Here is a 50,964-nt window from a genome sequence, read left to right on the forward strand (position 1 = left end):
CTACACTGCTGAAATGAACGCATAGCCGCCGGATCGCTATTATATTGCGACCCGCTTCAAACAACTTGGCAATGCCCAAAAACCTCACGCGCCACCGCCACCCGTGATTTGCAGGATCTGGTCGACAAGGGCGCGTTGACGCGCAGCGGTCAGTTGCGATTTACGCAATACGCGCTGAACTGGAAGCCATATAGTGATTGAAATAACGCATTAATTGCCTGCATATTAAATCTAATTCTCTTCTAAGTATTGCTACTGTGACGTTAACCATGCTGGCTTATAACCTACGATAAGTATAGCTTATCGGTAATTAGCCATCTCGATGAAAAAATTGCCATCTGTGTTGCGATTTGCTATGTTCTGCGCACAATCAGTGAGGAAAACCGATGTCCGAACAGCAACTGTCCGTGCGCAGCTCTAAAGCACGCGATCTAGCCCATTCCCTGGCCAGACGCACCGGCCAGCCCATCAACAAGCTCGTTGAACGGGCGCTGGAGCGTTACGATCAGGAACTGCGACAGCAACAGGCGCTCACGCCCATGGATGCCCTGCTGGATCTGATGGCTGAAGGCCGGCGGACCGTGCCGGAAGGCACGACCTCCGCGCATGACGATCTTTATGATGAACACGGACTGCCGCGATGATCGCCATCGATACGTCGGTGATCTTGGCCATGGCCTTGCGCGAACCGGAAGCCGATCAGTTCCAGCGGCTGGTGCGTCGCGATGCTGTCATTATCGGTTGGCCAACGCTATTGGAATTGCGTATGGTTCTCACAGGCAAGGGCTTTGCGAATGCCGCCGCCATTGTCGATCAACTCACTGAATTGCCGAATGTGACGGCCGTTGCCTTCGATCAGGCGCATTATCGGGCGGCAGAGCGGGCATTTGAACGGTTCGGCAAGGGCCGTCATCCCGCCGGTCTGAACATGGGGGACTGTTTTTCCTACGCTGTCGCCGCCGTCAACAAGGCGCCGCTTCTGTTCAAGGGTCAGGATTTCGGACAAACCAATCTCAAACTGCACCCTGAATCATCGACGGTATAGCGATGGCCGGGGAAGAACCGATCGAACGGCGCGCCGAAACACTCGACACGATTGCCTCTGTCCTGCCGATGAACCGTCGCGACATGCTGGCGGGCATTCTGACGGACGAGGACGTCGAGACGCTGCGCCATCTGGTCAATGAAGGCATGGGCGAAAACACGCTCCGCGCGCTGACCTCGGATCTGGCCTATCTCGAAGCCTGGGCTTTTGCGGCCACAGGTGGCCCCCTCCCCTTCCCCGCGCCGGAAGCCCTGTTGCTGAAATTCATTGCCCATCATCTGTGGCGGCCGCAGCAACGCGAGATCGATCCCGATCACGGCATGCCGATTGGCGTGGAAGAAGAATTGCGCGAACAGGGGTTTTTGCGCGTGCCTGGGCCGCACGCACCGGCAACCGTGCGTCGGCGTCTGGCCAACTGGTCGACGCTCACCCGCTGGCGGAGTCTGGAGGGTGCGTTCACGTCGCCCGCCATCAAATCGGCCATCCGCCTTGCCGTCCGTGCCCTCAACCGGCCCAAAGCCCGCAAGAGTGCTAATGCCATCACCGGCGATATTCTGGGCAAGCTGCTTGCGACCTGTTCGGGTGAGGATCTCACCGCCTTGCGCGACCGGGCCATCCTGATGGTGGCCTTTGCCTCCGGCGGCCGCCGCCGCAGCGAAGTTGCCAGCTTGCGCACGGAGCAGCTTGTCAAGCAGGCCCCCGTCATCAATGAAGACGGCTCTCCCCTTCCCTCGCTCGGCATTCATCTCGGCCGCACCAAAACCAGTGGTGCTGATCACGACGAAATCGTCTATCTGACCGGACGGCCCGTCGATGCCCTCACCCGCTGGCTGAAAGCGGCCAGGATCGACAAGGGCAGCGTGTTTCGCAAGATTGATCGCTGGGGCAATGTTTCCACGCGGGCACTGGAACCCAGTGCCGTCAACGCCATCGTCACGCGGCGTGCACAAATGGCGGGTCTCGACCCGGCGGAATTTTCTGCCCATGGTCTGCGCTCCGGCTATCTCACCGAAGCCGCAAATCGCGGCATTCCCCTGCCCGAAGCCATGGAACAATCGCGCCATCGCTCCGTCCAACAGGCCTCCGACTATTACAACAACGCCAAACGGCGCAGCGGACGTGCGTCAAGGCTGCTAGGCTGATCGACTCGCCGATTGCCATCCCCTCAAAAAACTGGCTTGTGCCATCGCCAAGAAAGGGCGGGCGGCGTTGCGCGGCGTCGATCAATCGGGCAATCGCAAGACACGCGCCCTCTCACCGCAATTGGTCAATGCCATTCTCAGAAGCCGCGTCGCCCAGGCCGGGCTTGACCTGGATGCCTTCAGCGCACACAGGCTGCGCCGGCTACCGTACCGAGGCTGCCCATCAGGGCGTCCCTTGCCGGAAGCCATGCAACAGTCGCAGCACCGCTCCGTCAATCAGGCCGCACGCTATTACAACAGTGCCGAAAGGCACATGGGCAAAGCCGCAAGGATCATCCCTTGATCCGATAGCCCTGCCAGCTTTGGAAAGTGCATCACCCAAACTTGTATCCGGCATGCCGTCGCATGCCATCAGACCCCGCACCAATTCGGCTGCAGCAGACGCTGACAAGTGAGACGCGATGATGATCCCGCCAGACCCGCACAGCAGCATATCGGTCGATGCCATCGATGAGGAAATCAGGACCGGGCTTCGTACTCTGGCTTTCGCACCATCGACAGAGCGCCTGTTTCTTCGCGAATATCTCCACAAACGTGTGCGGATGGCTCCGCTCTGGGCCAGACAGGGATCCCTGTTCTACCTGCTTTCGATCCCGGGCGACCATTCGATGGTGCCCGATGTCGTGTACATCGGCGTGCTACTGCGTCTGGCCGTGTTTCTGCCCTCTGCCATCTTCACTGTTATCTGGCTCCGGCTTCGCCCCACACCCGCCACCTATGACATGCTCGCATTCGGCGTTAGCGCTCTTGGTGTTGGCCTGCCCATGGTCGCCTTCATCTTCTCGCAAAGCACCTATCTCTTTGCCTACCAGACCGGAAGTCTCGTTCCCTTGCCTTCTTCGTCATTGTTCTCAGGCCACGTTTTGTGACGGTGGCAACCGGCCTCACCGTGATGGTTTCCCTTCAGTTCCTCACCACATGGTTAAACGGCTCGTTCGAGCCCGTCACTTATTCGGGTATCGTGTCGTTGTTTTACGTCTCGTTTGGTGTCTTTCTGGCGATTTCGGCGTATTTTACGGAACATGTCGACCGGCCGAATTTTCTCAACCATCTGCACGGCAAGAAGCTTCAGGCGGAATTGACGAAGCCTTTCCGCGCCGATGCCATGACAGGTCTCAACAATCGCCGCATGCCCGCCCCGATACGAAACCGGATATGGAAGCAGCCACTTCCGGCAAGATCGTATCCGCTGTCATGATCGATATTGATTATTTCAAGAAGGTCAACGACATTCACGGCCACCTCGACGGCAACAACTGCATCCAGACAGTGAGTTCTGTGGCAAACGACAGCGTCGGGCCCTGCGGAGCCGTCTTCCGATATGGCGGCGAGCAGGCCGCACGGCTTGCCAGTCGTATCCGGGAAGCGGTTCAGCAACTGGCGACACCCCCTCCCGGCTCCCCTTACCACGTCGTCACCATCAGCGCCGGGATCGCAACAGCGGCAGTCAGCGAAGTGTCGCTACCGCAATTGCTCGAAAGAGCGGACGATGTTCTCTATCAAACCAAACGATCTGGTCGCAACACGCTGCGCAAGTGGAATAGTTCGCCGATAAAAGAAGAAAATTAGAGCAAATTTAAACAAGCTCTGGCATACAATTTCGACACTCCGCCAAGAATATGCAGTACGCCATTGGAGAAACTTTACAACTGTAAAGTCCGCAACCTGCCCACCCATCACTCCGAGAACTTTACAGTTGTAAAGTATACATACGAGATTGGGCGCTCATTAACCACTTGTTAACGAAAAATCCCTTGTCGAATCGGCATTTATTCGTATGCTTGACGGATACTGACCCAAAGCGGGTTAAAAACCGTCATGAGGATTGAATGCTCCACTCCAACAGACTCATCGTCAGTGACACAGCGTCGAAGATTGACGGCTATACCGCTAAGCTATCGGCCGAACTGCGTGACATGCGCGAGGCATTCTATCCGCCATCTTCTCGTAAGTCGTTTACGCGAACATTTTCGACGCTAGATCTCGTTCGTCTCCTTAATGTGCCAGAAAGCACACTTCGTCAGTTGACGATCGAAGGAAAAGGCCCCCAGCCTAGACGGGCTGAAAACAATCGACGCACCTATACTATCGATCAAGTCAAAGAACTTCGTCAATTCCTCTCTGTTCTCCGTCCGGACGAGGCAAAAACTCTGTTGCCATATCGACGTGACAGCGAAAAACTCCAAATTATCGCAACATCGAACTTCAAGGGCGGCTCTTCCAAGACAACGACATCCGCACATCTCGCCCATTTCCTTGGTCTTCAGGGCTATCGGGTACTTTGCATTGATCTTGATCCTCAGGCATCAATGACGTCGATCTTCGGCATTCAACCGGAATTTGATCTGGAAGAAAACTCGACTGCTTATGCGGCGTTGCGTTATGACGAAGATCGCCGGCTGCTTGCTGATGTCATTCGCCCTACCTATTTCCCTGGCGTCGATCTCGTGCCTGGAAATCTAGAACTCATGGACTTCGAATTCGACACACCGTCATATCTTGCTGAACGGAGTCGGGACGAGCTTGGCCTATTCTTTGAGCGCCTTGGTAAAGCAATTAGGACCGTTGAAGACAGATACGACATCGTTATCCTTGATACACCACCCTCGCTCGGTTACACGACCCTTGCGGCGCTATACGCAGCCACATCTTTAATTGTTACCGTGCATCCAGCAATGCTTGATGTCGCCTCCTGTAATCAGTTCCTGATCATGATATCTGACTTGTCGGAGGTTCTCGCTCAATTCGGCGCAAAATTCGAACATGACCACTTTAAATTTTTACTCACCCGTGTGAACCCTAATGACGGTCCACAAAAATACATGTCGGGCGTGATGCGTCGTCTCTTTAGCGATGACGTCCTAGTTGCAGAAGCTTTGGAATCCACAGCAATAGCTGGTGCGGCGGTCGCCAAAAAGACTCTTTACGAACTCGAGTCCGGTGAAGTTGGTCGCGAAGCATTAAAACGCGCTATTGAAAGCGCGGATCGCGTGAATTTCGACATTCTAGGTCTTATCCACAATGTTTGGGGGCGTAACCCATGAAGAAGAGCATCCTAAAACGCATGGCAGATGTCGAAGCACGCTCTGAAAACGGGGCACGGGAGCAATTAGCTGACAAAGCAGCTAATCCATTAACCGCACGCCGCCACTCATCTCCAGTTATCTCTAATGTCGGACGTGCGCTCACCCAACTGACAGAAGACAGTATCGTTACCTTGGATCCCCACAAAATTGAACGATCGCCGTTTGTCGATCGCTTCGAAGCTGATGCCGAAGCTAACGAGGAGCTAGAGGCTCTTAAGCTTTCAATTTCCTCTGAAGGCCAGAAAATCCCGGTTCTGGTTCGTCCGCATCCATCGAAAAATGGATACTACCAGCTTGCTTACGGCTATCGCCGATTAGCTGCCATTAAGACTCTGAACCAAGAAAGGCGTACAGAAGCTCTTAAGGTCAAAGCCTACGTTCGTGCGCTGACGGATCGACAACTTATTGAAGAGCAATCCCTTGAAAACGGCGTTCGCGAGAACTTGACATGGATCGAACAGGCAATGTGGGCGCTCCAGCTCAAGAGTGTGGGCCTTACACAACGTGCTATTTGCCCTATTCTTGGACTTACGGAAGCTGCTATATCGCACTTCGGCAAAGTCACCGCAGCCATTCCAGACGACATTATCTATGCAATTGGCCGAGCGAAATCAGTAGGTCGTCCGAAATGGACGTCACTCGCTGAGCTGATGGCCATCGATGGCAAGATCAACGTGGCGCGACAACTAATAAAAACATCAGAATTCTTAGCTGCTGATAGCCAGACTCGTTTCTCTAAAGTTTTTGAGGCGGTTAAAGATGTGAAGACCCAGCAAAAAGATGCGCCTGCGGTTAAGTCTTGGCGATCCAAGGACAACTCAATAACATTGATCATGAATCAGCGAGCTAAAAGGGTCGCTATCGAACTTACGGATGCGAATGCTCGCCCGTTTAGCGATTGGCTTTCAACCTCTCTGGATCGTCTATATGACGAGTTCCAGCTATCAAGTAATACGCAAACAGGAGATTAAACCGCAAAAGAAAAAGGCCCCCAAACGTTTCCGTCGTGGAAGCCTTCCTCAGAACTAAGCACTCCGAGAATCGCATTTCCACGAATCAGTGTCAAGTGTCATTGGCGTCATTTTGGCGGGTGGATTTCTTTTGCCTTTAGAAAGGTGAGAGGACATGCAAATTTTGGAGACTGTCACGTCCACACTTCGTGGGCGAAAGCAGATGTTTGCCCAAAGTTCTGACCTGCAGAAAAAACTGAAGCAGGGGAGGGGGGTAAACAGATGGGAGATCTACAAACAACTCTGTGTCGCTAAATCACAATTCGGCCTGAATGATCGGTGCCTTGCGGTTCTCAGTTCGCTGTTGTCATTCCTTCCTGAGGATGAAATCAGCTCGAAAAATGGCATTGTGGTGTTTCCGTCAAACCGCCAGCTTTCCCTGCGCGCCCACGGCATGCCGGAATCAACTCTGCGTCGGCATCTGGCTTCACTGGTTGAGGCCGGCATTATCGCACGTAAAGATAGCCCGACCCGTAAACGTTATGCGCATAAGGATAGGGAAGGGGGTGTTGAACTCGCCTTTGGCTTTTCCCTGGCCCCAATGCTTGATCGCGCTTCGGAGATTGCGAAAGTTGCCGAAAAGCTTCTGGCCGATCAGAAAGCCTTGAAACGTCTTCGCGATGAGGTCTCGGTTGCCAGACGAGAGATTGCATCGGTCTTTGCAGACGAAACATATGCCGATGATGCATCTTCTGGCCATCTAAAGGATCTGTTTGTTCGTTTCCGTGCCATCGTAGATGCTATTCCTCGCCGTGCATCTCTAGATGATCTGACGACGATCAAAGCCAATCTTTACGCCATTCGCGATGAATTGGCTATTGCTTTGAAAAATAAGGAGAATGCTTCAGAAATGAGCGGCAGCGTCGCTCAAATTGAGCGGCAACATAATGAATCCCTACCAGAATCCCTTTTTGAATCTAAAAATATCAAAACTTTTGATTTGAAGGAGCCTTGTCCGGAAAAACCGGTGATTTCCGAACAAAACGATCACCACCCAGTTGACGCTTCGTTTGCTGCTGTACCGTTTGATATGGTGCTCAGAGCTTGTCCAGATATTCGTGACTACTCGTCCAATGGCATCGCCTCATGGCGTGATCTGGTTGATGCATCGAGGACAGTCTCGGTGTTTCTCGGTATCACGCAATCAGCCTATCGAGAGGCGATAGCAATCATGGGCGCAGAGAACACCTCTGCTGTCATTGCCTGGTTGTTGCAGCGTGCAGGCGAGATCAGTTCAGCGGGCGGCTATCTGCGATCGCTGACGCAAAAGGCGAGGGCAGGGACCTTTTCCATCGCGCTGATGCTTATGAGCGGATTGAAGGCCCAGTCTCCTTCTGTGCAGGGCCTGGTCTGATGCTGTACAGGCTTGCTAGCCCCTCGCAGGAGCAAACCCATCATCCCGATGTCTCTGATGAAGTTGAGGTTCTGCTGCATTGTGTTCAGCGCCGTACATTCGCCTATTTCTGGGAAGGGGCCCATCCGTCCAGTGGTCTCGCCTATGATCGCAGACTGACCTATGGCACACCAAAGAATGACCTCGTCGCCATTGGTGCATCAGGCTTTTCCTTTATCGCCACAATCATTGGCGTGTATCGCGGCTGGATTGTGCGTGACGAAGCCCTTGAGCGCCTGACGATGATGCTGTCGACGCTGGAAAAAGCATCACGGTATCACGGTGTATTTTCCCATTTCATCAACGGTGCAACGGGTGAGACCGTTGCTTTCTCACGCTTTGATGATGGAGGCGATCTCGTCGAAACGGCGCTTCTCCTTCAGGGCATGATCTGCGCGCGGGAGTTTTTCTGCGGCTCTGACCCTGTAGAGACAGACATACGTCAACGGATTGACATTATCGTCAATCAGGTTGAGTGGGACTGGTATACCAAAGACGGCAAGGCCACATTGTTCTGGCACTGGAGCCCGAAGCACAGTTGGCGAAAGAACCTTCCCGTGTCCGGATGGAACGAAGCACTCATGTGCTATGTTCTTGCACTTGGCGCAGGCACGCATGCAATTGATGTCAGCCTCTACCATTCGGGCTGGGCACGCTTTGGCCACTTCAGAAATGGTACATCCTATTACGGTTTGGAACTGCTGCTCGGTAAGCCGTTTGGCGGGCCACTGTTTTTATCGCAACTGTCCTTCTGCGTGCTTGATCCCCGGCTATGGCAGGACGGCTATGCCGATTACTGGCAACAGGCCAGTGCACATGCGGCAATCAACTATCGCCATTGCGTGAAAAACCCGCATGGCTATTATGGGTATGGCCCAGATTGCTGGGGACTGACGGCCTGCCATGGGCCAAACGGCTATCTCAATTGCTGTCCAGTCAATGACGCTGGAATTATTGCACCGTCTGCCGCCCTGTCCTCTTTTCCCTTTTTGCCCAGGGAGGCCGAAGCTGCCTTGCGGTTCTTTTTAAGGTATAAGAACGGACGATTGCTCGGGCGCTATGGTTTTGTCGACGCGTTTGCGCCGGACACCGGCTGGATCGCCAGAACCAGCCTCGCTCTCAATCAGGGCTCTACCCTCGCTATGATCGAGAACTATCGTACCGGCTTGCCATGGCAACTCTTCGCAAAAGCGCCAGAATGGCAGAAAGCCCAAAGATTGATTGGAAACCGACTATGCTTCCCGTTTTAACAGAAGTCGGCGGTAGAATTCACGCGGCCATCTTCAGTTCTTATTCGTTCCGATGAAACAAGTCGTCGCCTAATGACCGTACCGGGCATCGGTGTGGTCACCGCCCTGACGTTGAGAAGCACTATCTATGACCCGATCCGCTTCCGGTCGGCTACAACCGTCGGCGCCTATCTCGGTCTCAAGCTCTGATGAAAGCAGTCGGGAGAGTCCGACACAAATGGGGGTGCGTTGCAAAAATTCGATTGAGATGGAGTGCAGCTTAACTTTGGGCGCACTTATGCTGTGAGTTTCGTGAATTGCTGTTTGAGCGAGAACGGCTTCGCTGTTGCAAAGACGCCCTGCTGTTTGCGCATCATATGAACCAGTTCGATGCCGGAAAGTGTGATGTTGGCTGCGACTGTGGATTTGAAGCCGAGCATGGATCGTATCCTTCGTTTGAAACGGCGATGATCCTGTTCAATGGGGTTGTTCATGTATTTGCTGGAGCGGATAGCCATGGGCTTTCCAGCTTGGTGCAACCGGTTTTCAGCGTCGCACTGCATGATGGCCATGCGATTGGTCTAGCTGCCGTCAATGATAGTTCGTTCTGGTATGCCATGCCGGCTTAAAGCCTTGCGGATAAAGCGTTTGGCAGCTTTCAGGTCTCGCTCTTTGCTGAACAGAAATTCGAGCGTATCGCCATTGCTGTCGATGGCGCGATACAGATAAAGCCATTTATCTTTGACCCTTATGTCGGTCTCATCAAGGTTCCATTTTCGCGTGACTTGACGTTTTCTCCGATTGAAGCGCTCAAGCAGTTTGGGGCTGAAATGCAAAACCCAGTGGTGCACGGTCAAATGGTCCAGCGCGGTACCGCGCTCGGCCTTCATTTCCTTCAGGTTGCCCAGGCTCAGATTGTAAGCCAGGTAACGATTCTATCCGCGACCACGGATTTCACTGCTGCGCTGATAAAATCGCCCTTTCCCCGCAGACGACGGCCTTCTTATTCATAGCGCAGAACCGGTCGCGGGTGCCAATCACGAGATATCAGAGTCAGCTACCAACATCCCCGCCCATGGGCCAGATTGGCCGCCTGCGATCAGAAGACTTGATTGGAAATTACCGACGTGCTCTCGCTTGACTATGCCCGGCCATTATTGCGCGACTCGGGATAACTTGCACCAGCTGCGGCAAATCTCCAGATACTCTCGGGCATCCTTGCTGAGCCTGGCAATTCCGGCCAGGCGTGCGATCTCAAGCTCCGGATCCTCGGCCGCAGAAATCCGAGTGGCGTTCCTGTCGATAAGTTCGGCAATCTCTGTCCTTGAAATCTCGCGCAGCGAACGCCCGTCCATACCTCTGAACGGCACCCGATCCTTGACGCTGCCCTTCAGCCAAAGAAAGCGGGTGTCCTCCTCGCTGGTCGTATCGAACAGGCCGGCCAGGGCGGCAATGCGCGCCTGAATCCGAGCGCCGGTGCGCTGCCAGCCGTGAAGCTGGGCAATATGTCGCGCCAGAGAGGTATCTGACATCGGTCCATGCGCGGCGACAATCTTCTCCATCAAGGCTGCAAGTTGTGGCGTATAGCTGTCTTCGAAGAACCGTTCTGCATCAGGGGCTGGGTCGGGCTCGGAACTGCCCGTTGGTGGTGCGTGATGCCGTGCGGCCCGCGCAAACTGTGTCGCGGGTTCATCCTCGGAAACGGGGCTGTCTGCAGCGATTTCGGACGGGACTGAGGCCGCAATTTCCAGCCCGGACGGCAGCGGGTCGGATTCTTGCTGACTGTCTGCTTCCTCCGCTTCGGCCCGCCGGGCGCGGTCTGCCTCCAGAATTTCGTGCAGCCCTGCGTCGATGCGCCGGAGGGTTTCTTCAGGGGTGCGGAACCAGTCCGTGGACCAGATCCGCAGGATCGACCAGCCCAAGCCTTCCAACACCGCCTGTCGGATCCGGTCGCGGTCCCGTGCCGTAGCAGAGGAATGATAGCGTGCGCCATCGCATTCTACGCCGGCCAACCAGACGCCTGCATGGTCAGGGTGGCGCACCCCGAGGTCGATACGGAAGCCGGATACGCCGACCTGGCTGTGAATCTCCCAGCCCTTGGCGGTCAGGGCGTCCCGAACCGCCTCCTCGAAGGGAGACTCCACCGGGCCGAGCGATCCGCTGTCCTGCGCGGCAAGCGCGACGGCGCCGCGGTCGGCAAAATCGAGGAAAGCCTTGAGGTCGGCCACCCCGCGCGCCCGAGTTCGGGTCATATCGATCTGATCGGCGGTGATCGAAGCGAAGATATGCAGTTCAGCCCTCGCACGGGTGACCGCCACGTTCAGGCGCTTTTCGCCGCCGTCCTTGTTCATCGCGCCGAAATTCATCGTGAACTTCCCGGCCTGATCCGGGCCGAACGTGATCGAGAACAGCATCACATCGCGTTCGTCCCCCTGAATGTTTTCGAGGTTCTTCACGATCAGCGGTTCTTCGCGTTCGTCCGAGAAGAACCATTCGAAATCGGGATTGGTCTTGCGCTCGGCATCCAGCAAGTCAAGGATCAGGCCCTGCTGCTGCGCGTTGAAGGTGATGACGCCAAGCGTCGGGCGGTTGTCTTCGGGCAGTTTCAGCCATTCTGTCAGACGCTTGCGGATGAAGGCAGCGATGGTGCGCGCTTCATCCGGATTGGTCGAACCTTTGCCGCGCTGGTAGGTGCCCTTTACCTTGTGCAGCCGCACCGCCTGTCCCGACGCATCAGGTGAGGGGAAGGTGACCAGGCCGCCATCGTAATAGAAATGGTTCGAGAAGGCGATCAGCGCCTCATCGCGGCTGCGGTAATGCCAGTTCAGCCGATGCGTGGGGATGCCGGCCGCGGCGACCTCGTCGAGGATCGAGGGCATGTCCTTTTCGAACTCGGCAAGCTCGGCAGTTTCGTCGGCGCCGTCATCGCTACGACCAAAGAAATTCGTGGGCGGCAGCTGCTTGGGGTCGCCCACGATGATCGCCTGGCGCCCGCGGGCAATCGCGCCGATCGCATCCCAGGTCGAAATCTGCGAGGCTTCGTCGAAGATTACCAGATCGAACTGCGCCTGTCCCGCAGGCAGATATTGCGCGACCGACAGGGGCGACATCAACACGCAGGGCGCCAGTTTGGAAAAGCTGGTCGGCATATCGGCAATCAGATTGCGGATTGCCTTGGTCGGGCGTTGCAGGCCAAGCTGATGGCGCAGCCCGCCAAGTTCAGAGTTTCGCGGCACCGCGTCGCGCACCGGCAGGTCGTTGCCCAGACGGCGCATGACCTCAGTCGCGGCGAGATCGGCCATAGCATCGTCAAGCTTTCGAAAGCGGCGGATCAGGGCATCATGCTGCCAATGGGCAAACCCGCGCAGGCAAGGCTCGGCATCCATTGCCAGACGCAACCACCATGCCATATAGGCCTGCTCGAAGGCGCGGGTGGTATCCTCGATATCCGCGTTTTCTTCCAACGCGGCGACAAGCGGCTCCAGCCCTGCATTGATCGCCTCGGCCCGCGTCGCGCGCCATTTAAGCCAATCGCCGAAGCGATTCTGCAATGCCTCCAACCCGGCAAGCAAATCCTCGCTTCCAGGTAGCAGGGCGCCGCCCAGATCGGTGAAACCCACATGGGCGGCATTTTCCGCACTGTCGGTCTGGCCAACCCTCTGAAACAGGGGCGCGAAGTTTCCCCCCGATGCACGCGACAGCTCTGCCCGGTGTTCTTCAAGGCGCGCCGTAGGCAGGCCGGCGACCCGCAAATGGTGCTCCAGTTCCAAGTATGCCCTGGCTGCGTCCAGTTCGGCGGCAATGCGGGCGATATCCGTTTCCTCACCGGCAAAGCCCGGCAGATGTTTCAACTTGGAAGCTGAGATTTCCTGCCTGACGCGCAACAATTGTTTCAGCGCGGGTAAATCCCGGGCAGGATCCGCTTCGCCCGACAAGGCATAGCTTTGCAGAAGCTTGCGCAGTTTCCGCTGTGCCATGCCGGCAAAGGGCCAGGACTTGCCCTGCGCTTCCCGCCACTGAAGTTCCAGCGTATCCAGCGGTATGTCGGCCAGCCCGTCGTCGGGGTATTTGGCCGAAAGCGCCGCATGTACCTGCGCCACCCCCGTAAGCAGTCCCGACAGCCTATCAAGCTGCGCCTGCGCCGTTTCAGGATCATGCAGGGCCGCCGTTGTGATAGCGGGCTTTTCCAATCGTTGCCCGGCAAGCCAGGTCAGCGCCGCAGCGATGTCGGGATTGTCGGAATCGATCTGCGACAGGCCAAGGCGTTGCGCCAGTTCCTGACGGGCGTACCTGGCAGCGGCTTGCGCCTTGCGCAGGGTCTGGGCGCTGGCAAGATAATGGTCCTGCCAGCCAAAGGACCATTCGCCGTGATCCAGCAGCGAAAGCGGTCCCGCCGGATCCAGGTCCGCGACGATCCGGTGGCGCTGGCCCAGATCACCCGCAAGGCTGCGCAACCGGTTCCAGCTTGCCACGTCATGGCAATCCTTGTTGTCAAAGCGCAGGGCAAAGCCGGGCGTGCGGCCGGCGACCCGACCAATGGCCTGATAGACGCTGAAACCCTGCGTGCCGGGGCGGTGCAGCGCATCGACATAATCGTTCAACTGGTCGCGTGTCAGGCGCAGGTCTTCGGCCACACGCACCCAGTCCTGCGCGTTTGCCGCGCTGGCGCGCTCCCACGAGCGGCCAAGCTGAGCCAGAACTGTCTTGCGATCCGCCTTGTTGGAGTGCAGTTCCAGCACGGCATCGCCAAGGCCGTGGCGTTCAAGCCTGCGATGCACCACATCCAGAGCAGCGGATTTCTCGGCAACAAACAGCACGGTGCGGCCACGGCCAAGCTGGTCGGCGATGATATTGGTGATCGTCTGGCTTTTGCCGGTGCCGGGCGGACCGATCAGTACAAAATCGCGCCCCTGGGCGGCGGCCAGAACGGCGGCCAACTGCGAACTGTCGGCGGGTAGCGGTGCCAGAATGTCGCCCGGCGCATGTTTGCGGTCGATGTCCGAAGGCTGCGGCATCGGGGACTTTGCCCCCTCGAAGGCTTCGGTCGGGTTATCGACCAGATGGGCGACCAGACGGCTTTCACGCAAACTGTCCGTGCGGTCCACTAGGTCTTTCCACATCAGATATTTAGCAAAGGAAAAGGTCGAAAGCGCGAATTCCTCGATAATCTCAAAGCCAGCAACGTCACGGACTCGCTGACGAAGAATTTCCATGATGCGCGGGATATCGAGCCCACTTTCATCACGCGGCAGTTCGCCCTCCAGTTCCGGGACGCGCAGTTCGAAATCGCGCTTGAGCAACTCCAGCAGGGTCGAGTTGATGCGAACTTCATCCTCAAGTTGGGTCAGGCGGAATTCGGATTGGGCCGAGCGTCGCTCCAGCTTCACCGGCAGCAGCAGCAAAGGTGCACGATAGGACCGGCTATCTCCTTCCGAGCGTTTCCAGCGCAGAAAACCCACGGCCAGAAACAGCGTGTTCGTGCCCCCCTCCGCCATATCACTTCGCGCCTTGCGATAGAGTTCGGTCAGCCGGTTGGTCATGTCGCGGGCGGTCAAGGGAACGGCGATCTGCCCGCGTGCCAAGGCATCGCGCGCTAGATCTAGTTCGATCCGCCGGGCCTCGTCGGCGGAGATATCGCGCCCGGAAACCGCGTTCTCGTCCTTCAGGGCCAGCAGGCGGAAGGTTTCGCCATTGGCCAGCCGATCCTCGGTCCCGGAAATATCGGGGCAGATCATAGCGACCGCGCCGCGCGTCTCGCGAAAATTCAGCAAACGGTTGGCAAGAGACAGATCCAGAAGCTTGCGCTGCCAGCGTTCGATCCGCCCCAGCGCGGTGGACGGTGTCTCATCCACCAGCTCGCCCGGCAGAAGGCCCAGATCCAGCGGGCGGGGCAGCGTGGCAGGTGTGGCGGCGATGTCCTTAGTGGCCGTAGCCTCCTGAATGCGATGGCTTGCCAGCGGGCGAATCCTCGCGGCGCGGGCGCGGTTGATATCCACTGCCTGAATGAATTCGGCTTCGCGGGCCTCTGACAGGTGGTCACGTCCTGCCTGAACCGCTTCCTCAAAGCCGATAGCGGGGCGTTTCGTCAGAAGTGTTGTCTCCAACGCAACGAATTCCCGCGCGGCCAGAGCCTTTCGGACCGTCACCACGTCAGGCTCCACCAGGCGGCCAAAATCCTTTTCGACCAACCAGACGCCGACCCATGCGTGTCCCTGAGAAAACATTACGGCCGTATTCAGCCCCACAGCCTCATAGGCCGCCGCCAGCAGAAGCGTGCTGTCGAGACAGGTCGCCAACCCCTCGGAGGCAATGCGTTCCGGATCGCGGATCTTCTGCCCAATCCGCTCGAAGGATGCCGGAGGCACGGCATAGGTCAGACCAAGACCGGTTGCGGCCGACCAGATCGCGCCCGCCAGCATCCAGACGCGAAGCGGATCCCCGGACTGGTATCCGTCCAGCGAACCGGAATGCCCGGCCGATTCCAGCAGGCGCGCGGCGTCCTTGAGGATACGGGCAACGAAAGGCTGGTTCGGCGACACGAAGGCGGCCAGGATGTTGTCCATCTCGGTCAGCCCGCCCCATTCATCACGGGCCAGCATCTCGATCCGGTGGGTGGAGGTGACATCCTCGGCCCCCTTTACCGACAACCGAAACTCAAGTTGTCCGAATTCGGCCTCGTCCAACCCGCCCAGAAGCGCGGTATCAAGCGCGGTTTCCAGATCGCCCAGTTGCAGGGTGGTTCCCGCAGCGATGCGGTCGATTACCCAAGTCTTTTCCCGAAAGATAGCGGGGTTGGCCGACAGCGTAAGCCGGACGGTTTCGACCGGCTCGGATCTGCAGTTCTCGATGCCAAGGCGCTTGATGACCGCCAGGCCATTCTGCGCACTGGCAAAATTGACCTTTGTGGCAAGCGCCGGATGCAGGATCAATACCCTGTTGTCCTCGGCGGTTGTCACGGGCGCGATCAGCGGAGTTTCATCCTGCATGTTTCGTTCCTTCACGAAGATCACAGTTCAATGATATTGGCACCTGGGCAGGCGGTCCGGGCGATATCGCACAGGTGGCGGTGATGGGTCAGATAGATCACCTGACCCACGCGGGACATTTCCTCCAGCAGCACCATAGCGGCGTGCGAGCGGTCATCGTCGAAGGTCTCCATGATGTCGTCGGCAATGAAGGGAACGGTCGGACGGCTTTGCGCCAATTCGTGATAGCCCGCGATGCGCAGCGCCAGATAAAGCTGGAACCTCGTGCCTTTCGACAGGTCAACCGCAAGCTTTGCGCCACCTTCGGCGGGTAGCGCTACCAGAACCTCCTGCGCGCCATCAGGCTGAGCAGCGAGACCCGAATAGGCGCCCCGGCTGAGCTGGCTGAACGCATTAGAGGCCCGCGCCAGCATGGCGCTACGATGCTTGTCGCGATAACGTCTGAGGCCGGTCTCAAAGGCCAAAAGGCCAAATCGCGACGCAAGATGCGCTTGTGCGCGCTCTCGCGTCTCTAGCAAAAGGTTCGCTCGTTCGGCAGCGATGTGGGCCAGTGCGTCATCCCCGCCGACGGCCTCGATCCGCCGCTTGGCCTCCAGATAGGCGGAATGGCGGGCCTCGGTCTCGTTGCGCAAAAGCTGCTGGTCGGCTTTCAGGCGGGCGATCTGCTGCCGGATCGTGTCGGCATCCTCGTCCTCGCGCGGCGTGGGGCGGTCGCGCAGGTCCTCCTCCATGGCGGCGATGTCATGGCGCAGTTCCGTAGCTTCGCGGCAGCGCGCGACATGGGCGGCAAGTTCTCCGTCATCGGGATGCCATTGCAGCGTGGCGCCAAAAGCCGCGGCGGCGGCCTCGCGGGCATCGAGCAAACGGCGGTCCTCGGTATCCTGCTGTTCTTCTGCCTCAATCTGCCGGTTGATCGTCTCGTGATCCCGGGCATTGTCCTGCGCCCGGCGCAAACGGGCCAGTATATCGCCCCAAGGGCTAGTCTCCTCCAGATTCAGCGCCATCAGCACCGCCGCCCGTGCCGCCGCGAAACGGTCGCGGTTCGCCTCCATCTTGGCGATACGGTCAAGCAGACCGGCGGCGGTCTGTTCCTCTTTGCCCAACTGGTCCAACCAATCAAGAACCGCGCCCAGAGCAGGGTCATCATCGGGATATCCAGCAAGGATGCTGTCGCGGCTGGCCTCGTTCCAGTCCTGCCGCCATGCAGCCAAGGCATCCCGCGCGTCATTCTCCGCCTGCTCACGCTCGCGTAGGTCGGATGTCAGTTCGGTCAGGTGCCGGCGCGCCTCGCGTCGCCGCTCGGCGGCTTCCAGCCGGACCGTTGCCTGCGCCAGCAGGATTTCAAACTCCGACAGGTCTATTGCCGGCGGCTGGTCAAGAGTGGCATTCAGCGCCCGCCGCGCGGCGTTCAGTTCATCGTCGCAGCGTAGAATTGCGGTTTCGGCCTCCCGCAGGGCATTGCGTTCGGTCAGCGCCAGAAGCCGCAGATCAAGCCAGCGTTTCAGATCGGCCAGGGCGGCATTCCGCAACCCGAGGGATGCGCATGCGGCCTGAACCGCCGCTTCGATGATTTGCCGGGCCTTCGCCGCCGCCTCAAGCCCGGCCTCGGCGTCGCCCAGCCGGGCGGAGACGGTATCATGCGCCACCCGTTGCAGGGCCTCGCGGCGCGCCTCGGCCATCGCCTCGGCCAGCAGCGACGAGATCCGGTCATCCTCACGCAGCGCCTGTTCAAAGCGGCGGGCCGTCGTCGCTGATAGATCGTTCAGATGTGCGGCCCAGAGCGTTTCGCGCTGACTGCGCGCGGCGGCGGCATCGGCGATGGTGATGCCGGTCGCCGCCTGCGCCTGCGCATGGGCATCCGTATCGGATTGCAGGCGTTGCAACTCATCCTGCAGATCGGCGGTTGCGCGGCGGGCATCGACCTCCTGTTGCCGTGCGGCCTCAAGCGCCGCCTCCCATTCCTCGATCTGCCAGCCGGGCGGAACGGCCAGCGCGGCTAGGCCATCGCCATCCCCGATCCATGGGGCAAGCGCCGCTAGGGCCGCATCCAGCCGCCCCCGGGCCGCATCGCGATCACGTAAAGCGCGCGCCCGCGCCTCGGAGGGGTCTTTCCCGCGCAAGCGTGTCAGCAGTGCCGCCAGCGCGGCCTCGTCTTCGGCGGGTCCGGGATCTCCCAGCCGGTCACGTTCGCGCGCCAACAGGGCGGCGGCCTTGCGGCTCTCGGCCGAGGTCGCCGCCGCCGCCGCCAGAAGGCCCGAGCGCGCGGCGACAAGCGCCCGCATCCGCGACAGATGCGGGCCGGGGATGATGATATCCGCAGGTTGGGCATGGCGCTGGTCCAGTTCCGCCAATAGCACGCTCATGCGGGCCTTGACCTCATCGGCCTCTTGCTGGCGCCGGGGCAGATCCTTGATCGCCGTGTCATGTTCGGGGCGCAGTGCTTCGGCAGCCTCGATCACGCCGGCCTGCGCCAGAACGGTGGGATCGCGGGTCAGTGCGGTCAGCTGTTCCCGAAGCCCCTGACAACGCAGCGCACGATCACCGATCCGACTGGTCAGGGTGGTGCGGTCGCGTTCGATCTGGTCGAACTGGTTCTGCAACGCGGCATCGGCATCGGGCAGATGCTGAAAAGGGGCAAGTCGCGCCTTCAGTCCGGCAAGCCGCGCCACAAGCGGCACCGCGCCCGCCAGATCCTGAAGCCGGTCCAGTTGGGTCTGCGCGACCTCTTCGGCGGTCCGGGCCTCGCGCCATTCCTGTTCGGCAGCTGTGGCCTCTCGCGTCAGCTTCTGCAGGGCGCTGGCGGAAACCTCCAACTCCCGCCGCCGCCCGTCCAGATCGCGCAGTTGCTTCTTTGCGTCATAAAGCCAACCACTACGCTTACCGCTGCGGTGAAAGTCATCCAGATCCGCGCGTATGGCTTCCAGCCGCGGAGCCAGACCGGACAGGCCGGCGCTGGCGGAAAACAGCATCTCGCCCAGATCGCCACGATTGGCGAGAATGCTGTCACCGCCTTTTTCCAGCGTGTCATCGTCCAGTGAAAACATCGCGGAATAGCCGTCACGCGACAGCCCGCCGAGCGCGGATTGCAACACCGCCTCGGCGACCGGGGCATCGTGGCGATCCAGCAGGCTGGCATTGTTGCGCTTCAGGCGCTTCAGCTCCAGCATGGCGCCGGAATGGGACAGATGTGCGCCGATCTGCATCGTCGGGCCGGAATGCAGGAAATCATAGCGGCTGCGCACCGGGATACCGAACAGAAGGTCCAGCCAGGCTGAAAACAGGGTCGATTTCCCGGCCTCATTCGGACCATAGATGATGTGCAGATCAGGACCGAAGGGCACGGGTCGCGCAAAGGAGAGGCTGCGATCCGTAAAGCGGCCATAGCGGGTCAGGTCCAGTCGTTCTAGCCGCATCATACGGCCTTGTCAGAGGTCAGGCCAGCTAGAATGATCGGCGCGCCATCGGCAAGAAGTTCCCGGCAACGTAGCGCCAGATCCGTCTCGTCTTGACCCAGAATATCGCGCAGGTCGGGGGGTAGATCGCGCAGCAGGTCATGGGCCGCCTGCGTCATCGCGACCGCCAGTCCAGGATCGCCGGGCAGATCCTCCAGCACGGTGCGGACCAGTTCGGCGGGCAGATGGGCGCCGGCGAAGGATCCGGTATCCTCCTCGCTGGCGATTCCCAACTCCAGCTTGTCGATCCAGATACCGGCATCGGCAGCAAAGGCACGGGCCTCTTCGGTTAAGCGATCCAGATCGCGTGCGATGCGCCACGCCAGCGGCGTGACTCCGCGTAGCACCGGGCGGATCACCAGATGCTCTTCCCTGCGAGGGGCCTGCCCGGCCTGCCGGATATAGCGTTCCAGCATTGTCAGAAGCTCGGCCCACTCGCTTACGCCATCACAATCCATCTCGATCTGATCGAAGCGCAGGCAGGCGACAGTACACTGTTCCAAAGTGACCGCGTTGTCATCGGTCACATGAACCAGCGTGACCGAACTCGCCCCTGCCTCGCCGATATCGCGGCCTTGCGGGGTGCCCGGCATGACGATCGCTGCTTGTCCGATATGTTCCGTGCGGCGATGGATATGGCCAAGCGCCCAATAGTCATAACCGTGAGCGTCCAGATCGCTGAGACTGCAGGGCGCGTAATTATCATGTCCCGGGCTGCCATTCAGGCTGGTATGCATCATGCCGATGTTGAAGGCCCCGGGCTTTGGCGCCGGATAACGCGGCAGCAGGCTTTCAGGGGCGTGAGGTTCACGGAAGCTCAGCCCATGAATGGCGATCCGATGTCCCTCAACATCAAGCTCGGCGGTGGAGGCCCTGCCACCGAACAGGATGGTGTTTTCGGGTAGATCCAGTTCTCCGGTCTGGCGAGCAAGGGCGTCATGGTTGCCGCGAATAATGAAACAGCGGATGCCGGCTGCGTGCAGGCGCAACAATTCCTGCTTCAGAAACCGGGGCGTCTTGGTGGAACTGTGCTCTCCGTCCCACAGATCGCCTGCGATCACCAAAAAGATGACGGATTCGTCGATGCACATATCCACGATCCGGGAAAGGGCGGTGCGCGAGGCTACACCGACGGCCTGCGCCAGATCCGGATCGCGCAGGGCGATCGCCTTTAACGGTGCATCGAGGTGCAGATCAGCGGTGTGGATAAAGCGAAAACTCAAGGAAACTGCCTATGAAATGTTTATCAGCCAAGTTATGGGACACGCTGAATGGTCTGGCAAGTCTACTTTGGGTTGAATTCAAGGGAATAACGATTCAAACGAGGCTGTCGGCATTGTCGACCAAAGAGGCAACAGGCTTCTACGACAGGCCCCAGTGTTACCAATGGTTGGGCGCAGGTCTGCCTGACGATTGGTTTTCGTGGCGTGGAAAGACCGTAAGGTGTTCGGAACGGATCTGTAGCAAACATTTCGTCATGGACGGCGGAGCAACTTGAGCGCTTCAATCGGAGAAAACGCGAGGCCACGCGGAAATGGAACCTCGACGAGACTTATGTAAAGGTCAAAGGCGCGTGGTTTTATCTGTATCGCGCCATCGACAACTATGGCGATACGGTCGAGTTCCTGTTCAGCAAAGAGCGAGACTTGAACGCTGCCAAACGCTTTCTGCGCAAGGCTTTGGCTAAACATGGCAGGCCGGAGCGGATCACGATTGACGGCAGCCATACCAATCGTATGGCCATCACGCAGTGTGATGCAGAGAACTGGTTGCGACGGGGTGGAAAGGCCATCACCATCCGCACCAGCAAATATATGAACAATGCCCATCGAGCAGGATCATCGCCGTGTCAAACGGCGCATTCGATCCATGCTCGGCTTCAAGTCCGAGGCTGCTGCCAGCATCACGCTTGCCGGCATCGAACTCGTTCACATGATGCGCAAACACCAAGGCATCTTCGCCTCAACGAAAGCGCCTTCGCTTAAACAACAATTCACAGCGCTCGAAGAATAATTGTGTCCAAGGTTAAGGTGTGTTCTGCGCTGAAGAAATTTTTGCAACAGATCCGTTATCATTGATGTCCGTCTGCAATGGCATCTCGCCAAAGTGCTCTGTGATTGGGCGCACGCCGCAGCCACACCGTCTCTCCAAGATAAGTTGAACGCAGGTCATTCCTGTCGCGCGAGAAAGCATTCTTCGACAACCGGACTCCCGGACGTTTCTTTTAATGTATTCATGTTTGCTAACGCAGCCTCCCGCTGGCGGAAAAGTTGTCGCAAAGGACCAATGCATCGTGCTGATATATAGAACAAATAAATCATATTGTCCGACATCAGCGCCTTTGAGACAAAACTGGTTTAATTAAGAAGAGAGGATTTTCGGCTCATCATAGCTTTATCAAAGGACGCAAAGATGAGACAGAAACCGGTTCCCCAAACGTCTTCTGCGGAGAAGACGATCAAAGATATCCGTCGTGCCACGCGTAAACATTATTCAGCCGAGGATAAAATCCGTATTGTTTTGGAAGGTCTGCGCGGGGAAGACAGCATTGCTGCGATCTGCCGCCGTGAGGGGATCGCCGAGAGCCTTTATTATAGCTGGTCGAAAGAATTCCTTGAGGCACATAAAACGCAGAAACTGACCGCGCGACAATTTCCTGCGGAACCGCACTTCGCCCGTCAGCGACGCGCCGTGAAGCTGGAAAACATTTTTTGCCAGATCAACCCCGATCACACTCTGGCACATTGCGATGCCGTCTGGGGAGGGCGGCAACCACCCCATCTTATTCCACGCCGAATGACAGTTGAAACCGCGTCCCAGTACCCATTCTCCTTTAGGAGTTTGCGCAGCGCGCTCGCGCAAAGCCTGCAATAAGTCCTTTAGCGTGGGAACGACAGATGGGCGCAGGTCTACATAGGCCATCCATACTCCGAGCGGCAGCAGATGCATATGCGCATCATACAGTCCGGGCATGGCAAAGCGACCGCCGAGGTCAATGCGTTTTGTTTCCAGACCTAATACCGCTCCCAATATCCAGGAGCGGGGTCATGCCCCATCGCCGCGACCTCTCGTACCCAATAACGACTGGTTGGGCAGGCTTCCATGCCAATCAAGCAAGGGGCAGCCCTATATCAATCCCCATTGACGAAATGTTTGCACCCCTGGAAACAATGAGCTTTCGCTCTTTCCAGAGTGGCCTATGTATGCGCTTACACTTGATGTGTGAAAAAATATGCATATATTGTGCATATTGTTGAGCGGAGATTAGATATGGCACAGGCGCAGACAGAACGTGCATATGCTGTGGTTTCAGGCTTTGTTGACAGCCTTCAGGAGCCGCGGACACCCTATATCTCGCCATCGCGGCTATCAAAAGCGCTTGGGGTCAAGGTTGCAAACCTTGCAGAATTGACTGGTGTTCATCGTAATACGCTACGCAATCCATCTTCCGAGCGTTTGCAAGGCAGAATGCGGGAAATGGTGAAGGTAATCTCCGCAGCGGCTGAACTGACTGGCGATCTCCAGAAAGCGATCTACTGGTATCGGAACGAGCCTATTGCTGACTATGGCCATCGCACGGCCGCAGAGCTTGTTGCAGATGGTGAGATAGAAGCCGTTCTGGCCTATGTCAGGGACTTGGAGAACGGAGCGCGGGGATGAAACTCGTCCGTATCGGACCGAAGAACGTTTTTCATCGCTATCTTACACCGAAATGGGCATTCCTTCCAATCAGTGGAGCTGGCGCTGCAGCAGATGGGGGACGTTTTAATCGTCCCGGTGTGGAGGCCCTGTATCTGTCAGTGTCGGCACAGACGGCACTCGAGGAATATCGACAAGGCGCGAGCATTACGCCGCCTGCTACACTTGCTGCCTACACGATTACCCTTGGAGAAGTAGCCGACCTTTCGAAAGGATACGATCCTGTTCATTGGGATGAGGCATGGGCACAATGGGATTGTCCGTGGCGGAAAATCGCTCGCATCGATAAGAAGACGCCGCCATCCTGGAAACTTGCTGACGAAATCATCTCGGCCGGGTTGCGGGGTCTGCTCTTTCCATCCCTTCGGCATGCGGGAGGAACCAATCTCGTGATTTTTTCAGCTAATCTTGTGGCTGGAGATGAAGTTGCCGTTCACGACCCGGACAATCGCTTGCCGCACGATCAATCATCCTGGCCACATTAACTTCGACCACTTCAGTTAGATTTTTTCAACAGCGAGGCTTTCACATCAATCCTGAACTGGTGTTTTGCCGATACCTCTTCGGTCCCAGGTGCGGAAACCTTGGGGGAACACGTCTTTGAGTGTAGACATAACAAACAAGTCTGGGACCATTTGTACTCCCGAACCTCCGCTGACGTGAGGCGTGGGACATCTTCGTTACCGCCAATGATTCAATGCGGTCATTATTCAAATTGCCACGTTCTGCATTTGGTGTGGAACAACGCAGAAGCCTAATGCGGACCTCTTTTCTCTAATGTAACGGATATGTCCGTGAGCGCGTGTGGCATGGGGAATTCGGTTTGCGGGCGGTTGAGTTATTTTGCGGGGCAGGGGGCATGTCCCTCGGATTGAAACGTGCAGGTATCGAAGTGGTCGGGGCATATGATGCCTGGGATCCGGCGGTAGAGACCTACCGTCATAATGTCGGGCGACAAGTTCACAAACATGATTTGAAAGATATTTTCGCTGTTGCGCCTGCGATAGCCCGAATGGCCCCGGATCTGATCGCTGGCGGACCGCCATGCCAGGATTACTCGGTTGCGGGCAAGCGGGTGGAAGGAGAAAACGCGTCACTGACGCGGGCTTTTGCAATGCTCGTCTGCCTCGCCAGACCACAATGGTTTGCGATGGAAAACGTTCCACAGGTAGCCCGCTCTGAAGCGTGGGCGGATGGGCGCAAAATGCTGGTGCGGGCTGGATACGGATTGAACGAGTGCAGGCTGGACGCTTCATGGTATGGTGTTCCACAACGCCGCAAACGTCTGTTCGTCATCGGACGTCTGGGAGAGCGCCATGGTTTCCTCGATTCAAGCATTGTTAAGGCGCGGTCGGAACGCCAGACGGTCATCAGCGACGTCCTGAATATTCCGGAAGGCTGGGTCTATGCGCGGCCTTTCCGTGCCGGGCGCGGGGTTCGTGGTATCGACGAACCGTTTCCAACCGTGACGCGCACAGCCTGGGAACGGTTGACGGATCGTTATCTGAACAATCCCCATCCTGCAGATCCGGTACCAGCTTCACAGGCAGCAATGCTGACGACCCGACAGTTGGCGATGCTGCAGGGATTTCCGGATGGCTGGCAATGGAAGGACGCAACGCGACAGGACATTCATCAAATGATTGCTAACGCCGTTCCCTCTCCACTGGCCGAAGCGATCGGTCGTGTCATCCTCGCGCGCGAGAACGGTCGAACTATTCCCGAAGTCGAAGGCCGTTTTGTGAACTGGCTGATGGAAACGGGACGCTCGCCCCAATCGGCACGCAATGTCAAGTCGCAGGTCAACCGGGCGCGCCGTCTTTTAGGAGGACGAACATACTCCGATACAGGACTGGAATTGGCCCGGCTGGAACTGAATGCCGAATTCGAAACACTGACGGTTCGGACGAGATCGGATCTGCGTGCCGCTCTTCGTCTTTATGCAGAGTATCTCGATCGCAAAGGCAAAGCTGCCCATTCCCGCATTGCGAAGACTTCAAGAATGGCTGCTTGAGGATACGGATTCATAGAGCGCCTGTACAGGAGGCTGGAGCATCCGGTTGTCCTTTGCAAAGAAGTCAGGCAACTTCCTCATAACCACGTTTGCGACGAACTGCGACAAGTCTGCGAAGAAGTGCGTTGGCGGATGCTTCGTCCAGAACTGTTTGCTGTAGGGATTGTCCAAGTGTCCCGATCCGCCCCCAGGAGCGCATGACGCACCATTCTCCAAATAAATTTGGTTGAATTGATAAGGTGTAGAAGCGCCGCATATTGTTGCGTGGATCAATTTTACGAAAATGTATCGGAAGCGAATGCTGGTTCGACATGGGCTCAGAATCTGACATCGAGGCGAGAGCGTCCAACGCATTTTATGAATCGATCCGGGCTGATCGATTCATGCCGCTGATGCAATCGTAGCGAGGCTATGGCGATATAAAAATCCGGCGCAATTTTACACGCTAGGACGGCAGGCCTCCTAGAAAGGCTAGGTCTGTGCCGAAACGCTGTTTGCCAGGCTTTCGTTACCCGTCTGGCTACGTAGTTGGGCATTTCAGGCCGAGATGCCTTGGGATACGCTGATATGATTTGCCGGTGTGGCAACTCGATTTGACGCTACCGTGTTTCAGCGTGCGGACAATGCGTTTTAACTCTGGATAGTTTGCAATCTTGCGATTCCAGCTTTTGGATTAACGTTGCGGGTATCCGGAAAACCATTGCGAAACCGGATATATCCGATTCATCGATAAACTGCGTTTGAGAGCCGGGAACCGATGCAGGACGGTCCCACCGTGTTCGAGGGAGCGTCAGGAGCGTAGAGCAAAATAATCTGGTCAACAGGCGTTTTCCCGGGCAGGCGTTCCAGATCGAAACGCCGTTTGACGCCATATTCATTCCTGTAGCGGAAAATAAAGCTTCTAAAATGTATATGTAGTGCGGACATGTCGTCATGAGTTGCGGGTAAAGCATAGCAAAGTGTCGGTGCGGCGTTTCAATTTGCCAGCAACGCAAATCAAACCGGGACAATTTGCACTAACCCGTTTCAAAACCTCAGAGAAGCGTTGCGCGTTTCCGCACAAACGTTGCCAGATTCGAGATTTCCGTTTCAGCTACAAACGGCGTTTGCCAGCTAGGCCAAGCGCGGAGACAGGCGTTTTGTGCCAATTGGTTTGCGGCACACCATGGCTGCGAACAGAGCCGATAAACTGGAACATCCGTGACGACAGACCGGTAGAAGACGGAATGGTTGCGTGAATAATAGGAGTGATAGGGGGATGTCGACGTGCTTGAAGACAGCCCCTACCAGTTTGGTGGATGATATGGTGCCTATACGAGCAGGATTAAGGTGCAAGCCAAAGCTGGGCGCAATGAACAGATCACCCGGCGCGAGGCGCTGGAGCTATCGACTGACCGCTTTCAGTCTAAATATACAGACTGAATGAGAAGCTGTGGAAGAGAGCTATACCAAGGTTCGGCATTGCTATTCTCTCGTAGCTCACCAGGTCGATAGCGTAGACGTTCTGCTTTTTCGTTCGGTAGGATTAAATGCGTTCAGCCCATTTTTTGGATCAATTGACGCCGGGCGATACCGCCGTCTGAGGGCTGTTTGAGCGAGGCTTGACGGTCGTATCCAGTACCCGTTGACAAAATTCGTCGTCGCGCAGGATTGCGTGGCCATTCAGAACATCCAGAAGCAAGGAATCGAATTGATCACCACGAGCGTTGAACCGTTCCTGCACATAAGAGGTTTTAAACTTCATTCCAAAATAGACGCATTGCTCCGCGTCCGACCATGTTGGATCGAAAACCTCACCTTCACTGTTAACGAGCCAGGCGTGGTGCAGCGGGATCGGCAATTCGAGATCGCAAGCGTAGCCTTCGACATAGCAGAACTGCTCTCGACGATGGTTGCGAGGCAAAATCACTTCGGCTTGCACATTCGCAAAACACGCCTTGGGAATTGAGAAACGGGCGTTTTCGGGTTGTGCCGATACACCCCAGAACTTGCCATGAGACAAGAGGGTGGTGGCCACTCCCCAACCCGGTTCTGTATCGGCAGAATCCGTTATGTATTTCTTGAGAAGCGTGGCGATGGCCACCAGGTCCCCGCTATAAATCTGCATAAAATAATCCTTTTTAGTAATATAAGCCCGATGGTAATTGGTCGTCGTATGTAAAATGACATCACCAAAAGAAAGGGTAGGCAAGCCCTGATTCAAACAAACTTCCGAATGGGGCGTGATATTGGTTGCACCGGGTTTTTATGAACGGCGATGTAATTGCGCTCCGGACCATCCATAGCCATAACAGACCTTGACCTCCTTACCGAACGTGCCTCCATGATCAGTTCCGGTGCCATAGTCAGATGGGCTCCAGGGCCGACTGCTTATCCGTTTTTCTTTTGCCGAAGCCCGCGATTTCCGCATGGTAATGTTCAAGGGTCGCAACCTGCTTTGATCTGGTCTGTGGCCTTATAATCGAAGAATTGTAAGCGCGTTTTTGTTGTCGCATCTGTTGCGAAGAGTACCATTGCTTGCCGTGACTGAAGAATGGCTGCAGAAGCAGCGACCTTGTTCCAGCAACATCTGGAGTTCAAATCGATCGTGGTGATGCGAACGGCGTTTGCGGTGGCCAGCCCTGCGCGCGATACAGATTGTAATGATTTCCCCGCACTGCATCTGGAATTGTAGGGCTGGCAAAATGACGTGCAGACACATCAATCCAGATTGTGGGCAAGTCACGTAGACTTTTTCCGATTTGCAGTAACTGGATTCTCAACTCGAGATTTGCGTTACAGAGTTACGGGCGAACGTTGCTGAACCCGAGATTTCTGATTCTGCGTCAAACGCGGTTTGCGGGCAGACGCGGGGTGGTGAAAAATATGCTTTGCGCCGACGGTTTTTGAGCTCAAGCTTTGATTATGGGTACGTAATCTGGAGAAGCCATGGTATCGAGCAGGCAGCAGTCGGAACGTTTGCGCAAGCAGCGCGAGCGACAGAAGGACTATCGGGATCGTCTGAGAGCAGAGCGCAAACCGACGCGCGACGACATTGCGCGGATCGTGCTGCATTTCATGGTTCTGCTTGCATCAGAGGCTGATGACCCGCGCTCTCTTGATCAGCTCATCAATCGCGTGCTGGAAGCCTTGAAAGAGCAGGGGTTCGATGAAGACGCTTCTCTGGACGTCCTTGATGATCTGATCGCCAAATATACCAAAACGAATTGGGGTTTCCGTCGCAAGGTACATCTGAAGTCTGGCAGGGCTTCTGATGAGACCAAACATTGAGCATCGTTTTCAAAACCATCTTGCGTTGATTTCAACCTGGCGATTTTACAAACGTAGTTTGTTCCTTTTGTCAGTTCTCCCCCCATTACTTCGTGAAACGCTGTTTGCACATGAATCGGATTTCTCGAGATTGGCGGCGACATGGGATCGTTGAAGGCTGTGCAAGCAAACAGCCCATTGTTGGGATCATCCGTGGCTGCGGCATCGCTTTTGCAGGTCAGCCTGCTGCTGAAACAGGTTCTATGGCCCAGCCTGTGGATAACTTTCAAGGTCCACATTCAGGCTTCCTCAGGTGTTCATCACATCGCAAAAGGCTGATGGCCACTACGTTTTTTCACTATTTTAGTGAAGCGGAAAAAGCCGGTGATATCCGGGACTTAGGTAAAAATGCTGTCTTGGGATCTTTTTTCATTTTGGATCCTTGCGGCGCGTTTGAGATCCTGCAATAGTCACTTTGTCTGATTGATCAGACGCCTCCATTCCGGTGCTGGAACACCAGAATGGAGACTAACTTAGCCTGCCAACAACAGGAGCCAAGCTTATGCTGGTTATTATCGACATTCGTCCCGGATTAAAAGATCCACGCCCTGAATTCGATGTCAGCATGGCGGCTCGACAGCGGAAATAATTTCCGCCCCTAACGCGTTCGGCGCTCTTTAAAGCCCGAACTCCCAATTTCCCATTCTGGCGCTCTGGTCGTGTGCGTTTGCGCGCAACGTCACGGTCTTTGCTGTCTTCAAAATCTGACGCTGCTTGCACAGGCAAGCGCGACCGATCTTTCACACCCATTTTGCTCCGGCGACCAACAATCACTTCGGGGAAGGAGAACTTATGTTTGCAGAAACCGTTATTGGCTACATCGACCTGATTGAACACAAGATTCCCGTGCGGAGTTTCAAGCAGGAACTCAATGCCTCTCTCCATTTGTCCTGGCTTTTTCACCGGATTGATCAAGCCCATGACCGGGATAGCCGAAAAAGGGCGGTGCGGGATGTGCTTTTGCGCTGGGCAATTTGGAATGAAGGCGAAAAGATTTTTGGGCATATCGAAGAAGCATCAGCGCGCGTGAGGGTTTCTGGTGATGTGGCACCGGCACGGTCTATGCCGATTACGCGTGATACGCTTAATCATGTGACCGAGTCTGTTGCGTCAAAATCAGTTCCGGCTAAAACCGACATCGAGATTGCTGCTTCAGCGCTTCCGGCAAGACCCTATGCTTTTGATTTGCTGGATTATGATGCGGAACAGAAACAACTCCGCGTATTGAGTATGGTATACGGTATCAGCGTGCACAAAGATACGCTCTGTCAGTGGCGCAATGAAGTATCGGCTATGCCATCGGCTCTGACGCGTCTGGCGTCACAATATTATGGCATCGACATCGAACAATATGAATTCGCGCTGATTGATCCGTTGCTCAATGAAAGCCAGGCCGAGGAAGGGATCTGGGCACTGGCTGATCTTGATCGGCTGATCGGCGTACCGGGGGTCGCAAAGAAAGCCCTCAATGTACAGGAAGCTCTTAGGGAAGAGCTTATCATCTGGATTGGCGACACATTTGCAAAAACGGAAGCAGAGCAAGCACGGCTGATCAATAAAGAGATTGCGAAGATTGCGGTCGAAGCCATCGATAGTGCGTCTTTACCGCAAGTTCAAATCCTGATGCCTGATCACGCGTCGCGTTGACGAGATGCCGCTGGAGCGGTTCTGGCTAAAACGGAGTCGCTGAAGCCGCACTGTTTCCATGCTGTATGCATGTCTCGATCCCAAAACCGGTTGCCGCTTTTCGGGATATGCTTAGGAATTCACTCTTCTATCCATGAGGTCGCTTCATGACCATTTCACCACCCGGCGCAAGCCGGCTTGGGCGGCATCTGCTTGCCCGCCTGAAACATGCTTTGTATCGCGACGTGCGACAGGTTTTCTGCGAACTCGATCTATTGTCTCACACTGAAGTCGACGTTGATGGATTTTTCGCGATGCGCTTCGATATGCCGGACCCGGCGTCCGACCCCGGTGACGAATATAGACCGGCCATGCTTCTGACCGGTCATCCGGTTCATGATCTGCGTGTCTTGAACGCTCATCTCGGTGGGGGCTTGGATCTGGACGCTTCCGGCGTGAGAGACCAGTTCGCTCTCTCGATGCCGTTTCCAGTGTTCCTGACCGATATGCCCCATGCTCCCGTCGAGCGAGCATATCTTTTGAAACTCCTGCGCTGCTTTCGTGTCGAGCCAGATATTGGCGATATCGCAGTGTGTCATCTGCTGGCACGCGCTCTGGAGGAGGGGAGTTTCGGGCAAAACCACTTGATGGAGTTTTCACGCAGACAATCCGGGCTTGTCATTATACGCACTGATATCGAGGGCTTTGAAGATATCCTGCTTCGGATGTTGAGCGAGCAACGGCTTTATCGCGGGCACGTTGTGGTGCGGCCCCTCGAGCATTGGGGAACGACAACGATCCGGCAGTTAAAGCGGACAAGGGGCCGCCTCCGTCCGGCAGATGTCATTATCAATACTATCGATGCTGATGGGTTTGAGAAACTCGCATTGATCGACGAAGACAGCATTGGGGATGCACTGTCACGCGGCGAATGGCTTCTCGGTATCGTTGATATGCAATACGAGATTCCAGCCAAACTCAAGGTGCTAGCAGACGTTGTCCTCGATACCCGTGTGCTTGACGGCGCTCTTCTCAACAGGCTGCTCGATACGGTGACGACGCACGATGCCGACACCGTTTTTCCCGAGGAGTTCACACTCGGTTCATTACGAGAGCTGAGACACTCGTTCAGGGAAGCCAGCACACGCCAGGAAACCTTCGCCTATTTGCTGGCCCAATGGGAATTGGAGGGGAGAAAGCAGGCACATCCGGTGCAGGAGCAGAAAGAGGCAGATAAAAAGAGAGATAAGGCCGATGATAAAAACCCGTTCTCGACAGGAGAACGCGGTCGGCATGGCAGAAAGATTGTTTCCGACAGCCGATTGATTGAACCTGAAGCGCTCGATGCTGGCTTCAGTGATGTCGGTTCTGCAGAGAGCGCCATGCGTCGAACACCAACTCTATGCGTGGAAAACCTGTCTGGCTATGGCGAGGCGGCTGAATGGGCGCTGGCGCTCAAGGAAGACCTTGCATTGTGGACATCAGGATCGCTCGCCTGGTCTGACATCAGCACTCGGCTGCTTCTGTCTGGCCCACCTGGCACCGGCAAGACCACTTTTGCACGGGCGCTGTGTAACAGCCTGCGCGTTCCTGTCCTTGCGACCTCTATCGCAACATGGCTGCGAATGGGTCATCTTGGTGATGTGTTGCTGCGCATGAAGAGTGCTTTTGAAGAAGCGGCGTCTCATGCTCCGGTCATCCTGTTTATTGACGAGATCGACAGCATCGGGCGACGACAGGATCCATCCCGCGATTATGCGGATTACTGGAACGCTGTCGTCAATCAACTGCTGGAATTGATGGATGGTGCCGTCAGACAGGAAGGCATCGTCATTGTGGGTGCCACCAACCGGCCCGACGATATTGATGAAGCATTGTTACGGTCAGGACGGCTGGAAACTCATGTCCGGATACCAAAACCTGACACGGATGCATTGGTCGGCATTCTCGCGCATCATCTGGGTGCCGATCTCGATGCTGTGCTGGAAACACGACAAGCGGAGCAACAGCGATGACGGCTTGCAAATCAGATGAACGTCTCAGGAGCTTGCGCGATCTGCGTTCTCTGGCGTTAAAGGCACAGGGCATGACGGGAGCCGATATCGAGCGGATTGTCCGTCAGGCTCGCCAGCAAGCGCGTCGTAAGAAGCGTCAGCTTACATGGACGGATATTGAAAATGGCATTGTTGGCAATCGCAGGCTGATCCTGCCGGAAGAACGCTGGCGCATGGCGGTGCACGAGGCAGGCCATGCACTCATCCGTCATGTGCTACAAGTCGGCCATCCGCTGACGCTCAGCATTGAAGAACAGGTGGGGCTCGGTTTTGCAATGGAGCGTCGCAAGCATATTCCGCTGGAAAAGGATTGTGAAGACAATCTTGCCGTGATGCTGGCGGGGAGGGCGGCGGAAGAGCTTGTTCTTGGGGATGTCTCTATCGGCTCCGGGATACGACCGGGAAGCGATCTGGCGAATGCAACTGATCTGGCGCTGGCAATGGAAACGACATACGGCTTTGCCAGGAAACGGCCATTGCTGTTTTGCGACGGCGTGGCACGACGGGAACTGCTCCATGCAAACCATCCTGTCACGAACCGTGTCGATGAGCGGCTGCAAAAAGCCTATGACGCCGCCTGTCACGGACTTGTCCGTTACGAGGCAGCGCACAGGACGCTTGCCGGGACATTGCTCGAACATGGCGTTCTGGAAGGTGAAACCGTCACTGCCATTCTCAACGATGCCGTCCAGCGACAGGATCAGCAAAGTGGTCAAGCCATGGTGAGCGCAGTGGATAGCAGGCCTCACGAGACGAGATCACCCGGTCCGGCCTGAGCGGTCGCCCCGACCGTCGCCCAGCTCAGCCAACAATCCGGACTTACCAGAAACGCGCTCGTCTGCTCGAACGCGAACGATCCCGCATATCCAATGAAAGGAAAATCTCATGGCAATTATCGCAAACGATGGTGCAGTCAACCGGGAAAGACTTGCAGCAGAAATCAAGGCCCTCAAGGCGCTTGTTCATGATCTCGAACGCCTGCTCAATGGAGAGCATCCAGATCCCAGGGAACTGGCGGATGCGCCATTGATCAACAACTGGGATTTTGATCGTCGGGATGCTGTATGCCTTGTCGGCACATTCCTAGGTCATCCGCGTCTGGGGCGCATCGTTCCTAACGGCATGACCTCTGAACTCTGGTACATAAACCCGGACGAAGGATATGCCCGTACATTCAGCCGTTTCTACAGGCTCGGTAAACCAGCCCGGTTTCGAGGCGACAAGCGGTGAAGCTGGTCTGTAAGAGCAAGTCGGAAGCGTATTGGGAGAGTAAATTAGGTCAGGACCATGTTGTCGAGCGGGGAGGAGTGAACCGACCCGCTTAACGGCTCCGAGGATTGTACTATCAAAGCGGCTACAAGTGGACCAGGCAACAAGCTACATCGATCCTGCGGATTTTGTCCACAATTTGGGAACTCGCAAAATTCCCAAATTGATAAATTGCTGACTTTTGGAGGCTGTTAGTGTGACGTTTTCATCTTGCGGGGCGAAGCGAAGCGTTGGGCCTCAGGATTGATGGATTTTGCTCCCCGTTTCTTAGCTCGATCGATCTTCCAGGCAACATAGGCCTTGGCGCGTTCTGTCATGGATCGAGGGACAGGAATACCGTGTTCTCTCATTTTGCTATGCGCCCATTTTTCAGCCTGCAATTCTTTTACGTGCACTGGCAATTTTGATCCGCTACCGTGAAGATGAGCATGGGCACACTCATGTAAAAAAATGTAAAGGCTTTTGCGTGTGACTGGCTGCGGGGCTTCTATTTGGCGCAAGCTACCGCGATGAACCCCCGTCAGGTTTTTCCTGAATTTTACAGTATAACCTTCCGGAACATATGAAATGCCGATTTGATAGAACCTGTCGGCAGCAGCGCGGCGGGCGGCTTGTAATTCCAGGCCTGTCATGGGTTTGATAGCGGGATGGGCGGACTTATTATCAATCATCAAATACTCCTTGTTTTAAAATGACTGAGCATCAGCTTAAAAATACTGACTTTTAGATTAAAGCATAAAAAGCTAACAATATCAAATAGTTGTAAGCATAAAGGCCGCTGAAATGCCTTGAAACAGGTATATATTGCCCTGTTTCCCCCCCCCTTAAAATTGAAAATAATGACATATTGTCGCACTTCTTCTGAAGAAGGAATGCGAACCGTTCAAAGGTCGATTTGACGAACAAACTGAATCAATAAGCCGGCTACGGCTCGCCGTGACCGTGACAGACGAAGCTTGCGGAAACTGTTACCTCAACCTCAGCCTAAACTTCAGCGACGACAACGGTATATGACCGAACCCCGTGCCATCAACTATTACTGTCACTGTTTTCCAGGTGAGACTATTGCCGAGGCTGGGTGGCTATATTCCTGGTTTCCGCCAAGCTCGGTTTTTGAATTCTTTCATCGGCGTTCCTGACACTGTTTGCGCCGGTGGATTATTGGTCTCACAATATGTCTATTGGCTGGTTGGAGATGATAAAATGTTAAAAGAAATTCCATGGGACATGTATGGCGAGAACGCTCAGGTTCTTGATGAAGCGGACATTCCAGTTTGTGAAGGCTGCGCCTATTTTTGTATCTTGAAATATGAAGGTATCGATCAGCTGATCTCACGGTTACGTATTTTCGATCTGGATATGCGGTTTCACTATATGCTCTACGGTCATTTTTCAAAAATTAATGCGATCATCCTTGCTGGTAGCTTACCGTCCGCGCGCGAAGAGTTCGATGGCGTGCGTTGTCAGGTTGGTCAGCTCGAAGTCAGTAGTGGGAGCTTTTATGGAACCGCCCCCATGACCCCACCTGCAACCAAATACGCACTAAAAGTGGTGGATCCAGGTAATACGACGCTCGCTCGAAATGAGATGTACACGGTCTGGGGCTTCGGAATCCGTCCTTGTTCCACGCATGAAACTGAAATCGCCTTGTTTCCAGAAGAGGAAGCGGTGCGTCGAGCGATCGAAAGCGTCGCCGAATACGATTGTTCGATCGACGATGAACGGCGTGAAGAAGATCAAGGACGTTTGGCTCCTTGAAGAAGGGATGACCGCAACTGGGTATGAGAAAACATACATCACGAATAAATCCGTGATGTCGAAATCAGCAACAACAAGCGGTAACGACCACTATGTCGTAGGAATTAACAATATACATAATAAAACAATATGTTAGTAAAAATCAGATAAGATTAATTATGGAACTAACATTGCCGTTCAGATGGCATTTACAAAAGCCTGCTATGTTGACAGCGCAAAAAGAAATCGTGCGGCTACGGCAAGAAGAAACAGGCCGAATGCGATCTCCAGCGCCCGCCGGGACATGGCATGGGCGAGGTAGACGCCGGTACGTGCTGTGAGAAACGAGGTCGGCACCAGAAGCACAAATCCCAGTAATGAAACATATCCCAGCGCATCGACCGGCAAGCCGGATTTGCCCCAGCCTGCAATGATATAGCCAATGGTTCCGGGGATTGAAATCAGCACCCCGACCCCTGCGGATGTAGCGATTGCCTGATGGATCGCTTTGCCGTGCAGGGTCAGTATGAGGTTGGAAATTGCGCCACCGCCGATCCCCATGAGTGCTGAAAGTGCACCGACAATCAGGCCATAGATGCGTAGCAGCCAGTCTGACGGTAATTCCTCACCTACACGCCAGCCTTTTCCGCCGACGAACAATTTTATCGCAATTACGCTGGCAACCGCAACGAAAACGAGTTGAAACACCCAAGGATCGGCAAAGCTTGCAACGGATGTGCCCGCCAACACGCCCAGGATGATGGGAAGCACCCATATTCGTAGCAGTTTTGTGTCAACGGCGCCGCGCTGATAATGGCCCCATGCGGATCTGAGCGAGGTGGGAATGATGATGGCAAGCGACGTTCCGACCGCCAGGGGCATGGCGACACCTTCTTCAAGCCCCATGAAACCAAAGGTTTCATAAAGTACTGGCACGGAAACTGCGCCGCCGCCTACGCCGAACAGCCCTGCCAATATTCCGACCACCGCGCCTGCAAAGATCAGCAGGATCGCGATCATTATAATGGTTTGCATTTCCATGCCGATACCCCGTCCCGCAATCCGGCGCGCCCGTCCATATTCAATCGGCGCTGAAGTTTTGTTCAAATATTTGCAAGGTGCGCTGGTAATGTTCCGTCAGGCATTCGACGGCTTCGTCAGAGTTGCCGCCCAGCGTCGCATCCACGATTTTCTGGTGCTCCTCATTATTGCGGCGACGCGGATAGCTGTGCGTCATGGCGATATGACGATAGCGCTCGTTCTGAACCATCATATCATCGCAGAAGGCCAGAAGAATCGAGGAGCCGCAATTTGCGATCAGTGCGCGATGGAGCGCACGATGCCGATCCTCCCATTCCGGATTGACTGTCATGACAGTGGTTTCACCAACCGTCTCGCTGAGTTGCGGGGGAGTGCGCTGGAGCCGGTGATTGGCAAGGACGATGGCATCTTCCCAGTCGTCAGTGCGACGAGCGATCGATTCCGCCAGTGCCTTGCCTTCCAGCCAGCAGCGGGTTTTCACCAGTTCGCGAAAAAAAGTGATCGAAATCGGCGGAACAAAAAATCCGCGCAGATCCTCCCTTTCCACCAATCGCTCAGCCGACAGACGATTGAGAGCCTCGCGCACCGGATTTGTTCCCGCACCATAACGCGCGGCGATCTGATCGATCTGCAACTTGTCGCCTGGACCGAGCAATCCCAGAATTATATCCCGCTTCAACGCATGATAGACCACGGTCGCAGCGGTCTGTTTTTCTGTTTTTCTTTCGGTCAATGCGTCGTTCAAGATAATCTCGCCCTTTATACGCCTGGAAGGAGCGGCGCGCCCTAACGATGTTCATCTATGCCGGACACGCTGGCGCGATGCCAGAATACCAGCTTGCGTTCAAGCCATATGATGGACCAGAACAGCAGATAGCCCAGAAGACTGAGATAGAGAATAAGCGAAAATACCCGCGGCGTTTGCAATTGCGAGGCAGCAACGCGTATGAGTTCTCCAAACCCCTTGCCGCCGCCGAGGAATTCGGCCGTAATGGCACCCGCCATCACCCCGACCGCCCCGATTTTAAGGCCGGTGAAAATCTGCGGCAGGCCGGAGGGAACTTTCATGCGAAACAATGTCTGCCATCGGCTGGCGCCCAGCGAGCGAAACAACATGCGGGCATTTTCATCCGCAGCATAGAGCCCCGCGGCTGTTCCTACGACGATCGGAAATGTCGCCATAAACGCAGCCAGCGCAACCTTGGAAGAAATACCAAATCCCAGCCATGCGAGAAATAGCGGTGCAAAAGCCACTTTCGGCATGGTGTCGATAGCAACCAGATAGGGCAGCACCGCTCGTTCGCCGAAAGTTGTTTCCCCCACAAGGGTGCCAAGCGAGAAGCCAATGGCGATGGCAATCGCAAAGCCCAGCAGCACTTCCTGAAAGGTCACCCAGAAAGCCTTGAGCATATACCCGCCCGAGAGAAGGTTCGTGCCGACCACAATGATGTCGCGGCCCACTTCGACGGGTGAAGGCAAAATAATGCGCGAAACAATCTGGAAACTGCTCAGTGTCTGCCAGAACAGCAGGCAGATTGCCAGAAGACCGAGCATTGCCACTGCGCGCGGAATCCGGTCAATCGGCGTCACCTTCTCCGTCCAGACGGTTTCCGGAAAAGTCTCGTCTGTGGTGACAACCGGCTGCCCCATGGGGCGGTGATGCAGATTTGTTACCTTCATATCTCAGCCGCCCCATCATCGAGTTTCGTGCGGATATAATGAACATAAGCCCCGAATTCGGGAGAAACCATCATCTCCAGATTACGGGGGCGGGGCAGATCGATTTTGACCGCCTCCGAAAACCGGCCCGGTCGCGGCGACATGATATAAACCGTGTCGGACAGGAACACCGCTTCAGGTATCGAATGCGTGATCAGGAAGGCAGTGGCATTGCGTGTCATGCAGATGCGCTGCAATTCAAGGTTCATGAAATCGCGCGCCAGTTCATCGAGTGCGCTGAACGGTTCATCCAGCAACAAGACACCGGGTCGGGTTATCAACATCCGGCAGATCGCCGCGCGCTGCGCCATGCCGCCGGAAAGCTGGCGCGGATATACCTGATCAAAACCTTTGAGGCCAACAAGTTCGAGCAATTCGCGCGCTTCGGTCGAGCGGCTTCTGGCTGCCGCCTTTCCGTCACGAATTTCAATAGGAAGTAGAACATTATCGAGGGCGCTCAGCCATGGAAACAACGTTGCCTGCTGGAACATCATGCCGATCTCGCGGCGCGGTCCCAGCACTGGGTCTCCTTCCAGGATAACGCTGCCGGTACTGGGCGGGGTAAGGCCGGCCATGATCTTCAGCAAGGTGGATTTGCCGCAACCCGACGGCCCAATAACGGATGAGAAGCTGCCCTCGTGCAGATCCAGCGAAACCGCATCCAACGCGCGGATACTTCCCATACCGTAAGACTTGCTCACGTTGCGTAGCTGGTAAACAGGCCGGCGCCGAGGGCCAACCTGTTGCCGTACTTTTTCTGTCGCGCTTTGCTCCATGTCAGCGCGCCGTGTTCCACGTTTCGACAAACTGGTTCGAATAAGCGGCATCAAGGTCCTTTAACGGCGCATCAAGCGCTCCGCTGTCCACAAGGCTGTCTTGCCATTTCACCCATGCTTCCGGCGGAAGATAGCCAATCAGATCATTCGAATCGAGCGGCAGAACGCGGCTCTGGATACCATCCAGCAAAGCACTGGAAAGTGTCGCATCCTCTCCTTCCTGGGGATTGGCAGCAGCATTATGGCGCAAGACCGCCTCGCGGTTAGCCGGGTCCATGCCAAATTTTGTCGCGCGTACCAGTGCACGTCCGAAACCATTCAGCGCATCTTTGTTGTTCTCGAGAAAATTGCGCTTCACCGCCCAGCCATTGCCAAAATAAGCAAAATAGGGTTCCGGGGTGATTTCACGCAATGGAATCCCGCGTGCCTCGATTATTGCGGAATCCGCCACTGCGGCTGCATATGCGGCCACTTCCTTGTTGAGCAAAGCTGCCGCAGCCGTCCCGCCATCGCCGATGGCCAGAAATTCATAGTCTGTTCCCTCGGTCAGCCCCAGATCATTCATGATACTGCGGGTAAAGCCGACTTCGGCCCCATCCGCAGTTCCCACGCCTATGACGCTACCCTTGAGATCGGCCGGGCTCTGCACAGCGGAATCTTCCGGTACAACCAAACCGAATACCGACTTGGCAAAATGATTATAGATAAAAACAATATCCTCGCCGCGTGCACGGGCGCCTAGCAGCGGAGCCGGGCCGGGCTGTCCGATATCGGCCTGCCCGGACGCCAGAAGCTGTAGGACCGACGCCGAACCATTCACCGCCTGAATATTGACTTTCAGACCCTCATCCGAAAAGTAGCCCTCTCCCACTGCGACATGAAGCGGAAAATTATTAAGTGCTGATGGATTGGGAACGACAAGTGTCAATTCCCGGGTTTCCGCGACAGCAGCGCCCGCATTGAAAGCCGCCAATGCAAACCCGATCGCCGCGACCCAGCTTTTCAGTCCAGTCATCGATAATCCTCCCGTTTGTGTGCCTGTACGAATGAGCCGTTTTCGCCTTTGCGGCTTGTTGTGGCATTCGAATGAGACTCGTCTTTTCCTCGTAAGACATATCTATAATCTTGATCATGTATCATTTGATGTCAACGGATAATAATCTATTATGCTTCTTGATAATTGGATAATCTATGATGTAAGGATAATACATTATCTTTATCCGCTATGCAGGAGGAGTGCGGCGCAATGACAATCCAGAAACATGTATTTGAAGTTCCCCCGGTAGCAGCCATACCCGTTACCGGAAGCGACGAGCTTTTCCCCGTGCGTCGTATCTACTGCATTGGCCGCAATTATGTGGCGCATGTCGAAGAGATGGGAGGGCAGGCTGATCGTGATCCGCCATTGTTCTTCCAGAAACCGACAGATTCTGTGGTTCTGACCGGTACGGAAATCCCGTATCCGCCAAAAACCGACAACTACCACCATGAGGTTGAGCTGGTTCTCGCAATCGGCAAAGGTGGACGGAATATTTCGGAAGCAGACGCAATGAGCCATGTCTGGGGCTATGGCGTCGGACTCGATATGACCCGGCGCGACTTGCAGGGAGGCAGTTCGGGCCTGCCATGGGAAATTGCAAAATCCTTCGATCGATCCTTTCCGGTCGGAGCATTGACCCCGGCTAGCCAGACAGGTGACATCACCAGCGGCCGTATATCGCTCTCGGTCAATGGAAAGGTCGTACAGGATTCAGACGTATCGCTGTTGATCTGGAAACTGCCCGAGATCATTGCGCGCCTGTCCGAATTTTTTGAACTGGTGCCGGGTGATATCATTCTCACGGGCACGCCGCATGGCGTGGGTCCGGTGGTTCCGGGTGACAAACTCGTCGCTACCTTCGATGGGCTTGCTCCACTCGAAATCAGCATCGGCGCAGCGCTCTGATCATGGCTCCCGCCACCTCATATGCTGTTCCGGAGGGTGTTTTAGCCCGCCTCGCCAGTTTTTCTACGGCGACCATATATGAGGCGGCGGGACGCATCGGGGCGCTTCCTGCGAGCATTCGGCCACTTGACCACCGGATGCGGCTTTGCGGCCCCGCTTTCCCGGTGCATTGCCCCGCTGGCGACAATCTCGCTCTTCACCGCGCAATTGCGGCAGCCTGCCCCGGTGAAATATTGCTCGTTGATCATGAGGGCACACTTGACGATGGTCCCTTTGGCGACATCATGGCTCATGCCTGCCGCGCCCGCGGCTTGTCCGGCCTGGTTATTTCTGGCTGCGTTCGGGATTCAGCGGATCTGATACGCATGGATTTCCCGGTCTTTTCGCTTGGCATTTCGATCCAGGGTACGAGCAAACTTGTACAGGGCTGCGTCGGAGAACCTGTCCGGATTGGTGACGTTGATATTTCCCGTGGCGACATCATAGCTGGCGATGCCGATGGTGTCGTTATCATTGCCAATGCGCAATGTGCGGCGGTCTGCGAGGCTGCGGCGAAACGGGAAGAAGATGAAACCATCATGCGCAATGCAATTGCCGATGGTGCGTTGACGCTGGACCTGCTACATTTGCGCTAGCAACTTCTGTGGTTGCCGCACGTTGTGCAAGTGACTTTAACTTCTGGCTCATGTAATCGAGTGTGATCTTCTATCATGCCTGTTCTTGCGGCGTTTTCAATTGATTTGATATTCGATGCTATGACCCGAACGCCAGCCTGCTCATTTTCGATATCACCGCTTTCCCGCCGAGATTGTCGCCCATGCGGTCTGGCTCTATTACCGGTTTCCGTTCAGCTTTCGCGACGCCGAAGATCTGCTTGCCGAGCGCGGTATTGAGGTTTCGTTCCAGACCGTCTCGGATTGGGCTACAAAGTTTGGCCGTGCGCACCACCCACAGAACCGCTTCGATGAAGCGCCGGTTGTCGCCGCCGCTGCGTCCAGGGTCGGTCGGCTTACCCAGACAATGCGGTTCCATCTTCGCCCATTGGGCATCTGTTAGTATAAATCGTTCCATCCGAAGCTTGAATCACATCCAAACCTCAGATGGAATCCTGAATCTCAACAGGTCTTAGTGTGTCTTTTCAGCAAATCACCTGACCATGGGCCTAACGCAATCACAGCGTTCTGTGCCTCAACGTGCCGGCCCTCAGCTGACAGCCAGCGCCCGCTTCCACGCTTCTCGCTCAAGGTCATTGCGTCGCCTCGAACAAATGTACCGCCTCGGCTGATAAAGAGGTCTCGATAGGCTCGCGTGAGTGCTCCCGGATCAACACACGTTCAAGCGTCGGTCCAGTGAACGGCGCCTGCCATTTGAATTCGAAGATTTGGCTCCTCAGTCGCCAACTCGCGACCGTCAAGAATCCGGAAGCCAACACCATACTGTGTTGAAAGTCTTTCAGCATGCAAACGACCATTCTCAATGCCGCTTTGGCTGCGATAGGCATCGCGGTATCCATCGCGCCTGATCAGATGCTCGGCATTTGCGGCCGCGATTAGAGTACCGTGATCCTTGGTCGCCTCTTGGATGAGGACACGAAAGGTCTCGGAAATCGACGATCGCCGGAGTTCCGGTAATAGCCGAATATATATCGGAGATTGTGAGGCAGGGCTGTAAAGCCAGTGCTCCTTATTGTGACCGCCATTTTTTTGCGCGTTCGACCTCATTTTGCGTCTTAAGCTTTCAGACTCTTTATTCCTTGCGCGAGATGCCTTTATTGTTATTCAGCACCTGTCTGGCGATATGATCTACCATGTCGTTCTCCTTTGAATAGGCGCCTCTCACCAACAGAGAGTCCGCCGAAGGAGTTTATTTGCTTTCATTTGGGTTAAGAGATGCAATCAGGCTAATCAATTGAGGTTCGTCTACCAAAAGTCCCGCTTCGTCGGGAGAAAGCCATTTGCGCTGGCGCTGCTTGTATTCTGGCCATCGTGCATTCTCACGTTGAACATACAAAGGATAAACGCTCACCTTCACCGGAATGAACACCCTCTTCAGGCGTTTCCAATAAAGATAGTGGCCGATTGTCGAACGAGCGACCTTGCCTTCAATTCCGGCTTCTTCCTGTGCCTCGATGCGAGCGGTATCCGCCAGACTGCGCTTTTTCATTGGCCAACCTTTCGGCAAGGTAAATCTGCGCGTCCTGCGCGATGTCACAAGCATGATTTTAAGGCTGCCATTTTCAAACCGATAGGGAAGTGCAGCCCCCTGCTCGATCTCCTGACCAGCCTTCGCTCGTCGAATTCGCTTCTTCCATTTTCGATTGCCCATCGATACATCCTTAGAGAGCATCACCCCCATAACCGCAATCATTGCGTTCTGTTCCATTGAAACAAAAGCGTGGTTTCGCTGTTGGGCTATCATTGGATAAGGACAAAACTACAATGCACGATACAATGCAAATGAATTGCATCACCGCCTGTTTAGAATACTATGGAATGGAAGAATGTTCTCTGCAAGTTTGTTGCTTTGCTCCCCCAAAACCGGACCCGCGTGAAACCTTGCCACGCTTTTAAAGATTGCCTTTGTGATCCCTGATCCCTCATTTGGGAACAAATAGCTCTCGCGAATGGTTTCTGATCGAGGACTATCATGGAGGAAAGAAAATGGATCACACTGCTCACATCCGTCTGACGAACGAGGAACTTACGCCTGCCAATATCGAAGGTGCGACTGTATATGGTGCCGATGATGAGAAGGTCGGAACTGTGCATCATGTCCATGGAGCGGGCAGCGGAAGCATGGTCATTGTCGATGTTGGCGGTTTTCTTGGAATTGGGGCCAAGCCCGTCGCCGTGCCAATCAGCAATCTTGATTTTATGCGCGACGAGAATGGCGAGGTTCACGCGGTTACCGGCTGGACCAAGAATCAGCTTAAGGAAATGCCGGAGCATCGCGATTGACCAGATCAAAAACCCGGGAAATGCCCGGGTTTTTGCCTTACCGATAAGAAAAAAGTTCCAGATCAGAGATTGTTCTGCCTGTGATTGCCGAGGTGATAGCCTGCGATGCGATCATCGCGAATGTAATTCCATTGCCGCCAAAGCCCATTGCGGTAAAAATACGTTCATATCCGGGAACACGATCAATGATCGGGAGTCCATCTTTCGTGACCCCGAAGGGGGACGACCAGACATATTTGGGCTGGCCAATATCGATGCCCGTAAGTTTCTTCACCTTTTCTTTGATGACAGCCGCCTTGTCCGCCAATTTCGTTGGATCGGCATTGCTATCTTGCGCTTCCTCATCCTCGCCGCCGGCAATAATGCGTCCAGATTCATCTGTTCTGAGATAAAGATAAGGATCGGCTGCTTCCCAGACGAGCATATTCCCCATCCACAGGGGAAGATCGCTCATCGGTTTCGAAGCCAACGCCCAGGTCGACGTTATTCTGTGCGATTTTGTCTCCATCTGGGGCAGATATTCGTAGCCCGTACAAAATACCGCATATTCAGCAATCAGAATCTCGCCTTGGCGGGTGGCCAGAGCGACGCCTGAGGACAACTCTGCCATATCGGTAATCTCGACCGGAGAAACGATCTGCGCCTTGCGTGTCAATGCTGCGCGCAAGAGTCCCGCAGCCAGTTGAGCCGGATTGGCTGATGCGGACGCTTCCGACAAGATAGCGGCAGTCCGGTCCAAACCGAAGCGCTCAATCAGATCAGTACGTTTGAGATAATTGGCCTTGATTCCAATTTTGTTGCGCTCCGTAGCCTCGTTAGCGAGCGCCCGCGCTCCCAATTCATTGCCTGCCAGATAAAGCGCAGGTTTAAAAGACATTTTACACTCGATATTAAGCTTGAGGGTCAAATTAACTAGGTCTCCCACGGCTTGCACCGAGCGCAGCCACGCGGCGTCGGCCCGTTTTTCTCCGATTTTCTTGCGTAAGCGCGTCAATGGCACATCTATTTCATGTTGGATCATTGCTGTCGACGCCGAGGTCGAGCCGCGCACCGGGAGTCGCCGGTCCACAATCAGAACGCTCTTGTCGGCGCGAGTGAGCGCTTCAGCCATCAGCGCGCCCGTGATGCCGGCTCCGATAATAATAATATCGAAACGCTCGCGGGAGAGACGCCTGTTTGCCTTAACTGTGGAATTTGGCGTTTTTATCCAGAAAGGTATACCGGTGTGCAGGTTGTCTTTACGTGTCGTTGCATCACGATCAGCCATGAACAAACTGCTCCAAGGGACAAACCGCAATTTCAATAACAGAAAAAAGGAGCCTGAGAAATCGCAATTCTGGTGCAAAGTGACTGGTCACGCCCTTTATTTCAGCTTTCCGCTTTGAACTTTTTCGCTTCCTCAAGCAGCTTTTGCCGATTCCTACCGTAAGTCTCAATCAACTTGCGCGCCTGAAGAGGCGAAATATCGGAGTTTTCGGCCAGGAATTTAACATCCTCATCGTCCGTCAGCGGAGTAGGTGAATTCTCATTCATAATTGATCGTCCTTTCTGGTCTCTGGATTTTTTTTGGCGACGATTGCTCTATCCCTATGAAATCACAAAATATCCGATGAACATCACTGCAATAATAATCAACCACCAGATGAGATAGGCTGGACCTTCCCAGATCTGGGCTGTGCTTTTTGCAGCTAACGTTTCCTCTCCAGTTGTCCGGGCAAGCAAATCTGACATATTGCTCTCTCTGAACCCTGCACGACCACGTCCAGCCGCTTCGGTATCCTTTTCCATAACAGCCGCCAAAGGACCAAATCCGGGAACTTGCTCGCCGGTTTCGGTCCATCCATCAGCGTCTGCTCTTTTATCCGATCTATTTGTTTTCATCATACTATGCCTCCTGTTTCTAACAGCGAGGCAGGTAAATTGTTCCCCAGTTGCGCGTCTTGTTCGCCATTTCAGGTTTCAACGATCTGTCATCTGTCGGTCGAATGAAACAATCTCCGTTTTGAAAAGTTAATTCATCAGTCTCAAAACTACGGAGGTTTCCATGAAACAGAACCCGAAACCCGGGACCACTGACCAGAAACCAAAATGGGAAGGTCCACCAGAAAACCGACCGCGGGGATACGAGCCTGCCGACGACGATCCAACGACAAAGCGCGATGCCGCTGGCCATAGTCTTTCCGACCCCGACCGCAAGAACCTGTCCGATGCGCTCAGTACACCGAAGCGCGATGGAAAAAGGGCAGGTAAACAATGACCGTGCCTTCTGATCCTCCTCTTAGAGCCATTGCCTTGAATGCTACTTTAAAACGAGGTGACGATAAGTACCCCTCCTCAACCGAGAGGATATTGCGTTATCTCGAGACGCATTTGGAACCTTATGGTGTCACCACCGAGCATGTAAGACTGAGTGAGTTAAATATCGAACCGGGTGTTACATCGCGCGAAAGCGCAAACGATGATTGGCCCGAGCTCAGGGCAAAAATTGTCCATGCGGATATTCTCATTTTTGGCAGTCCAATCTGGCTCGGACAGCCATCAAGTATCTGCAAGCGGGTGCTTGAACGTATGGATGCATTTCTCTCCGAGACTGACGATAATAACCGAATGCCCTCTTATGGGCGGATCGCGGTTGCAGCAGTGGTGGGTAATGAGGATGGCGCGCATTTCGTGTCATCCCAACTCTATCAGGCATTGAATGATGTGGGCTTTACCATTCCCGCCAACGGCGTGACCTATTGGGTGGGGGAAGCCATGCCATGCAATCCACCAATTTTGTCGATCTGGATGAAGCACCTGAGGCTGTGGCTTCCGCCACTAAAATGCTGGCCGCTAACTGCGCGCATCTCGCCCGCTTGTTGAAAAGGGCCCCCTATCCCGGTTCAGGCTGATATTTGAAGGAGATGGAAATGCCTGCAAAATCCAAAGCACAACAACAGGCTGCCGGCGCGGCTTTGGCTGCAAAACGCGGAGGTAAGCCAAAAAGCGAACTGCGCGGAGCATCCAGAGAAATGGCCAAGTCTATGAGCGAAAAAGAGCTTGAGAAACTGGCTTCCACCAAACAGAAAGGCAAACCCGAACACAAATCCAAGTCCTGAGCTAGGAACACGAAGCAATTGTTCACCGGTGCAGCGAACGGGTTTCGGCTCCACCATCACCCGCAACGCAGCCGTCAATGTTAGCAATTATTCACTTGGATTATTCCGGTCTGCGCATGAAACAAAACTTTTCTTGGCGGGTTAGATCCGTAGTCGGCGGGATTTTCATCCATCCGACAAAGACATCCGCAAACATGAGGAGGAGCCTGCAATGGCCAGCACCAAGCAACGCAATCTCAACGATCTGTTCTATGACACGCTCAAGGATATTTACTACGCAGAACGCAAGATTCTGAAGACGCTTCCAAAAATGTCCCGTGCTGCTACCGAAGAGAAACTGAAAAATGCCTTCGACAAACACCGGGAGCAGACTGAAGACCATATTGAACGACTGCAGCAATGCTTCGAGATTCTCGGTAAACGTGCACAAGGCAAAACCTGTGATGCCATTGAAGGTATCATCGCGGAGGGAGAAGAAATCATCGATGAGTTTTCGAATAGTCCGGCCCTTGATGCCGGGCTGATATCGTCTGCCCAGGCGGTCGAACATTACGAAATCACCCGTTACGGCACGTTGAAACGATGGGCGGAAACCCTCGGATACAAGGATATAGCGAAGCTATTAAACCAGACCTTACAGGAAGAAGGGCAGACCGATAAGGACCTCACGAAAATCGCGGAGACTTCTGCCAATCTTCATGCCGAAGCGGCTTAATCGCCAGCCTGTCCCAAGCAAAGGCTTAGAGCAGTTCCGGCGATCTTTTACCAGGAACCGCTCCAGCACTTCAAACAACGGAGCTTATGATGAAACGGACCATCCGATATCTCGCAAGCGCAGTTTTCGTCCTATTTACGTCAGCGGCGTTTGCCCAAACCACGCCGTCCGACGACGCACAGACCCCCGCAATCAGCACGTCTGGAGAAAACAATCCGCAGGCACCGGTGCCCGGTGAAAACAGCTTTACTGAAGATCAGGCCCGAGAGCGGATAACGGATGCGGGTTTTACTGACGTCACAAATCTTCAACTGGACGACGAGGGCATCTGGAACGCTGATGCTGCACAGAATGGTCAACCTGTGAAAGTTCTTCTCGATTTTCAGGGAAACGTCACAACGAAATGACGGCAAAGGCCGGAAAGCAGGCAAGGAGATGAAAATGATCTATATCACGGGCTTATTCGACAATCACGACGAAGCAGTGGACGCTGTTCGCGCCCTGGAAGAAGCAGGTGTGTCGGCTGAGAATATCAGTCTGATTTCTAACAACGCAGACGGCCGATATGCCGAAGATGCCTTGCACGAGGAAGGTAGCGCCGCTACGGGCGCCAAAACAGGAGCGGGTGTCGGTGCCGTCGCTGGCGGCGGAGCGGGATTGCTGACCGGACTTGGTTTGTTATCCATACCCGGTGTCGGTCCTGTTGTAGCCGGCGGGTGGCTGACCGCAACGCTCGTAGGGCTGATCGGCGGCGCTGCTGCAGGCGGTGTGACAGGCGGGCTTGTAGGCGCTCTCGTCGAAAGCGGAGTGCCCGAAGCAGAGGCGCATGCCTATAGCGAAGCCATACGCCGTGGCAGCACTCTCGTCACGGTTCGTTGCGATGAAACGGAGCGCGAGAAAGTCGAAGCCATTTTGGAAGATTGGGGACGTGTTAATATTGCTCAGCGCCGGGATGCTTATGTTGAAGAGGGCTGGGAAAATTTCAATGCAACCGGCACGCCCTACACAGCAGCCGAAATTGAACGCGAACGCCTGCGCAGGCGTTAGATTTGGTCACACCCAAAGTCGGATTCGCATGGGCCGTCAGAGATTAGAAGAACTACCTTTTTCCTGTAGCGGCTTATGTCAGCGATCTCAGAATGGCGGTGACAGTCCCAGAAACTCTGCCTCGGTAAGATAAACTTGAGCAACTCTGCGTGCAAACGCAGGGTTGTCGACGTTGCGAAGTTTATAACCACGCAATACTGATAGTTTTCGGCCAGGGTCCGGTCGATGCGCGAATTTTCTTCACTGCCGAACAACCTGGCGATAAGGAGGATAGCGGAGGGCGCCCGTTGATCGGTCCCGCCGGAAAACTCTTTGACAACTGTCTAACTGAAGCTGGTAGCGTCGGGACCCCGATAAGTTCGGGCAACTGGGCCATAAAAATCAGGATCGCAAGTGCGTTGACGAATCCCGTGATGACCGAGCGGGAGACAAAGCGCATCACGCGGTCGAGCCTGAGCCACCCCGCGACGATCTGGATGATTCCCATCAGGATGGTGGCGGCGAACAGATACTGAAGGCCGTGCTCCTTGACCAATGTGATCATCACAACCGCGGTTGCGGCCGTGGCGGCAGAGATCATGCCCGGCCGCCTCCCAAAAGGCCTTGAGGGGGGGCGCCGACGAAGCTTATGGAAAGCCTGAAAATGAATATAGCCAGCTTTTCGGCAGTCAGTTTTAGCTACCGATTTAGGAAAAACCTTGCATCAAACGGAAATATTCTGTTTCCGGTCGACCGTAAGCATCATGGGCATATTGTTCCAGCCCCGAACGATTGCGAATAATAATGTTCCCTCGTTCCGACCTGATGAGGCCCTGTCCCTCCAGAACATGAAGCGAAGTCGTGACCGTGGGACGCCGGACAGCAAGCATTATAGATAGGAATTCATGCGTAAGCTCAATTTCGTTGCCCATTATCCTGTCATCACACATCAGCAACCACCGGGCCAACCGTTGCGTAACTTCATGAATTGCATTTGAGACAGCCGTATAGGCAAGCTGAATCGAGAATGCTTCAATGGAGCGGATCATTATTCTTGAAAAGTTACGATTGCTGTCCATCCAACGGCGGAAATTCTCGTAAGGCATTTCATATCCCTTTGCCGCCACTTGAATAAGGACGTCATAAGGACTGGTTTCCATGCCCGCTATCGCTGAAGTGGGGATATATCCATCGAAACCGAAAATCCCGGCCTCGGCCCGATTACCTTCCGCAGTCGCCACAATGACCGAGCCAATGCCATTCGTAAGAAAATAGACATATTCAATCGGTCGGCCCGTCTTCGCGAGCATTACTCCGCGCGGAAGCTCGACATAAGTGATTTCACGGGCGATAGCACAGTAATCGGATGATGGAAGCAAAGCCAGGAGTTTGTTGGCTCTCGCGCCCTGTGATGGAAAAGACATTCTTTACATCTCCTTGGTCGCCTGCGGCATGAACAAGCGAACAAGAGATTGGTTCCAGAATATTTCGCGCCTGCCTTGGTACGCTATCGTACAGAAAGAATGGTTCGTGTTTTAGACCTATCTATATCGGCCAAAGAGCGTATCATTAACATTTCGTATTCCAAGGAGGCTCTTATGCCGTTGTTCAACGAAGCTAGCCGCATTTACTCTCCGAATGAAGTAAACTTCTTGCGTAGCTGCTTTTCTCAGTCCGCGATAATTTTAGAAGAAAGTGATCGTTCTTACTCTGCCGAAGAGCTCGCCGGATGCATAATCCGGCTATATGAAAGCGGATTGCGGGATTTAAATTCCATTGCTGAACTTGCGGCAAGGCTTGCTCATTCAAGGTTTATGGCTCGGCATGACGAATTGGCAACCAACCGCACTTCCTTATCCAAGCTCTGTTAAGCATGCCTTTTTATCATGTTACTGAATTCTCAGCGTTTAAAGCGGTTCCAATTTAAAACCACTTTAAGTCTTTGTTTATCATATTAAACAAAGCAAAAACGCAGGCGCCTGAACCGCCCCGGATTTGCCGGCTATCTGATTCACACAACTCCAACAGATATTCGTGCACCGTATTTGATCTCGTGGTAGTGCCTGAGGCCACTTGAGAGCGATGCAGAGTCAGGCTTGCGGTAATAGCCCTCCAAGCTCCAAGTCTTGCGATGACCCTAGTGGCAAAGGCATTGGCTAGTGCCTGTCCTGACGGATTACCGTAGCGCTCGTCTTCATCGTCATCGTAACGCTACCGGGATTGATAGTCATCTGTATACCGCCCATAATCTTAGCTCCTCTGGTTGTAGTCGAATGACGGCCATTCAAACCGTGCCAACCAGGTAGTGCTCCCGCACAATCGATTTTCGAATATGCTTCTTAGGCTGCAGGGTTCGCTCCTCCTCGTCCGAACTCAAAATAACGCGCTCCGATAAACACGTTGGGGCCTAAATGGCTCAATCAACTGAGCCATTTCGGTTTCAGCGAGTACAATTGCCCTTCAGCAGACAGATTCCGATCATAAAAACCGGCATCATATAGAGGTGGTTCGGGAAATCTGGACAGCGGAGATAAGTGGAATTTCTGCCTGACTTCGGCTTAGATGCCGAGAACAGG

At 55.0% G+C, this 50,964-nt stretch carries 48 protein-coding genes and 10 pseudogenes; 36 read left to right on the forward strand and 22 right to left on the reverse strand.

Features of this window, described 5'->3' with window-relative positions; all coding sequences use genetic code 11:
* The first annotated feature begins 386 nt into the window (after nucleotides 1–386).
* From DKP76_RS17255 to DKP76_RS17300, 12 genes and pseudogenes are all read left to right on the forward strand, one after another.
* Nucleotides 387–644 carry a type II toxin-antitoxin system VapB family antitoxin gene (locus DKP76_RS17255; protein ID WP_109707920.1) on the forward strand — a complete coding sequence of 86 codons (258 nt, stop codon included), beginning with the start codon at nucleotides 387–389 and terminating at the stop codon, nucleotides 642–644.
* On the forward strand, nucleotides 641–1,045 hold the full coding sequence (locus DKP76_RS17260; protein ID WP_109707921.1) for a type II toxin-antitoxin system VapC family toxin: 405 nt from the start codon (nucleotides 641–643) through the stop codon (nucleotides 1,043–1,045). Before DKP76_RS17255 ends, DKP76_RS17260 begins: the two co-directional genes overlap by 4 nt.
* Before the next feature lie 2 nt (nucleotides 1,046–1,047).
* Nucleotides 1,048–2,187 carry a site-specific integrase gene (locus tag DKP76_RS17265; RefSeq protein ID WP_109707922.1) on the forward strand — a complete coding sequence of 380 codons (1,140 nt, stop codon included), beginning with the start codon at nucleotides 1,048–1,050 and terminating at the stop codon, nucleotides 2,185–2,187.
* 67 nt (nucleotides 2,188–2,254) lie between these two features.
* A complete protein-coding gene (locus DKP76_RS17270; RefSeq protein WP_109707923.1) occupies nucleotides 2,255–2,530 on the forward strand; it encodes a site-specific integrase in 276 nt (91 codons plus the stop codon).
* Nucleotides 2,531–2,648: 118 nt separating this feature from the next.
* Nucleotides 2,649–3,116 (forward strand): hypothetical protein, encoded by a 468-nt coding sequence (locus tag DKP76_RS19270; RefSeq protein WP_158279462.1) that lies wholly within the window; start codon nucleotides 2,649–2,651, stop codon nucleotides 3,114–3,116.
* Complete coding sequence (locus DKP76_RS19275) at nucleotides 3,113–3,445, forward strand: hypothetical protein (protein WP_158279463.1); 333 nt, start codon at nucleotides 3,113–3,115, stop codon at nucleotides 3,443–3,445. The genes DKP76_RS19270 and DKP76_RS19275 overlap by 4 nt, the downstream gene beginning before the upstream one ends.
* Nucleotides 3,403–3,816, forward strand: a complete 414-nt coding sequence (locus DKP76_RS19280) for a GGDEF domain-containing protein (protein ID WP_158279464.1) — start codon at nucleotides 3,403–3,405, stop codon at nucleotides 3,814–3,816. Before DKP76_RS19275 ends, DKP76_RS19280 begins: the two co-directional genes overlap by 43 nt.
* A 260-nt stretch (nucleotides 3,817–4,076) precedes the next feature.
* Nucleotides 4,077–5,291 carry a plasmid partitioning protein RepA gene (gene repA, locus DKP76_RS17280; protein ID WP_109707925.1) on the forward strand — a complete coding sequence of 405 codons (1,215 nt, stop codon included), beginning with the start codon at nucleotides 4,077–4,079 and terminating at the stop codon, nucleotides 5,289–5,291.
* Nucleotides 5,288–6,304: a plasmid partitioning protein RepB gene (gene repB, locus DKP76_RS17285; RefSeq protein ID WP_109707926.1), complete on the forward strand. Its 1,017-nt coding sequence runs from the start codon at nucleotides 5,288–5,290 to the stop codon at nucleotides 6,302–6,304. Before repA ends, repB begins: the two co-directional genes overlap by 4 nt.
* A 154-nt stretch (nucleotides 6,305–6,458) precedes the next feature.
* Nucleotides 6,459–7,697: a plasmid replication protein RepC gene (gene repC, locus DKP76_RS17290; protein WP_109707927.1), complete on the forward strand. Its 1,239-nt coding sequence runs from the start codon at nucleotides 6,459–6,461 to the stop codon at nucleotides 7,695–7,697.
* A gap of 251 nt (nucleotides 7,698–7,948) precedes the next feature.
* Nucleotides 7,949–8,986, forward strand: coding sequence for a glucoamylase family protein (locus DKP76_RS17295; protein ID WP_245410269.1), 1,038 nt, complete (start codon nucleotides 7,949–7,951; stop codon nucleotides 8,984–8,986).
* 39 nt (nucleotides 8,987–9,025) lie between these two features.
* Nucleotides 9,026–9,166 (forward strand): annotated as a pseudogene (locus DKP76_RS17300) (transposase); the annotation flags it as partial.
* A gap of 95 nt (nucleotides 9,167–9,261) precedes the next feature.
* Here the strand turns inward: DKP76_RS17300 and DKP76_RS17305 are convergent.
* From DKP76_RS17305 to DKP76_RS17320, 4 genes and pseudogenes are all read right to left on the reverse strand, one after another.
* Nucleotides 9,262–9,891: pseudogene (locus DKP76_RS17305) on the reverse strand (IS6 family transposase).
* A 228-nt stretch (nucleotides 9,892–10,119) separates the two neighbouring features.
* Complete coding sequence (locus DKP76_RS17310) at nucleotides 10,120–15,951, reverse strand: DUF3320 domain-containing protein (protein WP_109707929.1); 5,832 nt, start codon at nucleotides 15,949–15,951, stop codon at nucleotides 10,120–10,122.
* 20 nt (nucleotides 15,952–15,971) lie between these two features.
* Nucleotides 15,972–19,367 (reverse strand): ATP-binding protein, encoded by a 3,396-nt coding sequence (locus tag DKP76_RS17315; protein ID WP_199224848.1) that lies wholly within the window; start codon nucleotides 19,365–19,367, stop codon nucleotides 15,972–15,974.
* Nucleotides 19,364–20,626 (reverse strand): metallophosphoesterase family protein, encoded by a 1,263-nt coding sequence (locus DKP76_RS17320; RefSeq protein WP_109707930.1) that lies wholly within the window; start codon nucleotides 20,624–20,626, stop codon nucleotides 19,364–19,366. Before DKP76_RS17320 ends, DKP76_RS17315 begins: the two co-directional genes overlap by 4 nt.
* Nucleotides 20,627–20,896: 270 nt before the next feature.
* On the opposite strand from DKP76_RS17320, the pseudogene DKP76_RS17330 reads away from it, so the two are divergent.
* Nucleotides 20,897–21,416 (forward strand): annotated as a pseudogene (locus DKP76_RS17330) (IS6 family transposase); the annotation flags it as partial.
* A 399-nt stretch (nucleotides 21,417–21,815) separates the two neighbouring features.
* Nucleotides 21,816–22,031, forward strand: a pseudogene (locus DKP76_RS17335) (transposase); the annotation flags it as partial.
* Between the two features lie 234 nt (nucleotides 22,032–22,265).
* On the opposite strand, the pseudogene DKP76_RS19885 reads toward DKP76_RS17335, so the two are convergent.
* A pseudogene (locus DKP76_RS19885) lies at nucleotides 22,266–22,376 on the reverse strand (hypothetical protein); the annotation flags it as partial.
* Nucleotides 22,377–22,673: 297 nt separating this feature from the next.
* Between DKP76_RS19885 and DKP76_RS17345 the strand changes: the two are divergent.
* The 3 genes from DKP76_RS17345 to DKP76_RS17355 all read left to right on the forward strand — a co-directional run bounded on the left by DKP76_RS17345 (nucleotide 22,674) and on the right by DKP76_RS17355 (nucleotide 25,116).
* A complete protein-coding gene (locus DKP76_RS17345; RefSeq protein WP_109707933.1) occupies nucleotides 22,674–23,063 on the forward strand; it encodes a hypothetical protein in 390 nt (129 codons plus the stop codon).
* Nucleotides 23,060–23,587, forward strand: a complete 528-nt coding sequence (locus DKP76_RS17350) for an RES family NAD+ phosphorylase (protein WP_109707934.1) — start codon at nucleotides 23,060–23,062, stop codon at nucleotides 23,585–23,587. Before DKP76_RS17345 ends, DKP76_RS17350 begins: the two co-directional genes overlap by 4 nt.
* Before the next feature lie 317 nt (nucleotides 23,588–23,904).
* Complete coding sequence (locus tag DKP76_RS17355) at nucleotides 23,905–25,116, forward strand: DNA cytosine methyltransferase (protein WP_280953602.1); 1,212 nt, start codon at nucleotides 23,905–23,907, stop codon at nucleotides 25,114–25,116.
* Between the two features lie 64 nt (nucleotides 25,117–25,180).
* On the opposite strand, the gene DKP76_RS17360 is transcribed toward DKP76_RS17355, so the two are convergent.
* Nucleotides 25,181–25,429 (reverse strand): WGR domain-containing protein, encoded by a 249-nt coding sequence (locus DKP76_RS17360; RefSeq protein WP_109707935.1) that lies wholly within the window; start codon nucleotides 25,427–25,429, stop codon nucleotides 25,181–25,183.
* Nucleotides 25,430–26,668: 1,239 nt separating this feature from the next.
* Nucleotides 26,669–27,319: a hypothetical protein gene (locus DKP76_RS17365; RefSeq protein WP_109707936.1), complete on the reverse strand. Its 651-nt coding sequence runs from the start codon at nucleotides 27,317–27,319 to the stop codon at nucleotides 26,669–26,671.
* Nucleotides 27,320–27,649: 330 nt separating this feature from the next.
* On the opposite strand from DKP76_RS17365, the gene DKP76_RS19285 reads away from it, so the two are divergent.
* The 7 genes from DKP76_RS19285 to DKP76_RS17390 all read left to right on the forward strand — a co-directional run bounded on the left by DKP76_RS19285 (nucleotide 27,650) and on the right by DKP76_RS17390 (nucleotide 33,335).
* Nucleotides 27,650–27,790: a hypothetical protein gene (locus tag DKP76_RS19285; protein ID WP_158279465.1), complete on the forward strand. Its 141-nt coding sequence runs from the start codon at nucleotides 27,650–27,652 to the stop codon at nucleotides 27,788–27,790.
* 254 nt (nucleotides 27,791–28,044) lie between these two features.
* Complete coding sequence (locus DKP76_RS17370) at nucleotides 28,045–28,386, forward strand: hypothetical protein (protein WP_109707937.1); 342 nt, start codon at nucleotides 28,045–28,047, stop codon at nucleotides 28,384–28,386.
* Between the two features lie 110 nt (nucleotides 28,387–28,496).
* Nucleotides 28,497–28,835 carry a hypothetical protein gene (locus tag DKP76_RS19095; RefSeq protein ID WP_146198945.1) on the forward strand — a complete coding sequence of 113 codons (339 nt, stop codon included), beginning with the start codon at nucleotides 28,497–28,499 and terminating at the stop codon, nucleotides 28,833–28,835.
* Between the two features lie 382 nt (nucleotides 28,836–29,217).
* Nucleotides 29,218–30,072 carry a hypothetical protein gene (locus DKP76_RS17375; RefSeq protein ID WP_109707938.1) on the forward strand — a complete coding sequence of 285 codons (855 nt, stop codon included), beginning with the start codon at nucleotides 29,218–29,220 and terminating at the stop codon, nucleotides 30,070–30,072.
* A 146-nt stretch (nucleotides 30,073–30,218) separates the two neighbouring features.
* Nucleotides 30,219–32,066: an AAA family ATPase gene (locus tag DKP76_RS17380; RefSeq protein ID WP_109707939.1), complete on the forward strand. Its 1,848-nt coding sequence runs from the start codon at nucleotides 30,219–30,221 to the stop codon at nucleotides 32,064–32,066.
* Nucleotides 32,063–32,881, forward strand: a complete 819-nt coding sequence (locus DKP76_RS17385) for an ATP-dependent metallopeptidase FtsH/Yme1/Tma family protein (RefSeq protein WP_109707940.1) — start codon at nucleotides 32,063–32,065, stop codon at nucleotides 32,879–32,881. The genes DKP76_RS17380 and DKP76_RS17385 overlap by 4 nt, the downstream gene beginning before the upstream one ends.
* A gap of 109 nt (nucleotides 32,882–32,990) precedes the next feature.
* Nucleotides 32,991–33,335 (forward strand): DUF6634 family protein, encoded by a 345-nt coding sequence (locus DKP76_RS17390; protein WP_109707941.1) that lies wholly within the window; start codon nucleotides 32,991–32,993, stop codon nucleotides 33,333–33,335.
* Nucleotides 33,336–33,565: 230 nt separating this feature from the next.
* Here DKP76_RS17390 and DKP76_RS17395 read toward each other — a convergent pair whose 3' ends face one another.
* The gene (locus DKP76_RS17395) at nucleotides 33,566–34,045 is read right to left on the reverse strand and encodes a hypothetical protein (protein WP_109707942.1); all 480 of its coding nucleotides are present in this window, start codon (nucleotides 34,043–34,045) and stop codon (nucleotides 33,566–33,568) included.
* 394 nt (nucleotides 34,046–34,439) lie between these two features.
* Between DKP76_RS17395 and DKP76_RS17400 the strand changes: the two genes are divergently transcribed.
* Nucleotides 34,440–35,132, forward strand: a complete 693-nt coding sequence (locus DKP76_RS17400) for a hypothetical protein (RefSeq protein ID WP_146198946.1) — start codon at nucleotides 34,440–34,442, stop codon at nucleotides 35,130–35,132.
* A 201-nt stretch (nucleotides 35,133–35,333) separates the two neighbouring features.
* On the opposite strand, the gene DKP76_RS17405 is transcribed toward DKP76_RS17400, so the two are convergent.
* From DKP76_RS17405 to DKP76_RS17425, 5 genes are all read right to left on the reverse strand, one after another.
* Nucleotides 35,334–36,146, reverse strand: a complete 813-nt coding sequence (locus DKP76_RS17405) for a sulfite exporter TauE/SafE family protein (protein ID WP_245410271.1) — start codon at nucleotides 36,144–36,146, stop codon at nucleotides 35,334–35,336.
* Nucleotides 36,147–36,192: 46 nt separating this feature from the next.
* Nucleotides 36,193–36,897, reverse strand: coding sequence for a GntR family transcriptional regulator (locus DKP76_RS17410; protein WP_199224849.1), 705 nt, complete (start codon nucleotides 36,895–36,897; stop codon nucleotides 36,193–36,195).
* 41 nt (nucleotides 36,898–36,938) lie between these two features.
* Entirely contained in the window at nucleotides 36,939–37,832 is an 894-nt protein-coding gene (locus DKP76_RS17415) for an ABC transporter permease (RefSeq protein ID WP_109707945.1), read from the reverse strand.
* Nucleotides 37,829–38,554 carry an ABC transporter ATP-binding protein gene (locus DKP76_RS17420; RefSeq protein WP_245410272.1) on the reverse strand — a complete coding sequence of 242 codons (726 nt, stop codon included), beginning with the start codon at nucleotides 38,552–38,554 and terminating at the stop codon, nucleotides 37,829–37,831. Before DKP76_RS17420 ends, DKP76_RS17415 begins: the two co-directional genes overlap by 4 nt.
* 94 nt (nucleotides 38,555–38,648) lie before the next feature.
* Nucleotides 38,649–39,662: an ABC transporter substrate-binding protein gene (locus DKP76_RS17425; RefSeq protein WP_109707947.1), complete on the reverse strand. Its 1,014-nt coding sequence runs from the start codon at nucleotides 39,660–39,662 to the stop codon at nucleotides 38,649–38,651.
* 231 nt (nucleotides 39,663–39,893) lie between these two features.
* Here DKP76_RS17425 and DKP76_RS17430 point away from each other — a divergent pair, with 231 nt between their 5' ends.
* From DKP76_RS17430 to DKP76_RS17440, 3 genes and pseudogenes are all read left to right on the forward strand, one after another.
* A complete protein-coding gene (locus tag DKP76_RS17430) occupies nucleotides 39,894–40,592 on the forward strand; it encodes a fumarylacetoacetate hydrolase family protein (RefSeq protein ID WP_109707948.1) in 699 nt (232 codons plus the stop codon).
* 2 nt (nucleotides 40,593–40,594) lie between these two features.
* Nucleotides 40,595–41,227 carry an RraA family protein gene (locus tag DKP76_RS17435; protein ID WP_109707949.1) on the forward strand — a complete coding sequence of 211 codons (633 nt, stop codon included), beginning with the start codon at nucleotides 40,595–40,597 and terminating at the stop codon, nucleotides 41,225–41,227.
* 172 nt (nucleotides 41,228–41,399) lie between these two features.
* A pseudogene (locus DKP76_RS17440) lies at nucleotides 41,400–41,528 on the forward strand (IS6 family transposase); the annotation flags it as partial.
* A 57-nt stretch (nucleotides 41,529–41,585) separates the two neighbouring features.
* Here DKP76_RS17440 and DKP76_RS19780 read toward each other — a convergent pair.
* The 4 genes and pseudogenes from DKP76_RS19780 to DKP76_RS17460 all read right to left on the reverse strand — a co-directional run.
* Nucleotides 41,586–41,663: pseudogene (locus DKP76_RS19780) on the reverse strand (hypothetical protein); the annotation flags it as partial.
* Between the two features lie 44 nt (nucleotides 41,664–41,707).
* Nucleotides 41,708–41,878, reverse strand: a complete 171-nt coding sequence (locus DKP76_RS19890; RefSeq protein ID WP_109707950.1) for a hypothetical protein — start codon at nucleotides 41,876–41,878, stop codon at nucleotides 41,708–41,710.
* A complete protein-coding gene (locus DKP76_RS17455; RefSeq protein WP_146198947.1) occupies nucleotides 41,839–42,093 on the reverse strand; it encodes a hypothetical protein in 255 nt (84 codons plus the stop codon). Before DKP76_RS17455 ends, DKP76_RS19890 begins: the two co-directional genes overlap by 40 nt.
* A 362-nt stretch (nucleotides 42,094–42,455) precedes the next feature.
* Nucleotides 42,456–42,974: an NUDIX hydrolase gene (locus DKP76_RS17460; protein WP_245410273.1), complete on the reverse strand. Its 519-nt coding sequence runs from the start codon at nucleotides 42,972–42,974 to the stop codon at nucleotides 42,456–42,458.
* A gap of 278 nt (nucleotides 42,975–43,252) precedes the next feature.
* On the opposite strand from DKP76_RS17460, the gene DKP76_RS17465 reads away from it, so the two are divergent.
* Nucleotides 43,253–43,549 carry a PRC-barrel domain-containing protein gene (locus DKP76_RS17465; RefSeq protein ID WP_109707952.1) on the forward strand — a complete coding sequence of 99 codons (297 nt, stop codon included), beginning with the start codon at nucleotides 43,253–43,255 and terminating at the stop codon, nucleotides 43,547–43,549.
* A gap of 37 nt (nucleotides 43,550–43,586) precedes the next feature.
* On the opposite strand, the gene DKP76_RS17470 is transcribed toward DKP76_RS17465, so the two are convergent.
* The 3 genes from DKP76_RS17470 to DKP76_RS17475 form a co-directional block, all read right to left on the reverse strand.
* Complete coding sequence (locus DKP76_RS17470) at nucleotides 43,587–44,816, reverse strand: NAD(P)/FAD-dependent oxidoreductase (RefSeq protein ID WP_109707953.1); 1,230 nt, start codon at nucleotides 44,814–44,816, stop codon at nucleotides 43,587–43,589.
* A gap of 101 nt (nucleotides 44,817–44,917) precedes the next feature.
* A complete protein-coding gene (locus DKP76_RS19510; protein ID WP_199224850.1) occupies nucleotides 44,918–45,082 on the reverse strand; it encodes a hypothetical protein in 165 nt (54 codons plus the stop codon).
* Nucleotides 45,083–45,136: 54 nt separating this feature from the next.
* Entirely contained in the window at nucleotides 45,137–45,433 is a 297-nt protein-coding gene (locus DKP76_RS17475; protein WP_109707954.1) for a hypothetical protein, read from the reverse strand.
* Between the two features lie 160 nt (nucleotides 45,434–45,593).
* Between DKP76_RS17475 and DKP76_RS17480 the strand changes: the two genes are divergently transcribed.
* The 7 genes and pseudogenes from DKP76_RS17480 to DKP76_RS19785 all read left to right on the forward strand — a co-directional run.
* The gene (locus DKP76_RS17480) at nucleotides 45,594–45,806 is read left to right on the forward strand and encodes a hypothetical protein (RefSeq protein WP_109707955.1); all 213 of its coding nucleotides are present in this window, start codon (nucleotides 45,594–45,596) and stop codon (nucleotides 45,804–45,806) included.
* Nucleotides 45,803–46,440: pseudogene (locus DKP76_RS17485) on the forward strand (flavodoxin family protein). The gene DKP76_RS17480 and the pseudogene DKP76_RS17485 overlap by 4 nt, the downstream one beginning before the upstream one ends.
* Nucleotides 46,441–46,458: 18 nt before the next feature.
* Complete coding sequence (locus DKP76_RS17490; RefSeq protein WP_109707956.1) at nucleotides 46,459–46,647, forward strand: DUF3008 family protein; 189 nt, start codon at nucleotides 46,459–46,461, stop codon at nucleotides 46,645–46,647.
* 211 nt (nucleotides 46,648–46,858) lie between these two features.
* Entirely contained in the window at nucleotides 46,859–47,362 is a 504-nt protein-coding gene (locus tag DKP76_RS17495; protein ID WP_109707957.1) for a YciE/YciF ferroxidase family protein, read from the forward strand.
* 89 nt (nucleotides 47,363–47,451) lie between these two features.
* A complete protein-coding gene (locus tag DKP76_RS17500; protein ID WP_109707964.1) occupies nucleotides 47,452–47,769 on the forward strand; it encodes a hypothetical protein in 318 nt (105 codons plus the stop codon).
* A gap of 34 nt (nucleotides 47,770–47,803) precedes the next feature.
* Nucleotides 47,804–48,409, forward strand: coding sequence for a hypothetical protein (locus DKP76_RS17505; protein WP_109707958.1), 606 nt, complete (start codon nucleotides 47,804–47,806; stop codon nucleotides 48,407–48,409).
* A 149-nt stretch (nucleotides 48,410–48,558) separates the two neighbouring features.
* Nucleotides 48,559–48,687: pseudogene (locus DKP76_RS19785) on the forward strand (UdgX family uracil-DNA binding protein); the annotation flags it as partial.
* A 65-nt stretch (nucleotides 48,688–48,752) separates the two neighbouring features.
* Here DKP76_RS19785 and DKP76_RS17515 read toward each other — a convergent pair.
* Together DKP76_RS17515 and DKP76_RS17520 are read right to left on the reverse strand one after the other, a co-directional pair.
* A pseudogene (locus DKP76_RS17515) lies at nucleotides 48,753–49,004 on the reverse strand (SulP family inorganic anion transporter); the annotation flags it as partial.
* Between the two features lie 91 nt (nucleotides 49,005–49,095).
* On the reverse strand, nucleotides 49,096–49,812 hold the full coding sequence (locus DKP76_RS17520; protein WP_109707959.1) for a Crp/Fnr family transcriptional regulator: 717 nt from the start codon (nucleotides 49,810–49,812) through the stop codon (nucleotides 49,096–49,098).
* Nucleotides 49,813–50,964: the final 1,152 nt, after the last annotated feature.

Source organism: Falsochrobactrum shanghaiense, assembly GCF_003149535.1.
Lineage (GTDB): Bacteria > Pseudomonadota > Alphaproteobacteria > Rhizobiales > Rhizobiaceae > Brucella > Brucella shanghaiense.

Bases quoted from the DNA above. Each gene is read 5' to 3' on its own strand.
- DKP76_RS17505 (WP_109707958.1), top strand. From the start codon at position 47,804: ATGATCTATATCACGGGCTTATTCGACAATCACGACGAAGCAGTGGAC.
- DKP76_RS17430 (WP_109707948.1), top strand. From the start codon at position 39,894: ATGACAATCCAGAAACATGTATTTGAAGTTCCCCCGGTAGCAGCCATA.
- DKP76_RS17405 (WP_245410271.1), bottom strand. From the start codon at position 36,146: ATGCAAACCATTATAATGATCGCGATCCTGCTGATCTTTGCAGGCGCG.
- DKP76_RS17490 (WP_109707956.1), top strand. From the start codon at position 46,459: ATGCCTGCAAAATCCAAAGCACAACAACAGGCTGCCGGCGCGGCTTTG.
- DKP76_RS17370 (WP_109707937.1), top strand. From the start codon at position 28,045: ATGGTATCGAGCAGGCAGCAGTCGGAACGTTTGCGCAAGCAGCGCGAG.
- DKP76_RS17475 (WP_109707954.1), bottom strand. From the start codon at position 45,433: ATGATGAAAACAAATAGATCGGATAAAAGAGCAGACGCTGATGGATGG.
- DKP76_RS17390 (WP_109707941.1), top strand. From the start codon at position 32,991: ATGGCAATTATCGCAAACGATGGTGCAGTCAACCGGGAAAGACTTGCA.
- DKP76_RS19280 (WP_158279464.1), top strand. From the start codon at position 3,403: ATGGAAGCAGCCACTTCCGGCAAGATCGTATCCGCTGTCATGATCGAT.
- DKP76_RS17385 (WP_109707940.1), top strand. From the start codon at position 32,063: ATGACGGCTTGCAAATCAGATGAACGTCTCAGGAGCTTGCGCGATCTG.
- DKP76_RS17495 (WP_109707957.1), top strand. From the start codon at position 46,859: ATGGCCAGCACCAAGCAACGCAATCTCAACGATCTGTTCTATGACACG.
- DKP76_RS17455 (WP_146198947.1), bottom strand. From the start codon at position 42,093: ATGCCTATCGCAGCCAAAGCGGCATTGAGAATGGTCGTTTGCATGCTG.
- DKP76_RS17380 (WP_109707939.1), top strand. From the start codon at position 30,219: ATGACCATTTCACCACCCGGCGCAAGCCGGCTTGGGCGGCATCTGCTT.
- repB (WP_109707926.1), top strand. From the start codon at position 5,288: ATGAAGAAGAGCATCCTAAAACGCATGGCAGATGTCGAAGCACGCTCT.
- DKP76_RS17425 (WP_109707947.1), bottom strand. From the start codon at position 39,662: ATGACTGGACTGAAAAGCTGGGTCGCGGCGATCGGGTTTGCATTGGCG.
- repA (WP_109707925.1), top strand. From the start codon at position 4,077: ATGCTCCACTCCAACAGACTCATCGTCAGTGACACAGCGTCGAAGATT.
- DKP76_RS19510 (WP_199224850.1), bottom strand. From the start codon at position 45,082: ATGAATGAGAATTCACCTACTCCGCTGACGGACGATGAGGATGTTAAA.
- DKP76_RS17465 (WP_109707952.1), top strand. From the start codon at position 43,253: ATGGATCACACTGCTCACATCCGTCTGACGAACGAGGAACTTACGCCT.
- DKP76_RS17255 (WP_109707920.1), top strand. From the start codon at position 387: ATGTCCGAACAGCAACTGTCCGTGCGCAGCTCTAAAGCACGCGATCTA.
- DKP76_RS17470 (WP_109707953.1), bottom strand. From the start codon at position 44,816: ATGGCTGATCGTGATGCAACGACACGTAAAGACAACCTGCACACCGGT.
- DKP76_RS17265 (WP_109707922.1), top strand. From the start codon at position 1,048: ATGGCCGGGGAAGAACCGATCGAACGGCGCGCCGAAACACTCGACACG.
- DKP76_RS17395 (WP_109707942.1), bottom strand. From the start codon at position 34,045: ATGATTGATAATAAGTCCGCCCATCCCGCTATCAAACCCATGACAGGC.
- DKP76_RS17310 (WP_109707929.1), bottom strand. From the start codon at position 15,951: ATGCAGGATGAAACTCCGCTGATCGCGCCCGTGACAACCGCCGAGGAC.
- DKP76_RS17260 (WP_109707921.1), top strand. From the start codon at position 641: ATGATCGCCATCGATACGTCGGTGATCTTGGCCATGGCCTTGCGCGAA.
- DKP76_RS17350 (WP_109707934.1), top strand. From the start codon at position 23,060: ATGAAACTCGTCCGTATCGGACCGAAGAACGTTTTTCATCGCTATCTT.
- DKP76_RS17420 (WP_245410272.1), bottom strand. From the start codon at position 38,554: ATGGGAAGTATCCGCGCGTTGGATGCGGTTTCGCTGGATCTGCACGAG.
- DKP76_RS17375 (WP_109707938.1), top strand. From the start codon at position 29,218: ATGTTTGCAGAAACCGTTATTGGCTACATCGACCTGATTGAACACAAG.
- repC (WP_109707927.1), top strand. From the start codon at position 6,459: ATGCAAATTTTGGAGACTGTCACGTCCACACTTCGTGGGCGAAAGCAG.
- DKP76_RS19285 (WP_158279465.1), top strand. From the start codon at position 27,650: ATGGCTGCAGAAGCAGCGACCTTGTTCCAGCAACATCTGGAGTTCAAA.
- DKP76_RS19270 (WP_158279462.1), top strand. From the start codon at position 2,649: ATGATGATCCCGCCAGACCCGCACAGCAGCATATCGGTCGATGCCATC.
- DKP76_RS17460 (WP_245410273.1), bottom strand. From the start codon at position 42,974: ATGGAACAGAACGCAATGATTGCGGTTATGGGGGTGATGCTCTCTAAG.
- DKP76_RS17500 (WP_109707964.1), top strand. From the start codon at position 47,452: ATGAAACGGACCATCCGATATCTCGCAAGCGCAGTTTTCGTCCTATTT.
- DKP76_RS17415 (WP_109707945.1), bottom strand. From the start codon at position 37,832: ATGAAGGTAACAAATCTGCATCACCGCCCCATGGGGCAGCCGGTTGTC.
- DKP76_RS17480 (WP_109707955.1), top strand. From the start codon at position 45,594: ATGAAACAGAACCCGAAACCCGGGACCACTGACCAGAAACCAAAATGG.
- DKP76_RS17315 (WP_199224848.1), bottom strand. From the start codon at position 19,367: ATGATGCGGCTAGAACGACTGGACCTGACCCGCTATGGCCGCTTTACG.
- DKP76_RS17520 (WP_109707959.1), bottom strand. From the start codon at position 49,812: ATGTCTTTTCCATCACAGGGCGCGAGAGCCAACAAACTCCTGGCTTTG.
- DKP76_RS17345 (WP_109707933.1), top strand. From the start codon at position 22,674: ATGGCACAGGCGCAGACAGAACGTGCATATGCTGTGGTTTCAGGCTTT.
- DKP76_RS19095 (WP_146198945.1), top strand. From the start codon at position 28,497: ATGAATCGGATTTCTCGAGATTGGCGGCGACATGGGATCGTTGAAGGC.
- DKP76_RS17360 (WP_109707935.1), bottom strand. From the start codon at position 25,429: ATGTCGAACCAGCATTCGCTTCCGATACATTTTCGTAAAATTGATCCA.
- DKP76_RS17435 (WP_109707949.1), top strand. From the start codon at position 40,595: ATGGCTCCCGCCACCTCATATGCTGTTCCGGAGGGTGTTTTAGCCCGC.